54 protein-coding genes, 1 tRNA gene, 3 rRNA genes, 1 other RNA gene and 1 other annotated feature (2 of these 60 running past the window's edge) are annotated in these 56,674 nt (G+C 54.5%); of the genes, 23 read left to right on the forward strand and 36 right to left on the reverse strand.

Annotation, left to right across the window (positions count from 1 at the left end):
* The 9 genes from era to rseD form a co-directional block, all read right to left on the reverse strand.
* Window positions 1–636, reverse strand: partial view of a GTPase Era gene (gene era, locus NB069_RS16500; protein ID WP_250585282.1) — the 5' portion only. Its footprint begins 270 nt before the window's first position; the window shows 636 of its 906 coding nt (coding positions 1–636); it begins with the start codon at window positions 634–636; its stop codon lies beyond the left edge, outside the window.
* A complete protein-coding gene (gene rnc / locus NB069_RS16505) occupies window positions 633–1,313 on the reverse strand; it encodes a ribonuclease III (RefSeq protein ID WP_032613175.1) in 681 nt (226 codons plus the stop codon). Before rnc ends, era begins: the two co-directional genes overlap by 4 nt.
* Window positions 1,314–1,536: 223 nt before the next feature.
* A complete protein-coding gene (gene lepB / locus NB069_RS16510; protein ID WP_250585284.1) occupies window positions 1,537–2,511 on the reverse strand; it encodes a signal peptidase I in 975 nt (324 codons plus the stop codon).
* Between the two features lie 16 nt (window positions 2,512–2,527).
* Window positions 2,528–4,327 (reverse strand): translation elongation factor 4, encoded by a 1,800-nt coding sequence (gene lepA / locus NB069_RS16515; protein WP_250585286.1) that lies wholly within the window; start codon window positions 4,325–4,327, stop codon window positions 2,528–2,530.
* Between the two features lie 183 nt (window positions 4,328–4,510).
* Window positions 4,511–4,987 carry a SoxR-reducing system protein RseC gene (rseC, locus tag NB069_RS16520; RefSeq protein WP_250585288.1) on the reverse strand — a complete coding sequence of 159 codons (477 nt, stop codon included), beginning with the start codon at window positions 4,985–4,987 and terminating at the stop codon, window positions 4,511–4,513.
* A complete protein-coding gene (gene rseB, locus NB069_RS16525; protein ID WP_250585290.1) occupies window positions 4,984–5,937 on the reverse strand; it encodes a sigma-E factor regulatory protein RseB in 954 nt (317 codons plus the stop codon). Before rseB ends, rseC begins: the two co-directional genes overlap by 4 nt.
* A complete protein-coding gene (gene rseA / locus NB069_RS16530; protein ID WP_039029767.1) occupies window positions 5,937–6,587 on the reverse strand; it encodes an anti-sigma-E factor RseA in 651 nt (216 codons plus the stop codon). The genes rseB and rseA overlap by 1 nt, the downstream gene beginning before the upstream one ends.
* 31 nt (window positions 6,588–6,618) lie before the next feature.
* Window positions 6,619–7,194 carry an RNA polymerase sigma factor RpoE gene (rpoE, locus tag NB069_RS16535; RefSeq protein ID WP_032613187.1) on the reverse strand — a complete coding sequence of 192 codons (576 nt, stop codon included), beginning with the start codon at window positions 7,192–7,194 and terminating at the stop codon, window positions 6,619–6,621.
* Complete coding sequence (gene rseD, locus NB069_RS22555; protein ID WP_231313890.1) at window positions 7,191–7,259, reverse strand: rpoE leader peptide RseD; 69 nt, start codon at window positions 7,257–7,259, stop codon at window positions 7,191–7,193. Before rseD ends, rpoE begins: the two co-directional genes overlap by 4 nt.
* A 358-nt stretch (window positions 7,260–7,617) precedes the next feature.
* On the opposite strand from rseD, the gene nadB reads away from it, so the two are divergent.
* Window positions 7,618–9,237 carry an L-aspartate oxidase gene (gene nadB / locus NB069_RS16540; RefSeq protein WP_250585292.1) on the forward strand — a complete coding sequence of 540 codons (1,620 nt, stop codon included), beginning with the start codon at window positions 7,618–7,620 and terminating at the stop codon, window positions 9,235–9,237.
* Here nadB and trmN read toward each other — a convergent pair.
* Window positions 9,222–9,959 (reverse strand): tRNA(1)(Val) (adenine(37)-N(6))-methyltransferase TrmN, encoded by a 738-nt coding sequence (gene trmN, locus NB069_RS16545; protein ID WP_250585294.1) that lies wholly within the window; start codon window positions 9,957–9,959, stop codon window positions 9,222–9,224. The two genes, nadB and trmN, sit on opposite strands and share 16 nt — an antisense overlap.
* Before the next feature lie 132 nt (window positions 9,960–10,091).
* On the opposite strand from trmN, the gene srmB reads away from it, so the two are divergent.
* A complete protein-coding gene (srmB, locus tag NB069_RS16550) occupies window positions 10,092–11,420 on the forward strand; it encodes an ATP-dependent RNA helicase SrmB (protein ID WP_250585295.1) in 1,329 nt (442 codons plus the stop codon).
* A gap of 50 nt (window positions 11,421–11,470) precedes the next feature.
* Here srmB and grcA read toward each other — a convergent pair whose 3' ends face one another.
* Window positions 11,471–11,854, reverse strand: coding sequence for an autonomous glycyl radical cofactor GrcA (gene grcA / locus NB069_RS16555; protein WP_250585297.1), 384 nt, complete (start codon window positions 11,852–11,854; stop codon window positions 11,471–11,473).
* Window positions 11,855–12,169: 315 nt separating this feature from the next.
* On the opposite strand from grcA, the gene ung reads away from it, so the two are divergent.
* Window positions 12,170–12,859: a uracil-DNA glycosylase gene (gene ung, locus NB069_RS16560; RefSeq protein ID WP_250585299.1), complete on the forward strand. Its 690-nt coding sequence runs from the start codon at window positions 12,170–12,172 to the stop codon at window positions 12,857–12,859.
* Window positions 12,860–12,943: 84 nt separating this feature from the next.
* Here the strand turns inward: ung and NB069_RS16565 are convergent, their stop codons facing one another.
* The gene (locus NB069_RS16565; protein WP_250585302.1) at window positions 12,944–14,044 is read right to left on the reverse strand and encodes a tRNA/rRNA methyltransferase; all 1,101 of its coding nucleotides are present in this window, start codon (window positions 14,042–14,044) and stop codon (window positions 12,944–12,946) included.
* Window positions 14,045–14,250: 206 nt separating this feature from the next.
* Between NB069_RS16565 and trxC the strand changes: the two genes are divergently transcribed.
* From trxC to NB069_RS16595, 5 genes are all read left to right on the forward strand, one after another.
* Window positions 14,251–14,670, forward strand: coding sequence for a thioredoxin TrxC (trxC, locus tag NB069_RS16570; RefSeq protein ID WP_250585304.1), 420 nt, complete (start codon window positions 14,251–14,253; stop codon window positions 14,668–14,670).
* A 71-nt stretch (window positions 14,671–14,741) separates the two neighbouring features.
* Entirely contained in the window at window positions 14,742–15,440 is a 699-nt protein-coding gene (gene tapT, locus NB069_RS16575; protein WP_250585305.1) for a tRNA-uridine aminocarboxypropyltransferase, read from the forward strand.
* Window positions 15,441–15,475: 35 nt separating this feature from the next.
* Complete coding sequence (locus NB069_RS16580; RefSeq protein WP_250585307.1) at window positions 15,476–18,139, forward strand: bifunctional acetate--CoA ligase family protein/GNAT family N-acetyltransferase; 2,664 nt, start codon at window positions 15,476–15,478, stop codon at window positions 18,137–18,139.
* A gap of 110 nt (window positions 18,140–18,249) precedes the next feature.
* On the forward strand, window positions 18,250–19,605 hold the full coding sequence (gene pssA / locus NB069_RS16590; protein WP_250585309.1) for a CDP-diacylglycerol--serine O-phosphatidyltransferase: 1,356 nt from the start codon (window positions 18,250–18,252) through the stop codon (window positions 19,603–19,605).
* A gap of 42 nt (window positions 19,606–19,647) precedes the next feature.
* Entirely contained in the window at window positions 19,648–19,971 is a 324-nt protein-coding gene (locus tag NB069_RS16595; protein WP_250585311.1) for a YfiM family lipoprotein, read from the forward strand.
* Here the strand turns inward: NB069_RS16595 and NB069_RS16600 are convergent.
* The 9 genes from NB069_RS16600 to rluD form a co-directional block, all read right to left on the reverse strand.
* The gene (locus NB069_RS16600; RefSeq protein WP_250585313.1) at window positions 19,968–21,275 is read right to left on the reverse strand and encodes an MFS transporter; all 1,308 of its coding nucleotides are present in this window, start codon (window positions 21,273–21,275) and stop codon (window positions 19,968–19,970) included. The two genes, NB069_RS16595 and NB069_RS16600, sit on opposite strands and share 4 nt — an antisense overlap.
* Window positions 21,276–21,427: 152 nt before the next feature.
* Window positions 21,428–21,883: a DUF4385 domain-containing protein gene (locus tag NB069_RS16605; RefSeq protein ID WP_250585315.1), complete on the reverse strand. Its 456-nt coding sequence runs from the start codon at window positions 21,881–21,883 to the stop codon at window positions 21,428–21,430.
* 118 nt (window positions 21,884–22,001) lie between these two features.
* Window positions 22,002–22,117, reverse strand: a 5S ribosomal RNA gene (rrf, locus tag NB069_RS16610).
* Window positions 22,118–22,183: 66 nt separating this feature from the next.
* Window positions 22,184–25,088, reverse strand: a 23S ribosomal RNA gene (locus NB069_RS16615).
* Between the two features lie 220 nt (window positions 25,089–25,308).
* Window positions 25,309–25,383 (reverse strand) — tRNA-Glu (locus tag NB069_RS16620).
* An 87-nt stretch (window positions 25,384–25,470) separates the two neighbouring features.
* Window positions 25,471–27,010: ribosomal RNA gene (locus NB069_RS16625) — 16S ribosomal RNA — on the reverse strand.
* The 16S, 23S and 5S rRNA genes sit together here with 1 tRNA gene alongside, the layout of an rRNA operon.
* 432 nt (window positions 27,011–27,442) lie before the next feature.
* Window positions 27,443–30,016: an ATP-dependent chaperone ClpB gene (gene clpB / locus NB069_RS16630; RefSeq protein WP_250585317.1), complete on the reverse strand. Its 2,574-nt coding sequence runs from the start codon at window positions 30,014–30,016 to the stop codon at window positions 27,443–27,445.
* Window positions 30,017–30,145: 129 nt separating this feature from the next.
* Entirely contained in the window at window positions 30,146–30,877 is a 732-nt protein-coding gene (yfiH, locus tag NB069_RS16635; protein WP_250585319.1) for a purine nucleoside phosphorylase YfiH, read from the reverse strand.
* Window positions 30,874–31,854, reverse strand: a complete 981-nt coding sequence (gene rluD, locus NB069_RS16640) for a 23S rRNA pseudouridine(1911/1915/1917) synthase RluD (RefSeq protein WP_250585321.1) — start codon at window positions 31,852–31,854, stop codon at window positions 30,874–30,876. Before rluD ends, yfiH begins: the two co-directional genes overlap by 4 nt.
* Window positions 31,855–31,984: 130 nt before the next feature.
* On the opposite strand from rluD, the gene bamD reads away from it, so the two are divergent.
* From bamD to pheA, 4 genes are all read left to right on the forward strand, one after another.
* Window positions 31,985–32,722, forward strand: a complete 738-nt coding sequence (gene bamD, locus NB069_RS16645) for an outer membrane protein assembly factor BamD (RefSeq protein ID WP_250585323.1) — start codon at window positions 31,985–31,987, stop codon at window positions 32,720–32,722.
* Window positions 32,723–32,993: 271 nt separating this feature from the next.
* Complete coding sequence (gene raiA / locus NB069_RS16650; RefSeq protein ID WP_250585325.1) at window positions 32,994–33,335, forward strand: ribosome-associated translation inhibitor RaiA; 342 nt, start codon at window positions 32,994–32,996, stop codon at window positions 33,333–33,335.
* A 103-nt stretch (window positions 33,336–33,438) separates the two neighbouring features.
* Window positions 33,439–33,564, forward strand: a sequence feature (Phe leader region).
* A complete protein-coding gene (locus NB069_RS16655; RefSeq protein ID WP_193767862.1) occupies window positions 33,440–33,487 on the forward strand; it encodes a hypothetical protein in 48 nt (15 codons plus the stop codon). (Overlaps the previous feature by 48 nt.)
* Before the next feature lie 29 nt (window positions 33,565–33,593).
* Window positions 33,594–34,754, forward strand: a complete 1,161-nt coding sequence (gene pheA / locus NB069_RS16660) for a bifunctional chorismate mutase/prephenate dehydratase (RefSeq protein WP_250585327.1) — start codon at window positions 33,594–33,596, stop codon at window positions 34,752–34,754.
* Here the strand turns inward: pheA and NB069_RS16665 are convergent.
* From NB069_RS16665 to aroF, 3 genes are read right to left on the reverse strand one after another with little or no spacing between them, the layout of a single operon-like run.
* Entirely contained in the window at window positions 34,751–35,623 is an 873-nt protein-coding gene (locus NB069_RS16665; RefSeq protein ID WP_250585329.1) for an SMP-30/gluconolactonase/LRE family protein, read from the reverse strand. The genes pheA and NB069_RS16665 overlap by 4 nt on opposite strands.
* Before the next feature lie 60 nt (window positions 35,624–35,683).
* On the reverse strand, window positions 35,684–36,805 hold the full coding sequence (gene tyrA / locus NB069_RS16670) for a bifunctional chorismate mutase/prephenate dehydrogenase (RefSeq protein ID WP_250585331.1): 1,122 nt from the start codon (window positions 36,803–36,805) through the stop codon (window positions 35,684–35,686).
* A 10-nt stretch (window positions 36,806–36,815) separates the two neighbouring features.
* Window positions 36,816–37,886, reverse strand: coding sequence for a 3-deoxy-7-phosphoheptulonate synthase AroF (gene aroF / locus NB069_RS16675; protein ID WP_250585333.1), 1,071 nt, complete (start codon window positions 37,884–37,886; stop codon window positions 36,816–36,818).
* A 214-nt stretch (window positions 37,887–38,100) separates the two neighbouring features.
* Between aroF and NB069_RS16680 the strand changes: the two genes are divergently transcribed.
* From NB069_RS16680 to NB069_RS16695, 4 genes are all read left to right on the forward strand, one after another.
* Complete coding sequence (locus tag NB069_RS16680; protein WP_250585335.1) at window positions 38,101–38,475, forward strand: DUF2799 domain-containing protein; 375 nt, start codon at window positions 38,101–38,103, stop codon at window positions 38,473–38,475.
* A gap of 198 nt (window positions 38,476–38,673) precedes the next feature.
* Window positions 38,674–39,159 (forward strand): YfiR family protein, encoded by a 486-nt coding sequence (locus NB069_RS16685; protein ID WP_250589534.1) that lies wholly within the window; start codon window positions 38,674–38,676, stop codon window positions 39,157–39,159.
* Window positions 39,152–40,372 (forward strand): diguanylate cyclase DgcN, encoded by a 1,221-nt coding sequence (gene dgcN / locus NB069_RS16690; protein WP_250585337.1) that lies wholly within the window; start codon window positions 39,152–39,154, stop codon window positions 40,370–40,372. The genes NB069_RS16685 and dgcN overlap by 8 nt, the downstream gene beginning before the upstream one ends.
* 13 nt (window positions 40,373–40,385) lie before the next feature.
* Window positions 40,386–40,868, forward strand: coding sequence for an OmpA family protein (locus NB069_RS16695; protein ID WP_250585339.1), 483 nt, complete (start codon window positions 40,386–40,388; stop codon window positions 40,866–40,868).
* Window positions 40,869–40,872: 4 nt separating this feature from the next.
* Here the strand turns inward: NB069_RS16695 and NB069_RS16700 are convergent, their stop codons facing one another.
* The 7 genes from NB069_RS16700 to ffh all read right to left on the reverse strand — a co-directional run bounded on the left by NB069_RS16700 (window position 40,873) and on the right by ffh (window position 46,417).
* Window positions 40,873–42,240, reverse strand: coding sequence for a PepSY-associated TM helix domain-containing protein (locus tag NB069_RS16700; RefSeq protein WP_250585340.1), 1,368 nt, complete (start codon window positions 42,238–42,240; stop codon window positions 40,873–40,875).
* 63 nt (window positions 42,241–42,303) lie between these two features.
* Window positions 42,304–42,621, reverse strand: coding sequence for a DUF2946 domain-containing protein (locus NB069_RS16705; RefSeq protein ID WP_250589535.1), 318 nt, complete (start codon window positions 42,619–42,621; stop codon window positions 42,304–42,306).
* A gap of 199 nt (window positions 42,622–42,820) precedes the next feature.
* Complete coding sequence (rplS, locus tag NB069_RS16710) at window positions 42,821–43,168, reverse strand: 50S ribosomal protein L19 (RefSeq protein WP_002914145.1); 348 nt, start codon at window positions 43,166–43,168, stop codon at window positions 42,821–42,823.
* 41 nt (window positions 43,169–43,209) lie between these two features.
* Window positions 43,210–43,977 carry a tRNA (guanosine(37)-N1)-methyltransferase TrmD gene (gene trmD / locus NB069_RS16715; protein WP_250585342.1) on the reverse strand — a complete coding sequence of 256 codons (768 nt, stop codon included), beginning with the start codon at window positions 43,975–43,977 and terminating at the stop codon, window positions 43,210–43,212.
* 30 nt (window positions 43,978–44,007) lie between these two features.
* On the reverse strand, window positions 44,008–44,544 hold the full coding sequence (gene rimM, locus NB069_RS16720) for a ribosome maturation factor RimM (RefSeq protein WP_434543591.1): 537 nt from the start codon (window positions 44,542–44,544) through the stop codon (window positions 44,008–44,010).
* Between the two features lie 15 nt (window positions 44,545–44,559).
* Window positions 44,560–44,808, reverse strand: a complete 249-nt coding sequence (rpsP, locus tag NB069_RS16725; protein ID WP_003863133.1) for a 30S ribosomal protein S16 — start codon at window positions 44,806–44,808, stop codon at window positions 44,560–44,562.
* Window positions 44,809–45,055: 247 nt separating this feature from the next.
* Entirely contained in the window at window positions 45,056–46,417 is a 1,362-nt protein-coding gene (ffh, locus tag NB069_RS16730; RefSeq protein WP_250585347.1) for a signal recognition particle protein, read from the reverse strand.
* Window positions 46,418–46,583: 166 nt separating this feature from the next.
* On the opposite strand from ffh, the gene NB069_RS16735 reads away from it, so the two are divergent.
* Both NB069_RS16735 and NB069_RS16740 read left to right on the forward strand, forming a co-directional pair.
* Window positions 46,584–47,375: a cytochrome C assembly family protein gene (locus NB069_RS16735; protein WP_250585349.1), complete on the forward strand. Its 792-nt coding sequence runs from the start codon at window positions 46,584–46,586 to the stop codon at window positions 47,373–47,375.
* An 18-nt stretch (window positions 47,376–47,393) separates the two neighbouring features.
* Window positions 47,394–48,680, forward strand: a complete 1,287-nt coding sequence (locus NB069_RS16740) for an HlyC/CorC family transporter (protein ID WP_250589536.1) — start codon at window positions 47,394–47,396, stop codon at window positions 48,678–48,680.
* Between the two features lie 52 nt (window positions 48,681–48,732).
* Here the strand turns inward: NB069_RS16740 and grpE are convergent, their stop codons facing one another.
* Window positions 48,733–49,326: a nucleotide exchange factor GrpE gene (gene grpE / locus NB069_RS16745; RefSeq protein ID WP_250585351.1), complete on the reverse strand. Its 594-nt coding sequence runs from the start codon at window positions 49,324–49,326 to the stop codon at window positions 48,733–48,735.
* 121 nt (window positions 49,327–49,447) lie between these two features.
* Here grpE and nadK point away from each other — a divergent pair, with 121 nt between their 5' ends.
* The 3 genes from nadK to bamE all read left to right on the forward strand — a co-directional run bounded on the left by nadK (window position 49,448) and on the right by bamE (window position 52,566).
* On the forward strand, window positions 49,448–50,326 hold the full coding sequence (gene nadK / locus NB069_RS16750; RefSeq protein ID WP_039030089.1) for an NAD(+) kinase: 879 nt from the start codon (window positions 49,448–49,450) through the stop codon (window positions 50,324–50,326).
* Between the two features lie 85 nt (window positions 50,327–50,411).
* The gene (recN, locus tag NB069_RS16755; protein WP_250585353.1) at window positions 50,412–52,073 is read left to right on the forward strand and encodes a DNA repair protein RecN; all 1,662 of its coding nucleotides are present in this window, start codon (window positions 50,412–50,414) and stop codon (window positions 52,071–52,073) included.
* Window positions 52,074–52,224: 151 nt separating this feature from the next.
* Window positions 52,225–52,566, forward strand: a complete 342-nt coding sequence (gene bamE / locus NB069_RS16760; RefSeq protein WP_250585355.1) for an outer membrane protein assembly factor BamE — start codon at window positions 52,225–52,227, stop codon at window positions 52,564–52,566.
* A 79-nt stretch (window positions 52,567–52,645) separates the two neighbouring features.
* Here the strand turns inward: bamE and NB069_RS16765 are convergent, their stop codons facing one another.
* Together NB069_RS16765 and NB069_RS16770 are read right to left on the reverse strand one after the other, a co-directional pair.
* Window positions 52,646–52,933 carry an RnfH family protein gene (locus tag NB069_RS16765; protein WP_250585357.1) on the reverse strand — a complete coding sequence of 96 codons (288 nt, stop codon included), beginning with the start codon at window positions 52,931–52,933 and terminating at the stop codon, window positions 52,646–52,648.
* Window positions 52,923–53,360 (reverse strand): type II toxin-antitoxin system RatA family toxin, encoded by a 438-nt coding sequence (locus NB069_RS16770; RefSeq protein ID WP_197080107.1) that lies wholly within the window; start codon window positions 53,358–53,360, stop codon window positions 52,923–52,925. The genes NB069_RS16765 and NB069_RS16770 overlap by 11 nt, the downstream gene beginning before the upstream one ends.
* A gap of 155 nt (window positions 53,361–53,515) precedes the next feature.
* Here NB069_RS16770 and smpB point away from each other — a divergent pair, with 155 nt between their 5' ends.
* Window positions 53,516–53,998, forward strand: coding sequence for an SsrA-binding protein SmpB (gene smpB, locus NB069_RS16775; protein WP_039030084.1), 483 nt, complete (start codon window positions 53,516–53,518; stop codon window positions 53,996–53,998).
* A gap of 90 nt (window positions 53,999–54,088) precedes the next feature.
* Window positions 54,089–54,452: a transfer-messenger RNA gene (gene ssrA, locus NB069_RS16780) on the forward strand.
* Between the two features lie 104 nt (window positions 54,453–54,556).
* Here ssrA and hpxK read toward each other — a convergent pair.
* Both hpxK and NB069_RS16790 read right to left on the reverse strand, forming a co-directional pair.
* Window positions 54,557–55,819, reverse strand: a complete 1,263-nt coding sequence (hpxK, locus tag NB069_RS16785; RefSeq protein WP_250585359.1) for an allantoate amidohydrolase — start codon at window positions 55,817–55,819, stop codon at window positions 54,557–54,559.
* Window positions 55,816–56,674, reverse strand: the 3' portion of a protein-coding gene (locus tag NB069_RS16790) for a pyridoxal-phosphate-dependent aminotransferase family protein (protein ID WP_250585361.1). The gene runs 383 nt beyond the window's last position; 859 of the gene's 1,242 nt are visible here — the last part of the coding sequence; its start codon lies beyond the right edge, outside the window; the stop codon is at window positions 55,816–55,818. The genes hpxK and NB069_RS16790 overlap by 4 nt, the downstream gene beginning before the upstream one ends.

Raw genomic sequence — 56,674 nt, forward strand, 5'->3', positions numbered from 1 at the left:
GTACGGCAGTTCAGCGCCGAGGAAACGCATCAGCTTTTCACGGATGATTTCAGACGCCATAAAACGCTGAGAACGGTCGGTGACGTACTCTTCCGGGAAGTGGTGAATCGCTTCCGGCAGATGCTTACGCACGATACCCGCGATGGTGTCGACGTTCAGACCGGTCTCGGCAGAGAGCGGGACGATGTCGAGGAAGTTCATCTGGCTGCCCAGCCACTGCAGATGCGGCAGCAGGTCAGCTTTTTCCTGCACGTTGTCAACTTTGTTGACCGCGAGGATCACCGGCGTTTTACCGTCGCGCAACTTGTTCAGCACCATCTCGTCGTCTGGCGTCCAGCGGGTGCCTTCGACCACGAAAATGACCAGCTCAACGTCGCCGATAGAGCTGCTCGCCGCCTTGTTCATCAGACGGTTGATGGCGCGTTTCTCTTCCATATGCAGACCCGGGGTATCGACATAAATCGCCTGATACGCCCCTTCGGTATGGATACCGACAATACGGTGACGGGTGGTCTGCGCCTTACGGGAGGTGATGGAGATTTTCTGCCCCAGCAGATTATTCAGCAGGGTTGATTTGCCCACGTTCGGACGTCCGACGATGGCAATAAACCCACAGTAACTTTTTTCTTCGCTCATTCCAGCTCCAGCATTTTTAACGCCTGTTCGGCGGCAGCCTGTTCCGCCTTGCGACGGCTTGAACCTGTGCCAACCACCGGTTCACTCAGGCCACTGACCTGGCAATGGATGGTAAATTCCTGATCGTGTGCTTCGCCACGAACCTGCACCACCAGATAGGATGGCAGCGGCAGATGGCGACCCTGCAGGTACTCCTGCAAACGGGTTTTTGGATCTTTCTGTTTATCACCCGGGCTGATTTCATCCAGACGCGACTGATACCAGTTGAGGATCAGCTGTTCGACCGTCTGGATATCGCTGTCGAGGAAAACGCCACCGATTAACGCTTCGACGGTATCCGCGAGAATAGATTCACGACGGAAGCCGCCGCTTTTCAGTTCGCCAGGCCCGAGTCGCAGACATTCACCCAGTTCAAATTCACGGGCAATTTCGGCAAGCGTATTGCCACGTACCAGCGTTGCACGCATACGGCTCATATCACCTTCGTCCACACGCGGGAAACGGTGATAAAGCGCATTGGCAATAACAAAACTTAAAATGGAGTCGCCCAGGAATTCGAGTCGCTCATTGTGTTTGCTGCTGGCACTGCGATGGGTTAATGCCTGTTGCAACAACTCCTGATGCTGAAAAGTGTAGCCCAGCTTCCGTTGAAGCCGATTAATTACGATGGGGTTCATGCGATACCAATAGAATAAATGCGTCAAAAATGCAGCACACGAAACCGACCTGAACAAGCCAACGCGGTTTCGTGTGCCGTGGCACTGAATTAGCGCCAACCTTAAACTTCGGGGGAATATTCTATACGCAACGACAGGGGTTGTCGTTAGTCTGAAGAGATTTATCAGTTAAATAATTCACGTAGCCCCTAATTAAAGAGGCTACGCACTCATTTATCAGGAATTAATGGATGCCGCCAATACGATTTAACCGTACGCCGGTTGGCCATTCGCCTTCCTGTTTCTCAAAGCTCATCCAGATGGTGGTGGCTTTACCGACCAGATTCGCTTCCGGTACAAAGCCCCAGTAACGGCTGTCCGCGCTGTTATCGCGGTTATCACCCATCATGAAGTAATGTCCCGGCGGTACGATCCAGGTCGCCAGCTGTTGCCCCTGCTGCTGATAGTACATGCCCAACTGATCCTGAGCGATGGAGACGGTCAGAATACGGTGTGTGACATCGCCCAGCGTCTCTTTCCGCTCGTTCAGACGAATACCGTTCTCTTTGGTCTCGCCTTTCGGCAGCTGGAAGAATCCGCTGGTTGCTTCGCCGCCGTTGCGACGGGCAAACGTCTGCACGAAGTCGCTTGGCTCAACGCCGGAATAGGTCACCGGTAATGCGCTGCCACAAGCGGTACCGGAACTGCAGCCAGGCTGAACCGTCACCTCTTTGGACACCGGATTATAGGTCACCTTATCACCCGGTACGCCAACGGTGCGTTTGATGTAATCCAGACGAGGATCGTCCGGATATTTAAACACCACGATATCGCCGCGTTTAGGGTGACCGGTTTCGATCAGCGTTTTCTGGTAGATCGGATCTTTGATGCCGTAAGCAAACTTCTCTACCAGAATGAAATCCCCGATCAGCAGCGTTGGCATCATCGAACCGGATGGGATCTGGAAAGGTTCATAGATGAACGAACGCACCACCAGCACGATGGCCAGCACCGGAAAGACCGAGGCGCCCGTTTCCAGCCAGCCCGGCTTAGGGCTGACTTTCTTCAGGGTTTTCGCATCCAGCTGATCGCCCGTGGCCGTCTGTGCAACGGCCTGACGTTCGCGACGTTTCGGAGCAAAAATAAACTTATCCAGACACCACAACAGCCCCGTCACCAGGGTGGCAATCACCAGGATCAGGGCAAACATGTTCGCCATGCCAACTCCTTAAGGATTATTTTCCGTCTTTACCCACGTGCAGAATGGCGAGGAACGCTTCCTGCGGCAGCTCAACGTTACCGACCTGCTTCATACGTTTCTTACCTTCTTTCTGCTTCTGGAGCAGCTTTTTCTTACGGCTCACGTCACCGCCATAGCATTTTGCCAGAACGTTTTTACGTAACTGTTTCACCGTAGAACGGGCAATGATGTGGTTACCAATGGCCGCCTGAATCGCAATGTCGAACTGCTGGCGTGGGATGAGCTCTTTCATCTTCTCGACCAGTTCACGACCACGATACGGGGCATTGTCGTTGTGGGTGATCAGCGCCAGCGCATCAACACGCTCGCTGTTGATCAGCACGTCCACACGCACCATGTTAGAGGCCTGGAAGCGCTTGAAGTTGTAATCCAGCGACGCATAACCACGGGACGTAGACTTCAGACGGTCGAAGAAGTCGAGCACCACTTCCGCCATCGGGATTTCATAGGTCAGAGCGACCTGGTTCCCGTGGTACACCATGTTGGTCTGCACGCCACGTTTTTCGATACACAACGTGATGACGTTACCGAGGAACTCCTGCGGCAGCAGCATGTGACACTCAGCGATTGGCTCGCGTAATTCATGGATATTATTCAGCGGCGGCAGCTTGGACGGGCTGTCGACGTAGATAACCTCTTTGGACGTGGTTTCGACTTCGTAGACTACCGTTGGTGCCGTGGTGATCAGATCCAGATCGTATTCACGCTCCAGACGCTCCTGGATGATCTCCATGTGCAGAAGGCCGAGGAAGCCGCAGCGGAAGCCGAAGCCCAGCGCCGTCGAGCTTTCTGGCTCATAGAACAGGGAAGCATCGTTCAGGCTCAGTTTGCCCAGCGCATCACGGAAGTTCTCGTAATCATCAGAGCTGACCGGGAACAGGCCCGCATAAACCTGCGGTTTCACCTTTTTGAAGCCTGGCAGCGCTTTCTCTGCCGGGTTACGGGCACCCGTCAGGGTATCGCCCACTGGCGCACCGAGGATGTCTTTAATGGCACAAACCAGCCAACCTACCTCGCCGCATTTCAGCTCGGTACGGTCGACCTGTTTTGGCGTGAAGATCCCCAGACGGTCTGCGTTATAGACCTGTCCGGTGCTCATCACTTTAATCTTGTCGCCTTTACGCATGGTGCCGTTTTTGATACGCACCAGCGAGACAACCCCGAGATAGTTATCGAACCAGGAGTCGATGATTAACGCCTGCAGCGGAGCATCGGCGTCGCCTTCCGGCGCCGGGATGTCGCGTACCAGACGTTCCAGAACATCGGTCACGCCCACGCCGGTTTTCGCCGAGCAGCGCACGGCATCGGTCGCGTCGATGCCGACGATATCTTCAATCTCTTCCGCTACGCGCTCAGGATCGGCGGCTGGCAGGTCAATTTTGTTCAGAACCGGCACCACTTCGAGATCCATTTCCATCGCGGTATAGCAGTTCGCCAGGGTCTGGGCTTCTACGCCCTGCCCGGCATCAACCACCAGCAGCGCCCCTTCGCAGGCCGCCAGCGAACGGGAAACTTCGTAGGAGAAGTCAACGTGGCCCGGGGTGTCGATAAAGTTAAGTTGATAGGTTTCACCGTCAGACGCTTTATAGTCGAGCGTAACGCTCTGCGCTTTAATGGTAATACCGCGTTCGCGTTCCAGGTCCATGGAGTCCAGAACCTGGGCTGCCATTTCACGATCAGACAGGCCACCGCAAATCTGGATAATACGGTCAGACAGCGTCGACTTACCGTGGTCAATGTGAGCAATGATCGAAAAGTTACGTATGTTCTTCATATAGTTAAATAATTATGCCTTACGAATTCCTGGAGGCCGCTGTTCTTAGCCTGACGTTTTTCAGTGCGAAAACGCAGCATTCTACACTACATCTCCTCCGCCAGGAAATGCTCTTCCAGCAAGCTTAGCGCGAAGGTCCGGGGTTTTCTTTTATGAGATGTAAATATAACAAAGCCCGGTACATCACCGGGCTTCAGAAGAGAGCGTTTCGACGCGAAGCTGATCGGGCGGCAATCCGACGCTAAGAATAACGGGCTGCCACTCTTCACGCACCGCAAGCCTTGATGAAAAGCCGCGGGCCAGTAAAAAGCCGCCCACTCCACCCAGCGCTGCGCCACACATGGCAGCCAGATCGGTAGCAAACAGCACCTGGAACAGACCGCCCAGGGCAAACAGTCCCACCAGCGGCGAGAGATACACCAGCATAGCCGAACCAAGCAGGCTGCCTTCGGCGATCCCCAGTTCAACTTTCTGACCTTCGACCAGCGGCTCTGCGCAGGGCACGCTGATGGTGTGTGAGGTCTGCGGCCCGAGTTTATTCAGCACACGGCTTCCGCAACCGGCGCGGGAGGCGCAGCTGTTACAGGATGCTTTAACATCACAGCTGACCAGCGCGACGCCCTTCTGCCATGAAACGACAGTTGCCCACTCTTTGATCATTGCGCAGCCCTGAATTTAATACTGTCGGCGATACGCTTAGCCGTTTGCGGCGGCAGTTCACCCACAATGGTTATCTCAGCGTTATCACGTACCGTGGTACTGACGGTGCGACGACCGGTGCGCAGCATCTGATCGGCACTGACCGGCGTTGCCCGGTTAATGTTCACCGAGAAGCTGAACAATCCGTCGGAATAGAGCCGGGATTCAACCGGAGTATCAATGGTCGGTAGCTGGCGTCGACTACTGGAAACTTCGCTGAAGCCCTGCGGGATCCAGTCTGGTGCCCAGTTGAAATTGACAGGATCGCCAGCCGGAACGGAGAGCAGCGGCGGCAGGTTGGCTTTCGCCAGATTCTGCATGCTGTTTCCGACCTGATCGTCAATGGTGAAGGAGATCACCCGGAACTGCTCCAGGGTCTCGCCATCGCGATCCAGCAGATCGACCCGCATTGGCAGCTTGGTCTCTGCATCCATCCAGACGATATAGCTGTAACGCGTTCCGTCTCTGGCGACCACACGCAGAACTTCGCAGAGCCGGTCGGCAATACGGGTACGTCCTACGGAAATAAAATCGTAGTAAGGAGACAGACGTTTGAAATCGGTATAGATGAGCGAAGGCAGAGAATCAACGATGTAATCGCCGTTCAGCGTAAAGGGCTCGAGACCCGGCTCAAAATAGCTGATTTCATTGCCACGCTGCACGACTTCGCGACGCGGGCCGTCCATCTGCAAAAGCTGGGCAAGCGGCTGTTTATCAAGACGGGCATGGCGGTAGCGTAAAGACTCCACACCTTGCTTATTGATACTGATAAAAGACAGCTCGTAGTTGAGTGACTGGCTGGCCTGGTTCATTTGCTGCAACAACGCCCCGGACGATACATCAGCCGAGGCGTTGACAGTGAACAACAGGCTACCCGCCATCAGAGACATGGCGCACCAAAGTTGCTTCATTACTGCGATTGCGTTCCTAAAGTTTGGTTTCCTGGCACTTGCACAGCAGCCTGCTGTGTTTGCGCCTGTTCAAACTGAAGCTGCTCGGAATGCAGACGACGCTGCAATTCATAGTCCTGCAACATCGCATTGATGCGACGGCGCTGCTCCTGAACCTGCTGCTGCTGACCGGCGCCTGCCGATGCATCAGAAGGAATACCCAGGCTTACCGGGCTGGCTTTGCCCATCATCGGCAGTGTGTTAAACACCGGCGCTTCTGGTTGCTGGCTCACTTCAGATTGAGTGTTATAGTGCTGGACACCAACAATAACTGCAAGCGATACGCAAGCAGCCACTCCCATTTGAGTCAATTGACTCGCCCAGGGACGCACTTTGTTCCAGAACGGCATCTTCTGCCACAGGTGCGGTGCAGGTTGGGCTTCAGGGATCAGCGGAGTGGCCTGAGAAACAGGTTCATTCTCAATGGCCGCCATTACGCGAGCTGAGATATCAAAATGAAGGACATCGCTGGTATCGCCGCGCAGGGTATCGCGAATGAGATGATAACTCTCCCAGGTTTTTTGCATCTCAGGAGAGCGAGAGAGCTCGTTGAGCATCTCACTGTCCAGCGTTTCACCATCCATTAAAGCGGAAAGTTGTTCTTTCTGCATGCCTAATACCTTTTCCAGTATCCCGCTATCGTCAACGCCTGATTAGCGGTTGAACTTTATTATCAATAGCTTCTCGCGCACGAAATATCCGTGAACGAACCGTACCGACCGGGCAATCCATGATAGCGGCTATCTCTTCATAGCTCAGGCCATCTAACTCCCGCAACGTAATTGCCATGCGTAAATCTTCCGGGAGCGACTCGATGGTGCGAAAAACTATTTGTCTCAGTTCTTCTGACAACATTAAGTTCTCAGGGTTCGAAATTTCTTTCAACGCACCGCCGCTTTCAAAATTCTCTGCGTCGATAGCGTCCACATCGCTTGAAGGCGGACGACGGCCCTGAGCGACGAGGTAGTTCTTCGCCGTATTGACGGCAATACGATACAGCCAGGTATAAAAAGCACTATCCCCCCGGAAAGATTCCAGCGCGCGATAGGCCTTAATGAAAGACTCTTGCACCACATCAGGAACATCTCCTGAAGGTACATAGCGGGACACCAGACTCGCCACCTTATGCTGGTAGCGCACCACCAGTAGGTTAAAGGCTTTCTGATCTCCCTTCTGGACCCGTTCAACCAGAATCTGGTCCGTTAACTGCTCGCTCATCCGAGGTAATGTCTCCCCAAACCTAAAATCCACGCGTTATCGAAACGCCACTCCAAACACTGCACTGTGAGCAAGCAGTTGCTTTGAGGGTCTTTTCTTTAAATAGTTCCGTCACGCCTTTGTTTTTGTTAATCACGTCGCAGACCGTTCATTTTCTATCATTATAAGTCTGATAACGATACGCACCCAGTTTCTGATAAGAAATGGTATTTTCCCGCTTGCAGGGTAACGCAAGACGGGCTTTATTTCACCACAAAATCTGAAGCTAACGATCTGCTTCGCAAAATATTTTGGCATTTTTTAACGCTCCCCTCTTCCCGGGTCCTGTTTAGCCATTGCAACCAACATTAAAAAAATACGTGCGATTCATCGCATTCAGGTGCTATGCTGACTAAACACTGTTTAGTAAATTAAACACACATCATGAACGCAATTTCCGAACTCTCCTGTGACGTACTGATTATCGGCAGCGGTGCAGCCGGCCTTTCACTGGCGCTGCGACTCGCCCCACACCAGAAAGTGATTGTCCTCAGCAAAGGTCCTGTCAGTGAAGGCTCTACCTTCTATGCCCAGGGCGGAATTGCCGCAGTGTTTGATGAAACTGACAGTATCGACTCCCATGTGGAAGATACCCTGATTGCAGGCGGCGGGATTGTGGACAGACACGCTGCAGAGTTTGTCGCCAGCAATGCCCGACACTGCGTGCAGTGGCTCATCGATCAGGGCGTGCTGTTCGATACGCACGTTCAGCCGAACGGAGAAGAGAGCTATCACCTGACGCGTGAGGGTGGACACAGCCATCGCCGGATCCTGCATGCAGCCGATGCTACCGGTAAGGAAGTCGAAACGACGCTGGTCAGCCAGGCGTTAAACCATCCAAACATTCAGGTGCTGGAACGCAGCAATGCGGTAGATTTGATCATCTCCGACAAGATCGGTCTGCCGGGGACGCGCCGTGTCGTCGGTGCCTGGGTCTGGAACCGAAATAAAGAGAAGGTAGAAACCTGTCGCGCAAAATCGGTGGTACTGGCGACCGGGGGAGCCTCTAAGGTGTATCAGTACACCACTAACCCGGATATTTCTTCAGGCGACGGCATTGCCATGGCCTGGCGCGCGGGCTGCCGCGTTGCCAATCTGGAATTCAACCAGTTCCATCCCACCGCCTTATACCATCCCCAGGCACGTAACTTTTTACTGACCGAAGCGTTACGCGGCGAAGGGGCGCACTTAAAACGCCCGGACGGCACTCGCTTTATGCAGGACTTCGACGAGCGCGGCGAACTGGCTCCGCGTGACGTTGTTGCCCGCGCCATTGACCATGAGATGAAGCGCCTCGGCGTGGATTGTATGTATCTGGACATCAGCCATAAACCCGCAGACTTTGTGCGCCAGCACTTCCCGACCATCTATGAAAAACTGCTGGGACTCGGCATCGACATCACCAAAGAGCCGATGCCTGTGGTGCCTGCGGCGCACTATACCTGCGGCGGCGTGATGGTCGACGATCATGGCCGGACCGATGTCGACGGGCTGTATGCTATCGGCGAAGTGAGTTACACCGGTCTGCATGGCGCAAACCGCATGGCCTCGAACTCTCTTCTGGAGTGTCTTGTGTACGGCTGGTCGGCGGCGGAGGATATCGCCAAACGTATGCCTTACGCCCGCCAGGCAGAAAATCTGCCACCCTGGGATGAGAGCCGTGTGGAAAATCCGGATGAACTGGTGGTGATCCAGCACAACTGGCACGAGCTGCGCCTCTTTATGTGGGATTACGTCGGGATTGTGCGCACGACTAAACGTCTGGAACGCGCCCTGCGCCGTATTACTATGCTTCAGCAGGAAATTGACGAGTATTACGCCCACTTCCGCGTATCCAATAATCTGCTGGAATTACGTAACCTGGTCCAGGTGGCGGAGCTGATTGTGCGCTGCGCAATGATGCGTAAAGAGAGCCGCGGTCTGCATTATACCCTCGACTACCCGGAGCAACGTGAAGATTCCGGGCCGTCCGTGCTCTCGCCGCTGGCTCACATAAATAAATAGAAGGGGTGGGTCAGCGCCGTGTAGTCATCGGAATAACGCTGATCTGGCCCACGGATCACCAGCCTGTCGCTGAAGCACTCTCCCTCTTTCGGCGACAGCGCCAGCAGTACCCGGTGTGGCAGCCTGCCGTCGGTTTCCGCGATATCGGTGCGCAGGCGCAAAAACCAACCCATCTCCAGCGCACTGGCAATAAATGCGCTGCCCGCGCTTTCCGGTAATACCACGCAGAAAAACCCCTCTTCGGAGATCAGCCCGGCCGCACAGGTTAACAGCGCGCTATGATCGAGCGAACCGGTATACCGCGCCTGCTCTCGCTGCGGCGTGGCGCACCCGACGCCAGGTTCATAATAAGGAGGGTTACTGACGATTAAGTCATAGCGGGCCGTTTGCTCTGGCGCCCAGGCAAGAACATCCGCACAATGAAGTGATATGCGCGAAGCCCAGGGGGATTCGGCCACGTTTTCGGCTGCCTGCTCAGCCGCCTGAGGCTCCAGCTCCACCGCATCAAGGGTGACCGCCTGCTCAGTGCGCTGCGCCAGCATCAGGGCAAGCAATCCACTGCCGCTGCCAATGTCGAGAATACGTTTTACGCCAGCTACCGGTGCCCATGCCCCCAGTAAAATGCCATCAGTGCCAACTTTCATTGCACAGCGATCGTGAGCGACAAAGAACTGCTTAAAAGTAAAACCATCGCGGCGCAGCTGCGCTTTGAGTTGAGACATGTCAGAGCAACCTTCAAAATGAAACGGGTGTAGCATAGGTGAAAGCGTAACGACGGAAAAGGGATATCCACACAAACAGATGAAGATTGCAGCCGTAACGTCTATAATCAGCGCCCCACACAGAGGTAGAACATGACTGTAACGACATTTTCCGAACTTGAACTCGACGAAAGCCTTCTGGACGCGCTCCAGGAAAAAGGCTTTACACGCCCGACCGCTATTCAGGAAGCGGCTATTCCGCCTGCACTGGAGGGCCGTGACGTGCTCGGTTCAGCGCCAACCGGCACGGGTAAAACGGCAGCCTATTTGCTGCCTGCGTTGCAGCATCTGCTGGATTTTCCGCGTAAAAAATCAGGTCCGCCGCGTATTCTGATCCTCACCCCGACCCGTGAACTGGCGATGCAGGTTGCCGATCACGCGCGTGAGCTGGCGAAGAACACCCACCTGGATATCGCAACCATTACCGGCGGCGTGGCCTATATGAACCACGCCGAAGTGTTCAGTGAGAACCAGGATATCGTCGTCGCGACGACCGGGCGTCTGCTGCAATACATTAAAGAAGAGAATTTCGACTGCCGTGCGGTCGAAACGCTGATCCTCGATGAAGCCGACCGTATGCTGGATATGGGCTTTGCGCAGGATATCGAACATATTGCCGGTGAAACCCGCTGGCGCAAGCAGACCCTGCTCTTCTCTGCGACGCTGGAAGGCGATGCGATTAAAGATTTTGCCGAGCGTCTGCTGGAAGATCCGGTTGAGGTGTCTGCCACCCCGTCCACGCGCGAACGCAAGAAGATCCATCAGTGGTACTACCGTGCCGATGACATTGAGCATAAAACAGCGCTGCTGATCCACCTGCTGAAACAGCCGGAAGCCACGCGTTCTATCGTCTTTGTACGCAAGCGCGAGCGTGTGCATGAGCTGGCAACCTGGCTGCGTGAAGCGGGTATCAATAACTGCTATCTCGAAGGTGAGATGGTGCAGATTAAGCGTAACGAAGCCATTAAACGTCTGACCGATGGCCGCGTTAACGTGCTGGTTGCGACTGACGTCGCGGCGCGCGGTATTGATATCCCTGATGTCAGCCACGTGTTCAACTTCGATCTGCCGCGCACCGCGGATACCTATCTGCACCGTATCGGCCGCACCGGTCGTGCCGGTCGTAAAGGTACCGCCATTTCGCTGGTTGAAGCGCATGACCATCTGCTGCTGCAGAAAATTGGCCGTTACGTTGAAGAGCCGTTGAAAGCCCGCGTAATTGATGAACTGCGCCCGACTACCCGTGCGCCAAGCGAAAAAATGACGGGTAAACCGTCCAAGAAAGTGCTCGCTAAACGTGCCGAGAAAAAGGCGAAAGAAAAAGAGAAACCGCGCGTGAAGCAACGCCACCGTGATACCAAAAACGTTGGCAAGCGTCGTAAGCCTGCTGGCAGCGCGCCAGTGACGCAGAAAGAAGAGTAAAGAAAAGCCGGGTTAAAACCCGGCTTTTTTTATTTGTACTCTGGAAAAGATTACAGGCTGGCGGTAAAGGTACGGGCAATAACGTCGCGCTGCTGTTCTGGAGTCAGGGAGTTGAAGCGTACGGCATAACCAGAAACACGGATGGTCAGCTGCGGATATTTTTCCGGATGCTTAACGGCATCTTCCAGCGTTTCACGACGCAGCACGTTAACGTTCAGATGCTGACCGCCTTCAACGCGGACTTCTGGTTTGATTTCCATCGGGATTTCGCGATACACGATCTCGCCCAATGCATTAACCTGAACAACTTCATCTTCAGCAAAGCCTGCTTTTGCGCATACGCAGCGCGCTTCACCTTTTTCGCTGTCCAGCAGCCAGAAAGAGTTCAGCAGGTCGTCGTTTGCAGCTTTAGTAATCTGGATACCAGTAATCATGTAATGTCTCCCTTAAACTACAATATTGGGTGTCGCCCCGTTCGTCAGGGCAATTGGTAAAACCATTGTTGCTTGAGTGTATATATATCAGTCAAGCCCCCGTCATTCCTTGACTTAAATCAACAAAAACCCCACCAGCAACAGGGAAATAAACAGACATAATTGTTTTATATCAATTTTCACCCAACTCTGCTTTCAAATAATCTCGTCATTTTTAAATATTTTTCAGCATCATAGCGTATTCTCCTCGGTCAATTTTGCTCCCCCGGCATAAGCGGTTAAGCTAGGGAGAGAGAAAATTCGCAGGAGAGCGAGATGACAACACCTTTAACCTGGCACGATGTACTGGCCGATGAAAAGAAACAGCCTTACTTCGTTAATACCCTGAACACGGTTGCCGCCGAACGTCAGGACGGCATCACCATCTATCCGCCTCAGAAAGATGTATTTAACGCCTTTCGTTTTACCGAGCTCGCTGATGTCAAAGTGGTGATCCTGGGTCAGGATCCCTATCACGGACCGGGTCAGGCACACGGTCTGGCGTTTTCCGTGCGCCCAGGCGTTGGCATTCCCCCTTCCCTGCTGAACATGTATAAAGAACTCGAAGCCTCCATTCCCGGTTTTACCCGGCCTGCACATGGTTATCTGGAAAGCTGGGCGCGTCAGGGTGTACTGCTTCTCAACACCGTATTAACGGTTCGCGCCGGGCAGGCCCATTCCCATGCCAGTCTTGGTTGGGAGACGTTTACGGATAAAGTTATTAGCCTGATTAACCAGCACCGGGAAGGCGTGGTGTTTTTACTTTGGGGATCGCACGCGCAGAAGAAAGGGGCGATTATTGATACTCAGCGCCATCACGTACTGAAAGCACCGCACCCGTCACCGCTGTCCGCGCATCGCGGCTTTTTTGGCTGCAATCATTTTGTGCTGGCGAATGAGTGGCTGGAAAAACAGGGCGAGAAGCCGATTGACTGGATGCCGGAATTACCGGCTGAAAGCGAGTAGAGATATGTAGGCCCGGTAAGGGTAGTCTCCGGGCCTATTGCCGGGTGGCGGCTTCGCCTTACCCGGCCTACGAACACAGCGAAATTACGCTTTATTCTGACGCCACCACTCCGCCAGCAGAACGCCGGTCGCAACGGATACGTTGAGGCTCTCGACATTGCCGGTACCATCGATAGAAACGCTCAGATCGGCGCTGGACAGTGCCGCATCAGACAGACCATCACGCTCCTGCCCCAGCACCAGCACCATCTTACGCGGCAGTGTCGCTTTGAACAGCGGCGTCGTGCCTTTGTGGCTGGAGGTGGTCACAATGGCGTAGCCCGCTTTACGGAACTGCTCAATCGCTTCCAGAACACTGTCACCGGTAATCGGTTGAACGTGCTCCGCGCCACCTTCTGCCGTACGGATTGCCGCACCGGATTCCAGCAGAGCAGCATCCTGTAACAGAACACCTTTGACGCCAAAATGGGCGCAGCTGCGCATCATGGCGCCGAGGTTGTGCGGGTTGCCTACATCTTCCAGGGCCAGCACGCAGTCATCTTCGTCAGCCTGGCTGACCCACTGCTTAACGGTGGTACCGTTACGTTTTTTAATCAGGAAGCAGACGCCGCCATGATGCTCGGTGCCGGACGCTTTGGTGATCTCAGCGTCGTCTACCACGTGGTAGGCTTTGCGATTGGCCGCCATCCAGCGCAGCGCTTCTTTGAAACGCGGCGTCACGCTCTGGATAAACCAGGCGCGCACGATGCAATCGGGACGGCTCTGGAACAGGGCCTGGCAGGCGTTTTCGCCATAGACGCGCGTCTCTTCCGCACGCTGACGGCGGATCACTTCCGGATCGATAACCGTTTTACCGGCCATGCTGCCGTGATCGACAGGCGCCTTAGACTCATCGCCCGGCGCGCGGGAAACGGTGCGCCACGGTGAGGCGTCGCGGTTAAAGTCGTCGCGTTTGAAATCGTCACGCTTGCGGTCGTCACGTTTACGATCGTCGCGTTTGCGGTCATCACCGCGGCTGGTTCTCTCATCGCGGGCGGGGCGACGGCCACCGTCTGCACGAGATGGCCCTGGACGCCCGCCACCCTTTCCGGTACGCGGATTTTCGGTGCGTTTATCAGAGTCATCATCACTGCGGACATACATCACTTTGACCTTGCCGCTTTTGTTTTTCAGTTCGTCGTTCATGCTTTTCTCCACCAGCGCTGCGCGAAGCGCGCAGATTACCCGATGTCCCGGCGCATAGCCATTACTTCGTATAAAAGCCTGTGACTATTGTTCTCATTGAATAAAACGCGTTGTCGTTTCAAACAGGGTCGATGATAATATGTAACATCTTAGAAACATAACCGGCATTTTGCCGCTTTGTCCCCCTGCACTACCTGAGGTTAGTTATGAATACCGTATGTGCCAACTGCCAGGCTCTTAACCGCATTCCGGATGATCGAATTGATGATGGAGCAAAATGCGGACGCTGCGGTCATGAATTGTTCGATGGTGACGTAATTAATGCTACCGGCGCAACTCTGGATAAACTGCTGAAGGATGATCTGCCGGTTGTTGTCGACTTCTGGGCGCCATGGTGCGGCCCGTGCCGTAACTTTGCGCCGATCTTTGAAGATGTCGCTGAAGAGCGTAGCGGTAAAATGCGTTTCGTGAAAGTGAATACCGAAGCCGAACGTGAACTGAGCTCCCGTTTCCGCATTCGCAGTATTCCGACCATCATGATTTTCAAAAATGGTGAAGTCGTCGATATGTTGAACGGTGCCGTACCTAAAGCGCCCTTTGACAGCTGGCTGAACGAATCCCTCTGATTTTCCGGGGCACGTAACTTGTGCCCCGCTCTCGCCTCTGCGAGAATGGCGTTTTTTCTGCGCTCTCCCCCATGACTGATAACGCCGTTCTGCAACTGCGCGCCGAACGCCTGGCGCGTGCGACTCGCCCTTTTCTTGCCCGTGGTAACCGCATTCGTCGCTGTCAGCGTTGCCTGCTCCCGCTTAAACAGTGCCTGTGCGCGACCCTGACCCCCAGCCATGCCGAAAGCCGCTTCTGCCTGGTGATGTTCGATACCGAGCCGATGAAACCCAGCAACACCGGACGGCTAATCGCCGATATTTTACCGGATACCCTGGCCTTCCAGTGGTCACGCACCGAGCCGCCACAGGCTCTGCTCGATCTGGTTGCCAGCCCCGATTATCAACCGATGGTGGTCTTCCCGGCTTCTTACGCCGGAGAGACGCGACAGGTGATAACTAAGCCCTCATCCGGCAAGCCGCCGCTGTTCATCATGCTGGACGGTACCTGGACCGAAGCGCGTAAAATGTTTCGCAAGAGTCCCTATCTGGATGCCCTGCCGGTGATCTCTGTCGATTTGTCTCGCGTCTCAGCTTATCGGTTACGTGAAGCCCATGCTGAAGGCCAGTACTGCACTGCCGAAGTGGCTATCGCCTTGCTGGATCTGGCGGGAGATGTTGAGGCGGCGGGCGCGCTGGGCGATCATTTCTCGCGTTTTCGCGAACGCTATCTGGCGGGAAAAACCATTCATAAGGGAAGCATCACAGCGGCCGAGCCGGAAAGCGTTTAAAATCATCAGGTCACTCGCCTTTTCAGGAGACCTGTATGAGCCAGCGCGGGCTAGAAGCCTTACTCCGCCCTAAATCCATCGCCGTAATTGGCGCGTCGATGAAACCCGAACGCGCCGGTTATCTGATGATGCGTAACCTGCTCGCTGGCGGCTTTAATGGCCCGATACTGCCGGTAACCCCCGCCTATAAAGCGGTATTAGGGGTACTTGCCTGGCAGGACGTGGACAGCCTGCCCTTCATCCCCGATCTTGCGGTGCTCTGTACCCATGCCAGACGCAATATCGCGCTGCTTGACGCGCTGGGGAAAAAGGGCTGCAAAACCTGCATTATTCTCTCCTCGCCCCCTGAACAGCAGGCGGAGCTGTTGGCCTGCGCTACGCAATACCAGATGCGGCTGCTGGGGCCAAACAGCCTGGGCCTGCTGGCCCCCTGGCAGGGGCTGAATGCCAGCTTTTCACCCGTTCCGATACGTAAAGGCAAGCTGGCCTTCATTTCCCAGTCGGCTGCGGTCTCCAATACAATCCTCGACTGGGCTCAGCAGCGCGAAATGGGCTTTTCTTACTTCATTGCGCTGGGCGATGGTCTGGATATTGATGTGGATGAGCTGCTGGATTTTTTAGCGCGCGACACTAAAACCAGCGCTATCCTGCTCTATCTTGAACATCTCAGCGATGCGCGGCGCTTTGTTTCGGCCGCCCGCAGCGCGTCACGTAACAAACCGATCCTGGTGATCAAAAGCGGACGCAGCCCGGCCGCCCAGCGTCTTTTACACTCGCATTCCGGTATGGATCCGGCATGGGATGCCGCTATCCAGCGCGCGGGGTTGCTGCGCGTTCAGGACACTCACGAACTCTTTTCTGCAGTCGAAACGCTCAGCCATATGCGCCCGCTTCGGGGTGAGCGCCTGATGATCATCAGCAATGGCGCTGCACCGGCAGCGCTGGCGCTGGATGAACTCTGGCTGCGTAACGGGAAGCTGGCCGCCCTCAGCGAAGAGACCCTGCAGCGCCTGCGCGAGACGTTGCCGCCCGGCGTGGAACCCGGCAACCCGCTTGACTTACGGGACGATGCCAGCAGCGAGCGCTATCTCAGCGCTCTGAATATTCTGCTGGATAGCCAGGATTTTGATGCCCTGATGGTCATTCACTCACCGAGTGCCGTGGCACCGGGCAGTGAAAGCGCGCGTGCGCTGATTGATACCGTGAAAAAGCATCCTCGTGGCAAATACGTTTCACTTCTGACCAACTGGTGCGGCGAATTTTCGTCGCAGGAGGCGCGACGCCTGTTCAGCGAAGCGGGATTGCCCACCTATCGCACCCCTGAAGGCACCATTACCGCGTTTATGCATATGGTGGAGTACCGGCGAAATCAGAAACAGCTGCGGGAGACGCCCGCCCTGCCGGGGAATCTGACGGCCGATACGGGGCACGCTCACGACCTGCTACAGCGTGCCATTGATGATGGCGCGCGTTCGCTGGATACCCATGAAGTACAGCCGATCCTCACCGCCTATGGCCTGCATACCCTGCCCACCTGGATCGCCAGCGACAGCGCAGAAGCGGTGCATATTGCTGAACAAATCGGTTATCCGGTTGCCCTGAAACTGCGTTCACCTGATATCCCGCATAAATCTGAAGTGCAGGGGGTAATGTTGTATCTGCGTACGGCCGCGGAAGTTCAGCAGGCGGCGGACGCCATTATCGATCGCGTCAAAATGACCTGGCCTCAGGCGCGGATCCACGGTCTGCTGGTGCAAAGCATGGCCAACCGTGCAGGCGCGCAGGAGCTGCGGGTAGTCGTGGAGCACGATCCGGTCTTCGGCCCGCTAATTATGCTGGGCGAAGGGGGCGTTGAGTGGCGGCCAGAAGAGCAGGCGGTTGTGGCCCTGCCGCCGCTGAACATGAATCTGGCGCGCTATCTGGTGATCCAGGCTATCAAGAGTAAAAAGATCCGCGGACGCAGCGCCCTACGCCCGCTGGATATCGCCGCCCTGAGCCAGTTTCTGGTGCAGGTGTCGAACCTGATTGTCGACAGCCCGGAAATCCAGCGTCTGGATATTCACCCTTTGCTGGTATCAGGCAGCGAGCTGACGGCGCTGGATGTCACAATGGATGTCGCCGCCTTTACCGGCGATCGCGAAAGCCGGCTTGCTATCCGCCCTTATCCCCATCAGCTGGAAGAGTGGGTAGAGATGAAAAATGGCGAGCTGTCGCTGTTCCGCCCTATTCTGCCGGAAGATGAACCACAGCTTCAGCGCTTTATCGCCCAGGTGACCAAAGAAGATTTGTACTACCGCTACTTTAGCGAGATCAATGAATTTACCCATGAAGATTTAGCCAATATGACGCAGATCGACTACGATCGGGAAATGGCTTTTGTTGCCGTCCGGCGCACTGAGGAGGGCGATGAAATCCTTGGCGTCACGCGTGCCATCTCCGATCCGGATAACGTTGATGCGGAATTTGCGGTGCTTGTCCGCTCGGATCTGAAAGGTCTGGGCCTTGGAAGACGGTTACTCGAAAAGCTGATCGGTTACACGCGCGATCACGGACTGATCCGCCTTAATGGCATTACGATGCCTAACAATCGCGGCATGATCGCCCTGGCACGAAAACTGGGCTTTACCGTTGATATTCAGCTTGAAGATGGGATCGTCGGGTTGACCCTGCAGCTGATGCCGACAGGTAAACAAGAGTAAGGTACTGGAAATGTTGACCACTTTAAACGGCACTGGTGGTATGATTGCCCGCTTCTGTTGTCTGCATAGTACAGATAATCCTTCAATGAACAGAGAAGAAACGCACTGTGATGTTGTCAAAATTTAAGCGTAATAAACATCAACAACACCTTGCTCAACTACCGAAGATTTCTCAGTCAGTTGATGATGTAGAGTTCTTTTATGCTCCCGCCGACTTTCGGGAGACGCTACTGGAAAAAATTGCCAGCGCAACGCATCGTATTTGCATTATTGCTCTTTACCTTGAACAGGATGAGGGTGGCAGCGCGGTTTTACGCGCCGTTTACGAGGCCAAACGTCAGCGCCCTGAACTGGATGTCCGCATTCTTGTCGACTGGCATCGCGCCCAGCGCGGCCGTATTGGCGCGGCGGCGTCCAACACCAATGCCGACTGGTACTGCCGCATGGCGCAGGAAAACCCAGGCGTAGAGGTGCCCGTTTACGGTGTCCCGGTTAATACCCGCGAAGCCCTCGGCGTCCTCCATTTCAAAGGCTTTATCATCGATGACAGCGTGCTGTATAGCGGCGCAAGTCTGAACGATGTCTATCTGCATCAGCTGGATAAATACCGTTACGATCGTTATCACCTGGTGCGCAATGCCCGCATGGCTGACGTTATGTTCGGGTGGGTGGATCAGAATCTGGTGCACGGCCGCGGCGTGAATCGTCTTGACGATCCGAATCGCCCAAAAAGCCCGGAGATCAAAAATGACATTCGTCTTTTCCGTCAGGAACTGCGCGATGCCATGTTCCATTTTCAGGGCGATGCAGATAATGAACAGCTTGCGGTGACCCCGCTGGTGGGTCTGGGCAAATCCAGCCTGCTTAATAAAACCATCTTCCACCTTATGCCCTGCACCGAGCATAAGCTGACCATCTGCACGCCGTATTTCAATCTGCCAGCCGTACTGGTGCGTAATATCATTCAGTTGTTACGCGACGGTAAGAAAGTGGAAATTATCGTTGGCGATAAAACCGCCAATGACTTCTTCATCCCGGAAGATCAGCCGTTCAAGATCATCGGCGCCCTGCCTTATCTGTATGAGATCAACCTGCGCCGCTTCCTGAGCCGTCTGCAGTACTATGTGAATACCGATCAGCTGGTTGTACGTCTGTGGAAAGATGAAGACAACAGCTATCACCTGAAAGGGATGTGGGTTGATGATGAATGGATGCTGCTGACCGGTAACAACCTCAATCCGCGCGCCTGGCGCCTGGATCTCGAAAACGCCATTTTGATCCACGATCCGCGCCAGGAGCTTGCCGTTCCGCGGGAGCGTGAGCTGGAACTGATCCGCACCCATACCACCGTGGTTAACCATTATCGCGATCTGCAAAGTATCGCTGACTATCCGGTGAAAGTACGTAAGCTTATTCGTCGTTTACGCCGTATCCGAATCGACCGGTTGATTAGCCGCATTCTGTAATCTTCAGCCCTGTCATTGACGGGGCTTTTTGTGGAGGTCGTTGTGCGTTATTTCCTGCTAACAAGCTGTCTGGTACTTTGCGGATGTAGCCATATGGCTCAGGATAGCTGGTCTGGTCAGGATAAAGCGCAACACTTTATTGCCTCGGCGATGCTTTCCGCTGCGGGTAATGAATATGCTCAACGTCAGGGATATAGCCGCGATCGTAGCGCTGCGTACGGCCTGATGTTTTCGGTAAGTCTGGGAGCATCGAAGGAGCTCTGGGACAGCCGCCCGGCGGGGAGCGGCTGGAGCTGGAAAGATTTTGCCTGGGATGTCGCTGGTGCAACCACTGGCTATAGCCTCTGGCAACTGGCGGATCGTTAGAGACGCACCCCTTTCCCTTTTCGGTGCAGCATCAAAGAGACAATAAATGCCAGCGCCCCCATCAGCGTGACGTACCAGAAAAAGATCGTCTCACTCCCCATCGATTTTAATGACAGGGCGACATATTCCGCCGAGCCGCCAAAGAGCGCGTTAGCCACCGCATATGATAACCCAACGCCCAGCGCACGTACCTGAGCCGGAAACATCTCTGCCTTAAGGATGCCGCTGATAGAGGTATAAAAACTGGCAATAATCAACGCTACCATCACCAGGGCAAAAGCGGCGTAAGGAGACGAAACATGCTGAAGTGCGGTGAGAATAGGCACGGTGCACAACGCCGACAATCCTCCAAAAATCAGCATTGAGCTACGACGGCCAATTTTATCCGACAGTGCGCCGATAATCGGCTGAATGAGCATAAAAACAAAAAGCGCGACCGTCATGACCATACTCGCCACGTTAGCGTGCATACCTGTCGTGTTGACCAGATACTTCTGCATATAGGTGGTGAAGGTGTAGAAGGTGAGTGAACCGCCGGCCGTAAAGCCGAGCACCATCAAAAATGCCTTTCTGTTACGCCACAAACCTTTAAATGAGCCCGCCTCTTTTAACGTTCTCACCTCTTTTCGCGACGTTTCTTCCAACTGACGGCGTAACCACAGCGCTACGACAGCCAGCACTGCGCCGAGGGCAAACGGAATACGCCATCCCCAGGCCCGGAGATCTTCATCACTTAAGACCTGTTGCAGGATCACCACGGCCAGGATTGCCAACAGCTGACCACCTATCAGCGTCACGTACTGGAAGGAGGCATAAAAACCTTTACGTCCTTCCACTGCGACTTCACTCATATATGTCGCGCTTGTGCCGTATTCTCCCCCAACGGAGAGCCCCTGGAACAAACGCGCCAACAGCAGTAAGGCCGGTGCCCATGTGCCAATAGTTTCATAGCCGGGCAGACAGGCGATCACCAAAGAGCCAAAACACATCATGCAGACGGAAATCAGCATGGATGTTTTTCGCCCTTTTCGATCGGCAATACGGCCAAACAGCCAGCCTCCAATCGGACGCATCAGAAAACCAGCGGCGAAAACCCCTGCGGTTTGCAGCAATTGCGTAGTGGTGTTGCCGGATGGGAAGAAGATATGGGCAAAATAGAGCGAGCAAAACGAATAAACGTAAAAGTCGAACCATTCAACCAGATTACCTGAAGATGCGCCGACGATTGCCCAAATCCTGCGGCGAGTATCACCGTCTGCACCTTTATTACTCTCCGTATCTGTACTTGCTACGGTTTCTGTCATTTTAAATCCCCTGTCTTACAGTTCGGGCCATTGCACCCACTCCAGTAAAACCAGATTTAAAATTTAACGTTAGGTAAAAAAATTGTTTCTATTATGTTTCATTTAATTTTGTGAGATGCATCATAAAACAGGCGATACCGATAGCCATATCATCACCCCCACTTTTTTTGATGCGCTTGTTTTCTCTGTAAATAATCTTCATTCGCACGAATTTTATCCCACCACCCTTTAAACACTTTTGCCGCTTCGGCTTTCACCGGATCGTGATCTAACGGACGTACATTGCGTTCGTCATCGTACTTTTTTCCGCCTTTATGATTGGCGTAGCGTCTGGCGCGGGTGTATCCCATCTGGATAAATTTTCTGGCCATATCCATACCGACAAAATCGTCTTGCTGGCGGTATTGCTCAAAAAGCGCGTAAATCTCTTGCGCAGATTTTGTCGCAACCTCTGCATTTTTATATCGCCAGTGGGGCAGGATTTCGCTTTTATAAGGTTCAACCAGCAGAACGCCTTGCTCTCCCCGCCCTACCTGATAGCGCTCCGGGTGGTCACGAAAGTTAATACTGGCGAAATCTTGTTGGTAGTTAAATGGGGGATTCGGCAAAATAACCTCGATGACGATGCGTATCTTGTTATTTTAGCCAGAGATTGTTGGTTTTGCCTGCTCAACCAGCCATAGCAAAAAACCCCGCACCTTAGGGTACGGGGTTTCTTTAATTGATGCCTGGCAGTTCCCTACTCTCGCATGGGGAGGCCCCACACTACCATCGGCGCTACGGCGTTTCACTTCTGAGTTCGGCATGGGGTCAGGTGGGACCACCGCGCTACAGCCGCCAGGCAAATTCTGTTATCTGTATCAGGCTGAAAATCGTCTCAAATCTCACCGAAACAGCTTCGGCGTTGTAAGGTTAAGCCTCACGGTTCATTAGTACCGGTTAGCTCAACGCATCGCTGCGCTTACACACCCGGCCTATCAACGTCGTCGTCTTCAACGTTCCTTCAGGACCCTTAAAGGGTCAGGGAGAACTCATCTCGGGGCAAGTTTCGTGCTTAGATGCTTTCAGCACTTATCTCTTCCGCATTTAGCTACCGGGCAGTGCCATTGGCATGACAACCCGAACACCAGTGATGCGTCCACTCCGGTCCTCTCGTACTAGGAGCAGCCCCCCTCAATTCTCCAGCGCCCACGGCAGATAGGGACCGAACTGTCTCACGACGTTCTAAACCCAGCTCGCGTACCACTTTAAATGGCGAACAGCCATACCCTTGGGACCTACTTCAGCCCCAGGATGTGATGAGCCGACATCGAGGTGCCAAACACCGCCGTCGATATGAACTCTTGGGCGGTATCAGCCTGTTATCCCCGGAGTACCTTTTATCCGTTGAGCGATGGCCCTTCCATACAGAACCACCGGATCACTATGACCTGCTTTCGCACCTGCTCGAGCCGTCACTCTCGCAGTCAAGCTAGCTTATGCCATTGCACTAACCTCCTGATGTCCGACCAGGATTAGCTAACCTTCGTGCTCCTCCGTTACTCTTTAGGAGGAGACCGCCCCAGTCAAACTACCCACCAGACACTGTCCGCAACCCGGGTAACGGGTCTACGTTAGAACACCAGCCATTAAAGGGTGGTATTTCAAGGATGGCTCCACGCAGACTGGCGTCCACGCTTCAAAGCCTCCCACCTATCCTACACATCAAGGACCAGTGTTCAGTGTCAAGCTATAGTAAAGGTTCACGGGGTCTTTCCGTCTTGCCGCGGGTACACTGCATCTTCACAGCGATTTCAATTTCACTGAGTCTCGGGTGGAGACAGCCTGGCCATCATTACGCCATTCGTGCAGGTCGGAACTTACCCGACAAGGAATTTCGCTACCTTAGGACCGTTATAGTTACGGCCGCCGTTTACCGGGGCTTCGATCAAGAGCTTCGCGTTGCCGCTAACCCCATCAATTAACCTTCCGGCACCGGGCAGGCGTCACACCGTATACGTCCACTTTCGTGTTTGCACAGTGCTGTGTTTTTAATAAACAGTTGCAGCCAGCTGGTATCTTCGACTGATTTCAGCTCCACCCGCAGGGGCTTCACCTACATATCAGCGTGCCTTCTCCCGAAGTTACGGCACCATTTTGCCTAGTTCCTTCACCCGAGTTCTCTCAAGCGCCTTGGTATTCTCTACCTGACCACCTGTGTCGGTTTGGGGTACGATTCGTTGTTACCTGATGCTTAGAGGCTTTTCCTGGAAGCAGGGCATTTGTTACTTCAGCACCGTAGTGCCTCGTCATCACACCTCAGCGTTAAAAAGGTACCGGATTTACCTGGAACCTCCGCCTACATGCTTAAACCGGGACAACCGTCGCCCGGCCAACATAGCCTTCTCCGTCCCCCCTTCGCAGTAACACCGAGTACAGGAATATTAACCTGTTTCCCATCGACTACGCCTTTCGGCCTCGCCTTAGGGGTCGACTCACCCTGCCCCGATTAACGTTGGACAGGAACCCTTGGTCTTCCGGCGAGCGGGCTTTTCACCCGCTTTATCGTTACTTATGTCAGCATTCGCACTTCTGATACCTCCAGCAAACCTCACAGTTCACCTTCAACGGCTTACAGAACGCTCCCCTACCCAACAACACATAGTGTCGCTGCCGCAGCTTCGGTGCATGGTTTAGCCCCGTTACATCTTCCGCGCAGGCCGACTCGACCAGTGAGCTATTACGCTTTCTTTAAATGATGGCTGCTTCTAAGCCAACATCCTGGCTGTCTGTGCCTTCCCACATCGTTTCCCACTTAACCATGACTTTGGGACCTTAGCTGGCGGTCTGGGTTGTTTCCCTCTTCACGACGGACGTTAGCACCCGCCGTGTGTCTCCCGTGATAACATTCTCCGGTATTCGCAGTTTGCATCGGGTTGGTAAGCCGGGATGGCCCCCTAGCCGAAACAGTGCTCTACCCCCGGAGATGAGTTCACGAGGCGCTACCTAAATAGCTTTCGGGGAGAACCAGCTATCTCCCGGTTTGATTGGCCTTTCACCCCCAGCCACAAGTCATCCGCTAATTTTTCAACATTAGTCGGTTCGGTCCTCCAGTTAGTGTTACCCAACCTTCAACCTGCCCATGGCTAGATCACCGGGTTTCGGGTCTATACCCTGCAACTTAACGCCCAGTTAAGACTCGGTTTCCCTTCGGCTCCCCTATACGGTTAACCTTGCTACAGAATATAAGTCGCTGACCCATTATACAAAAGGTACGCAGTCACACCACGAAGGTGCTCCCACTGCTTGTACGTACACGGTTTCAGGTTCTTTTTCACTCCCCTCGCCGGGGTTCTTTTCGCCTTTCCCTCACGGTACTGGTTCACTATCGGTCAGTCAGGAGTATTTAGCCTTGGAGGATGGTCCCCCCATATTCAGACAGGATACCACGTGTCCCGCCCTACTCTTCGAGTTCACAGCAAGTGTGCTTTCATGTACGGGACTATCACCCTGTACCGTCGGACTTTCCAGACCGTTCCACTAACACACAAGCTGATTCAGACTCCGGGCTGCTCCCCGTTCGCTCGCCGCTACTGGGGGAATCTCGGTTGATTTCTTTTCCTCGGGGTACTTAGATGTTTCAGTTCCCCCGGTTCGCCTCGTTAACCTATGTATTCAGTTAACGATAGTGCAACGGATTGCACTGGGTTTCCCCATTCGGACATCGCCGGGTCAAAGGTTCATATCACCTCGCCGGCGCTTTTCGCAGATTAGCACGTCCTTCATCGCCTCTGACTGCCAGGGCATCCACCGTGTACGCTTAGTCGCTTAACCTCACAACCCGAAGATGTCTCTTTCGATTCATCGTCGTGATTGTGAAAATTTGAGAGACTCGAACACACCTGATTCTGTTCTTGTTTACGGAGAACAGAGACGGTGTGTCGTTTCAATTTTCAGCTTGATCCAGATTTTTAAAGAGCAAATATCTCAAACGTGACTCGTAAGCCAGTTTTGAGATACTGATTGGTTGTGCCTTTCACTCACACCCAGCAAGTGGCGTCCCCTAGGGGATTCGAACCCCTGTTGCCGCCGTGAAAGGGCGGAGTCCTAACCGCTAGACGAAGGGGACACGGAGTGTCACGACTTCGCAGCCGTCTTGCTTCTTTACGTTCATCAGACAATCTGTGTGAGCACTACAAAGGCAGGTTCTTTAAGGTAAGGAGGTGATCCAACCGCAGGTTCCCCTACGGTTACCTTGTTACGACTTCACCCCAGTCATGAATCACAAAGTGGTAAGCGCCCTCCCGAAGGTTAAGCTACCTACTTCTTTTGCAACCCACTCCCATGGTGTGACGGGCGGTGTGTACAAGGCCCGGGAACGTATTCACCGTAGCATTCTGATCTACGATTACTAGCGATTCCGACTTCATGGAGTCGAGTTGCAGACTCCAATCCGGACTACGACGCACTTTATGAGGTCCGCTTGCTCTCGCGAGGTCGCTTCTCTTTGTATGCGCCATTGTAGCACGTGTGTAGCCCTACTCGTAAGGGCCATGATGACTTGACGTCATCCCCACCTTCCTCCAGTTTATCACTGGCAGTCTCCTTTGAGTTCCCGGCCTAACCGCTGGCAACAAAGGATAAGGGTTGCGCTCGTTGCGGGACTTAACCCAACATTTCACAACACGAGCTGACGACAGCCATGCAGCACCTGTCTCAGAGTTCCCGAAGGCACCAATCCATCTCTGGAAAGTTCTCTGGATGTCAAGAGTAGGTAAGGTTCTTCGCGTTGCATCGAATTAAACCACATGCTCCACCGCTTGTGCGGGCCCCCGTCAATTCATTTGAGTTTTAACCTTGCGGCCGTACTCCCCAGGCGGTCGACTTAACGCGTTAGCTCCGGAAGCCACGCCTCAAGGGCACAGCCTCCAAGTCGACATCGTTTACGGCGTGGACTACCAGGGTATCTAATCCTGTTTGCTCCCCACGCTTTCGCACCTGAGCGTCAGTCTTTGTCCAGGGGGCCGCCTTCGCCACCGGTATTCCTCCAGATCTCTACGCATTTCACCGCTACACCTGGAATTCTACCCCCCTCTACAAGACTCTAGCCTGCCAGTTTCGAATGCAGTTCCCAGGTTGAGCCCGGGGATTTCACATCCGACTTGACAGACCGCCTGCGTGCGCTTTACGCCCAGTAATTCCGATTAACGCTTGCACCCTCCGTATTACCGCGGCTGCTGGCACGGAGTTAGCCGGTGCTTCTTCTGCGAGTAACGTCAATCACTGTGGTTATTAACCACAATGCCTTCCTCCTCGCTGAAAGTACTTTACAACCCGAAGGCCTTCTTCATACACGCGGCATGGCTGCATCAGGCTTGCGCCCATTGTGCAATATTCCCCACTGCTGCCTCCCGTAGGAGTCTGGACCGTGTCTCAGTTCCAGTGTGGCTGGTCATCCTCTCAGACCAGCTAGGGATCGTCGCCTAGGTGAGCCGTTACCCCACCTACTAGCTAATCCCATCTGGGCACATCTGATGGCAAGAGGCCCGAAGGTCCCCCTCTTTGGTCTTGCGACGTTATGCGGTATTAGCTACCGTTTCCAGTAGTTATCCCCCTCCATCAGGCAGTTTCCCAGACATTACTCACCCGTCCGCCACTCGTCACCCGAGAGCAAGCTCTCTGTGCTACCGTTCGACTTGCATGTGTTAGGCCTGCCGCCAGCGTTCAATCTGAGCCATGATCAAACTCTTCAATTTAAGTTTGATGCTCGTGAATTAAACTTCGTAATGAATTACGTATGTTCACTCAGAGACTTGGTATTCATTTATTGTCCGAAGACATTAAGAATCCATGTCACTTTGAGTGCCCACACAGATTGTCTGATAAATTGTTAAAGAGCAGTGCAACGCGGCTTTCGCTCACCGTTGCGAGGTGGCGTATATTACGCTTTCCTCTTTCAGAGTCAAGCGATTATTTCACGCTTTTCTCTGCTGACCCGGCGGCTTGTTTGCCGTTGTTCCGTGTCAATGGAGGCGCATTATAGGCAGTTATTCCCGACTGGCAAGTGCAAAGTGAAAATTATTTTTCAACCGCTCACTTTCCAGGCAAATCCGTATCCGGACCACCATTTTTGCCTGGTTTTTAAACAAAAACGAGCCCCAAGGGGCTCGTTTTTGCCGTTTTGTGACTTACTGCACTGCCACAATCTGATCGTCTTTCTTCACCAGTTGAATTGTTTTGCCCGGTAACAGCTTCCCGGACAGGATTTGCTGCGCCAACGGGTTCTCTATCTGCTGTTGAATGGCGCGTTTTAAAGGGCGCGCCCCGTAAACCGGATCGTATCCATTTGCGCTAAGAAGTTGCAGCGCATCATCCGCAATCTGCAGTTCATATCCACGCTCTTCCAGGCGTTTATACAAACGTTGCAGTTGAATACGCGCAATAGAAGCAATGTGTTTTTCACCCAACGGATGGAAGACCACCACTTCATCGATACGGTTGATGAACTCAGGACGGAAGCTGTGGCTAACCACGCCCAGCACCAGATCCTTCATATGACCGTAATCCAGTTCCCCGAAGCGTTCCTGAATCAGATCGGAACCCAGGTTCGAGGTCATAATAACCACTGTGTTACGGAAATCGACCGTTCTGCCCTGCCCGTCCGTCAGGCGGCCGTCATCCAGCACCTGCAACAGAATATTGAAAACATCCGGATGGGCCTTTTCAACTTCGTCCAGCAGGATGACCGAGTAAGGGCGACGGCGAACCGCTTCTGTCAGGTACCCACCCTCTTCATAACCGACATATCCCGGAGGTGCACCCACGAGACGCGACACGGAGTGTTTTTCCATAAACTCGGACATGTCGATACGCACCATCGCATCATCACTGTCGAACATAAAGTTCGCCAGCGCCTTACAGAGCTCCGTTTTACCCACACCGGTCGGCCCGAGGAACAGGAAGGAGCCAATCGGACGGTTAGGATCCGACAAACCAGCGCGGCTACGGCGAATAGCATTCGACACGGCTTCAACCGCTTCATCCTGGCCAATCACGCGATGATGAAGGTCTTCCTCCATACGCAGTAATTTGTCGCGCTCGCTCTCCATCATTCTGGCTACCGGGATCCCGGTCCAGCGCGCCAGTACTTCAGCAATTTCCGCATCCGTCACTTTATTACGTAACAGACGCATGGTTTTGCCTTCAGCCTGGGTTGCTGCAGCCAGCTGTTTTTCCAGTTCCGGAATTTTGCCGTACTGCAATTCGGACATTTGCGCCAGGTCGCCCATGCGACGAGCCTGCTCGATAGCGATCTTCGCCTGCTCCAGCTCGGCTTTAATGGTCTGGGTACCGGAAAGAGAGGCTTTCTCAGCTTTCCACTCTTCCTCTAACACCGAATACTGACGCTCTTTATCGCCCAGCTCTTCATTAAGCATATCCAGGCGCTTTTTACTCGCTTCATCAGACTCTTTCTTCAGCGCCTGCTGCTCTAGCTTGAGCTGAATGATTCGGCGATCGAGTCGGTCCAGCTCTTCCGGCTTGGAGTCAATCTGCATACGAATACTGGAAGCCGCTTCATCGATAAGGTCGATTGCTTTGTCAGGCAACTGTCGATCGGCAATATAACGATGCGACAAGGTTGCAGCCGCCACGATGGCCGGGTCGGTGATCTGCACATGGTGGTGCAGCTCATAGCGTTCTTTCAGGCCACGGAGGATCGCGATGGTATCTTCCACTGAAGGCTCAGCAACAAACACTTTCTGGAAGCGACGTTCAAGAGCGGCATCCTTTTCGATGTACTGACGATATTCATCAAGCGTGGTAGCCCCGACGCAGTGCAGCTCACCACGTGCGAGCGCCGGTTTCAGCATGTTCCCGGCATCCATGGCGCCGTCGGCTTTACCTGCCCCAACCATCGTATGCAGTTCATCGATGAACAGGATGACATTGCCTTCCTGTTTCGCCAGATCGTTGAGCACGCCTTTCAGGCGTTCTTCAAATTCACCCCGGTATTTAGCCCCCGCCACCAGCGCGCCCATATCCAGCGCGAGTACACGGCGACCTTTTAAACCCTCGGGAACTTCACCATTGACGATACGCTGGGCCAGCCCTTCAACGATGGCGGTTTTACCGACGCCCGGTTCACCAATAAGTACCGGGTTATTTTTGGTGCGACGCTGCAGAACCTGAATCGTGCGGCGGATCTCTTCGTCACGGCCAATGACCGGGTCAAGCTTGCCCTGCTCGGCACGCTCAGTCAGGTCAACGGTATATTTTTTCAATGCCTGACGCTGGTCTTCGGCACCCTGATCGTTCACGCTCTCACCTCCGCGCATCTGGGCAATCGCCTGGGTCACGTTAGCGGTGGTTGCGCCAGCCGTTTTCAGCAGGTCGGTCAGCGTGCCACGTGATTCAAGCGCCGCCAGAATAAAAAGTTCTGACGAAATAAAGTTGTCGCCGCGTTTCTGCGCAAGTTTGTCGCAAAGATTCAGCACGCGGACCAGATCCTGAGACGGCTGCACATCTCCGCCTGTACCTTCTACCTGCGGTAAACGGCTCAGAGCCTGATCGATAGCTGTACGTAACTGCCCCGCATTAATGCCGGCAGATGTCAGTAAAGGACGTACCGATCCCCCTTCCTGATTCAGCAAGGCGCTCATTAAATGAAGTGGTTCGATAAACTGATTGTCGTGCCCCAGTGCGAGAGACTGGGCATCGGCGAGAGCAAGCTGGAATTTATTAGTAAGACGATCCAGACGCATAACTCCTCCCATAACAGGTCAAAATTGCTACTGGAGATTAAATGAGGTCATCCCTCAATTATTCAAGGTGAATGACCTGAATTATGCGAAAAGAAAACGGCGCGTGCCGGATCGTCTTGATTCTATAGGTTATATCAGCCAAATGAAACTTGCCATACGTCCTGTCGTCTTGTCGCGGCGCCAGGAAAAGAAATCATCTTTTTCAGTAACGGTGCAGCGATCGCCGCCATAGACCTGGCTGATCCCAAGATTTGTAAGGCGCTGGCGGGCAAGCTGATAAATGTCCGCCATATATTTATCTCCCGCCGGGCAAAAAGCGTTTTCCGCCTGCGGATCGTGCGCCATAAAGGCTTCGCGCACTTCCGGGCCCACCTCAAAGGCTTGTGGCCCAATGGCCGGGCCAAGCCAGGCGATGATGTTATCCGCACTGTCAGCAAAGCAGGCAACAGTCTCTTCCAGCACGCCAGCGCATAATCCGCGCCAGCCAGCATGCGCGGCGGCTACTTCGGTGCCCGCACGGTTGCAGAAAAGCACCGGCAGGCAGTCGGCGGTCATGACGGCACACACTGTGCCCGGAGTATTGCTGTAAGAGGCATCCGCACGTTTCGAAGCGTACGGCTCTCCGGTGAGGCGGAGCACAGCGGTACCATGTACCTGTTCCAGCCAGACCGGCTTAGAAGGCAACTGGCCTGCCGCAAACAACCGCTTACGATTCTCTTCGACATGATCGAGGTTATCGCCGCAGTGAGCCCCCAGGTTTAATGATTCCCAGGCTCCCTTACTCACGCCCCCGATGCGGGTTGAACTGCAGGCCGCCACGCCCTCTGGCGCTGGCCACTCCGGGACAATCAGTTTGGTCATAACCAGTCCACGTCATCCTTATGTTCTTCAAAATCGGCACGCATGGCGTCGATGAGTTCCACCATATCCTGTGGGATTGGCGCGTGCCACTCCATCTCGATTCCGGTGATCGGATGATAGAGACGCAGCATTGTGGCGTGCAGAGCCTGACGATCGAATTTACGCAGCATGGCGATGAAGGCTTCAGATGCGCCTTTCGGCGGACGCGGACGGCCACCGTAAAGCTGATCGCCCACCAGCGGATGGGTGATATGCGACATATGAACACGGATCTGGTGAGTACGGCCCGTTTCCAGACGCAGACGCAGGCGCGTATGGATCCGGAAATGCTCCATGATGCGGTAGTGCGTGACTGCCGGTTTACCCATGGGATGGACAGACATATGGGTACGCTTGGTCGGATGGCGGCTGATAGGCTGCTCAACCGTGCCGCCCGAGGTCATATGGCCAATGGCCACCGCTTCGTACTCACGGGTGATTTCACGCAGCTGCAGGGACTCCACCAGACGCGTCTGCGCCGGAATGGTCTTCGCCACGACCATCAGGCCGGTAGTGTCTTTATCCAGGCGGTGAACGATCCCCGCACGCGGTACGTCAGCGATAGGCGGATAGTAGTGCAGCAGCGCATTCAGCACCGTGCCATCAGGATTGCCTGCACCAGGGTGGACAACAAAATCGCGTGGCTTGTTGATGACCAGGATGTCGTCATCTTCATAGACGATATTCAGCGGGATATCCTGAGGTTCAAAACGGACTTCTTCTTCGATGTCAGCATTGATGGCGACCACTTCCCCACCCAACACTTTCTCTTTTGGCTTGTCCCAGATCTTGCCGTTTACCAGCACGCGCTGGTCAAGGATCCATTCTTTTATGCGTGAACGCGAATAATCAGGGAACATTTCGGCCAAAGCCTGATCTAAGCGTTGTCCGAGCTGTTTTTCGGAGACTGTTGCGGTGAGTTCTACTCGTTGTGCCATAGACTGCTTCTTCGTTTAACGTTGGGTTTTACGGCTTTGCCGTTTAATATAGTGTGCTATTGTAGCTGGTCTTAATCGGGAGCAGGAAAGAGATTCTCCCGGACAAACATTTGAGGAAAGTCAAAACGTCATGACGCGCATGAAATATCTGGTGGCAGCGGCCACGTTGAGCCTGGCTTTGGTAGGCTGCTCCGGTTCGAATGAACAGGTCCCTGACAATCCGCCGAATGAAATCTATGCGACTGCTCAGCAAAAGCTGCAGGACGGTAACTGGAAACAGGCGATAACGCAACTGGAAGCGCTGGATAATCGCTATCCATTTGGCCCGTATTCCCAGCAGGTACAGTTGGATCTGATCTACGCCTACTATAAAAATGCCGATCTGCCACTGGCCCAGGCGACGATTGATCGCTTCATGCGTCTGAATCCGACCCATCCGAATATCGACTACGTAATGTACATGCGCGGCCTGACCAACATGGCACTGGACGACAGTGCGCTGCAGGGCTTCTTCGGCGTCGATCGTTCCGACCGTGACCCTCAGCACGCACGCGATGCGTTCAATGACTTCTCTAAGCTGGTCCGCGGCTACCCGAACAGTCAGTACGTAACGGATGCCAGCAAGCGTCTGGTGTTCCTGAAAGACCGTCTGGCGAAGTACGAATACTCTGTGGCGGAATACTATACCCGCCGTGGCGCATACGTTGCCGTCGTGAACCGTGTTGAAGGCATGCTGCGTGATTATCCGGATACCCAGGCAACGCGTGATGGTCTGAAGCTGATGGAAAACGCCTATCGCCAGCTGCAGATGACATCCCAGGCAGAAAAAGTGGCGAAAATCATTGCCGCTAACAGCAGCAGCTCCTGATCCTTTCGTAAGATGCAAAACGGCAGCCCCCGGGCTGCCGTTTTTTTATCCGTTTTCGCACTAAGCTGAAGCGGTTTAGCCCGCACGAATCCTATCAACTATGGCCGCTATTTCTTACTTCGACAAGGTAAATCTTATCTCTTCCTGTCCTGCCTCACAAAAAGAATCCGTTGACAAAAAGTGACATTAAAATGTGATCCACATCACACAAATTGACATTAAGAACGGTATGCTGGAATCACCAAGACGGGAAAGACAAGAGGTAAAATTTATGACAATGAACATTACCAGTAAACAAATGGAAATTACTCCGGCAATCCGCCAGCACGTCGCAGACCGTCTCGCCAAACTGGATAAATGGCAAACACACCTGATTAACCCGCATATCATCCTCTCTAAGGAGCCACAGGGTTTCATCGCTGACGCAACTATCAATACTCCAAACGGCCATCTGGTCGCCAGCGCGAAACATGAAGATATGTACACCGCCATCAACGAATTGATTAACAAGCTGGAACGGCAGCTCAATAAAGTGCAACACAAAGGTGAAGCCCGTCGCGCCACAACATCGGTGAAAGACGCCAGCTTCGCAGAAGAAGTTGAAGATGAGTAATCCCTTACATTGAGTCTATCGCCAACGCGCCTTCGGGCGCGTTTTTTATTGACAGGGTGAAAACAGTGCAGGTACTTTAAGTCTGTCTTCTTAAGGAATCATCCATGACCGTTAAGCCGTTCTTCTTCGCATTCTTTTTTACCTTCCCCTGATTGGGAGGCGTTTCGTCGTGTGATAAAGAATGCGAAGACGAACAACAAGGCCTCCCACACCGGGGGGCCTTTTTTATTGATAACGATAAATGACAAAGGCAACGCTATGACATCGGAAAACCCGTTACTGGATCTGCGAGATAAGATCAGCTCACTGGATGAAAAATTGCTTTCGCTACTGGCTGAACGCCGGGCGCTTGCCGTCGAGGTTGGTAAAGCGAAGCTGGCATCACATCGTCCGGTACGTGACATCGATCGAGAGCGCGACCTGCTGGAACGCCTGATTAACCTCGGTAAGACGCACCATCTGGATGCGCACTATATCACCCGCCTGTTCCAGTTGATTATCGAAGATTCCGTCCTGACACAGCAGGCGTTGCTGCAGCAGCATCTGAATAAAACCAATCCTCACTCGGCGCGTATTGCCTTCCTGGGGCCAAAAGGTTCCTATTCCCACCTCGCCGCACGTCAGTATGCTGCCCGTCATTTCGAAGAGTTTATTGAGAGCGGCTGCGCGAAGTTCGCTGATATTTTCAATCAGGTAGAAACCGGTCAGGCGGATTACGCCGTCGTACCGATTGAGAACACCAGCTCCGGGGCGATCAACGACGTTTACGATTTGCTTCAGCACACCACCCTGTCGCTGGTCGGCGAACTGACGATCCCCATCGACCACTGCGTACTGGTCTCCGGCACCACCGACCTCGATAAAATCGAGACGGTCTACAGTCATCCTCAGCCCTTCCAGCAGTGCAGCCAGTTCCTGAACCGCTATCCAGGCTGGAAAATTGAGTATACCGAGAGCACCTCGGCAGCAATGGAAAAGGTCGCGCAGGCCAATTCTCCAGCCGTTGCCGCGCTGGGCAGCGAAGCGGGTGGGGCGCTGTATGGCTTACAGGTGCTGGAACGTAACCTGGCGAACCAGACGCAGAACATCACCCGTTTCATCGTCCTGGCGCGTAAAGCAATCAACGTTTCCGATCAGGTGCCGGCGAAAACTACCCTCCTGATGGCAACGGGCCAGCAGGCGGGTGCGCTGGTTGAGGCCCTGCTGGTACTGCGTAATCACAATCTGATTATGACCAAACTGGAATCTCGCCCGATTCATGGCAACCCATGGGAAGAGATGTTCTATCTCGATATTCAGGCCAACCTGGAATCTGCATCCCTGCAGAAAGCCCTGCGTGAACTGGGTGACATTACCCGTTCAATGAAAGTGCTTGGCTGCTATCCGAGCGAAAACGTCGTGCCGGTCGATCCGGCTTAACGCGTAATAAACGGCCCCTTTTTTACCCCTGCCACGCTGACGGGCAGGGTGAAAATGGCGCCGGAAAGAGGATATTCCGCCACTTCCTGCGGCTCCATATTCTCACGGGTGGTGGTGATAAACAGCGTCTGCATATCCTCACCACCAAAACAGACCATCGTCGGGTAGCGCACTGGCAAACGGTACTCTTCCAGTTGCTCCCCCCGCGGTGAAAAGCGTGCGATGCGCCAGCCATCGAACAGCGCACTCCAGTAACAGCCCTCCACATCCACCGCCGCGCCGTCCGGTATGCCCTCTCCCGGCTGGAACCGACGAAAGACTTCCCGTTTACCCGGTTCGCCCTGCTCGTCCAGCGGGGTACGGTAGATCACCGCGTTGGGCGTGTCAGAGGTGTACATCCAGCGGCGGTCATCGCTGAATGCCAGGCCGTTATGACCGTGGATATCACACTGAATAACCTCCGGTGTCAGGTCATTATCGATACGCATCAGCAAAGCGCCGTTGTAATCGCCCGGCGCCCAGAACGTGCCCGCGTAGAAGCGGCCAAAGTGATCGGTTCCCCCGTCATTAAAGCGCGCCAGCTGCGGGTTCGACGGGTTATCGCACACTTTTCGCTGCAGCAGCCCGTGCTTGTCCGTCAGCCAGATGGCGTTGCGCATGGCGACAATGAAGCCCCCTCCTTCACGTAAGGCAAAACAGCCCACCTCTTCGTGGAAAGATAAAACGCGGTGTTCACCTGTCGGCAAATGATAGCGGTGGATCTCGCCTTCCAGGATGTCCGCCCAGTAGAGCGCGTTTTCTGCTTCGCTCCAGGTCGGGCATTCCGGTAGATGCCCCGTGTAATCAAACAGAACGTGTGGTTCAGCCATGACAAATCCCCAAAATGAAAAAAGCCAGCAGTGCTGGCTTTCAGTATATACATCATCGGATTACTGGCGACTGTCATTCGCCTGCCGCAGCAGAATGCGGCTTTCGCTCTGGAAGCGCTGGGCGTAATCGCCAAACCAGTGCTCGACCTTACGGAAACTGTCGATAAAGGCCTGCTTATCGCCCTGCTCCAGCAGGGTGATCGCCTCGCCAAAACGCTGGTAGTAACGTTTAATCAGCGCCAGGTTGTTGCCCGAGGACATAATGATATCCGCGTACAGCTGGGGATCCTGGGCAAACAGCCGCCCGACCATCGCCAGTTCGAGGCGATAAATCGGAGACGACAGCGACAGCAGTTGCTCAAGCTGCACGTTCTCTTCCGCCAGATGCAGGCCATAGGCGAAGGTCGCGAAGTGACGCAGCGCCTGGATAAAGGCCATGTTCTGATCATGCTCGACGGCGCTGATACGGTGCAGTCGCGCGCCCCATACCTGAATCTGCTCCAGGAACCACTGGTAGGCTTCCGGCTGACGCCCATCGCAGTAGACCACAACCTGCTTCGCCAGGCTGCCGCTGTCCGGGCCGAACATCGGGTGCAGACCCAGTACCGGGCCATTATGTGCGGCCAGCATCGCCTGCAGTGGACCATTTTTTACCGAAGCCAGGTCAACCAGAATGCAGTCTTCCGGCAGCGGCGGCAGGCTGGCAATAATCTCTTCCGTAACGTGAATCGGTACGCTGACAATCACCATACCCGCATCGGCTACCATCGCCTGCGCCTGGGACCAGTCATCTTTTTCAAGAATGCGCACCTGATAGCCAGAAAGCGTCAGCATCTTCTCGAACAGACGCCCCATCTGTCCGCCGCCGCCAACAATGACCACAGGACGCAGCGTTGGACAAAGGGTTTTAAATCCCTTGTCGTTTTCGCTGGAGTACGACTCGCGCATCACGCGGCGCAGTACATCCTCAATCAGATCCGGTGAGACCCCCAGCGCCTGGGCCTCTTTACGGCGTGAAGCCAGCATCGAGGCCTCACGCTCTGGCACATAAATCGGCAAGCCGTATTTACTTTTGACTTCACCTACCTCGGCGACCAGCGCCATACGACGCGCCAGCAAATCCAGCAGCGCCTTATCTACCTCGTCAATTTGATCGCGCAGGGCGGTCAATTCAGCAACCATAACTAACCTCTTAAGCCAGACGCGTCGCCAGCTGGCCGTTCAAATCTTTGTGGATCTCACGCAGCAGCGCATCGGTGGTTTCCCAGCTGATGCAGGCATCCGTTACGGATACCCCGTGCTTCATGGCGCTGCGTGGCTGCTCAGATGACTGATTGCCCTCATGGATGTTGCTCTCAATCATCAGGCCAATGATCGAACGGTTGCCATCTTTAATCTGCGCGACGACGGATTCCGCCACCGCAGGCTGACGACGGTAATCTTTGTTGGAATTACCATGACTGCAATCTACCATCAGCGCCGGGCGCAGTCCTGCCTGTTCCATCTCTTTTTCACACTGAGCGACATCTGCCGGGCTGTAGTTAGGTGCCTTACCGCCGCGCAGGATAACGTGTCCATCCGGGTTGCCCTGGGTCTGCAGCAGGCAAACCTGGCCTGCCTGGTTGATGCCGACAAAACGGTGCGGCATGGCAGCGGCACGCATCGCGTTAATGGCTGTCGCCAGGCTGCCATCGGTACCGTTTTTGAAACCGACCGGCATAGAGAGGCCCGATGCCATTTCACGGTGCGTCTGGGATTCCGTGGTACGCGCGCCGATTGCTGACCAGCTAAACAGGTCGCCCAGGTATTGCGGACTGTTTGGATCCAGCGCTTCGGTTGCCAGCGGCAGCCCCATGTTCACCAGCTCCACCAGAAGATTACGCGCAATTTTCAGACCGGCTTCCACATCAAACGAGCCATCCATGTGAGGATCGTTAATTAACCCTTTCCAGCCGACGGTGGTACGGGGTTTTTCAAAATAGACGCGCATGACCAGGTAGAGGCTATCGCTGACCTCCTCGGCCAGGGCTTTAAAACGATGCGCATATTCGATGGCTGCTTCGGGATCATGAATAGAGCACGGACCACATACCACCAGCAGACGCGGATCGCGCCCGGCAATAATGTCGGAAATGGTCTGGCGGGAGTGCGCAATTTGCGCCTCTTGCTCAACGCTCAGCGGGAACTCCGCCTTCAGTTGATCCGGAGTGATCAGAACATGTTCATCAGTAATATGTACGTTATTCAGCGCGTCTTTTTGCATGATTGCGATCCTGGAAGCTCGTTTGCGATAGTGGTTTCCTCACTGAGGAAGCCCAACGATACCATAACAAGTAAAGATTTCAATCCAAAATACGTAAATAATACTTTACAACACGCGATTTAATGCAAAAAACATTCGATTAAACTGTAACGTAAAAATTACATCCCGCATTCTTAACGCCAGGCTATGCTCAATGAAAAAAGGAGAATGTTGTATGCGTCCGATCGTTATCTCGCTTCTGGGTCTGCTGCTTACCGCCTGCCAGATTGATCCTTATACCCATCAGCCTGACTGGACGGGCACCGACTGGTATGATGCCGGAAAAGAAGATGCCCTGGGCGGCGTGGCCGTTAAATCCAGTGAATCACTTGCCGCTAATTTTAACGACCCTAAGGTGGACCGCCCGGCCTATCTCAAAGGATATAAAGAGGGGCAGGAGAAAATATGTCAGGAAAATTTCGTTTACGCCTGGGGATTAGCAGGGAAAATATTCCCCGCCAGCTGTGATACCGCGGATAACGCCACTCAACTCCGTACCGCCTGGCAGCAGGGAATGGATGAAGGAACAAAAGCCAGCCGTTTAAATTAATCCCCTTCAGATACGCCGGGAAAAATAAAACCTCAGATTTTACTTAAGTCACCGACCACAATTCCGGCGTAATGACTGCCCGCGTAAAAAATGGTATTCTTACGCCGAAACTTAAGGGCAAATATTTCCAGAGTGGTATGGCGGATTCTGGTGGGTAACTTTTTTCTCATTTCCTGGTGCCGGGTAGCCCTGGTGCTGATGCTGTTATTATCCTGCGAACACGCTATTGGCGGAACATTATCCAGAACGGATAAATCGGTACGTTCAATTGTCTCCGGGATCGTCAGTTATACCCGCTGGCCTAGCCTCTCGGGTCAGCCAACCCTGTGCATTTTTTCCTCTTCCAGCCACATTGAGGCGCTCAGTGTTCAAGGTCCGGACGCGCTGCCCTACATTCCCGTGATTATTCATAGCGATCAGGAAGCCCTGGGAGCAGGTTGCAACGCGCTCTATTTTGGCAGTGAGTCCCCGAGCGCCCAGCTTGAATTAAGCACTGCGTTTAATGCCAGGCCGTTACTGTTAATTGCGGAGCAAAATTCGCAATGCGTAATTGGCAGTGCTTTTTGCCTGATAATTGATAATACACGGGTCAGATTTTCCGTAAATCTGGATGTGCTGTCGCGCAGCGGAGTCAGAGTCAATCCTGATGTGTTAATGCTTGCCCGGAATACGAAGGATGAATAAGGAATTTACATCAGCGCCTCGTCTGACGTTCAAAAGGACCCTGAGGCGCATCAGTATAATTAGCGTCCTCATTACGATGACGCTTGTCTGGTTATTATTGTGTATCGCTTCGGTGGTATCACTGAAACAGTACGCACAACGAAACCTGGAATTAACCAGCGCCACGGTAAGTCGTAGTCTGGAGGCGACGCTGGTGTTCAATGATACAACCGCCGCCAATGAAGCGCTGGCCACTCTTGGCAAACAGGGGCAGTTTTCTTCTGCGGTACTGCTGGACCGCTACGATCATCCTTTTGCCACATGGTCGATGGGGCCGAACGATCGGGCCGATCCCCTCAGTAAACTGGTCAGCCAGTGGTTATTCCCTCAGCCCATCCGACAGCGCGTCTGGCATAACAACCTGCCGATTGGTGAGTTACATCTTACCGCGCGTGACAGCCTGATCAGCCACTTCCTCTGGACCTCCCTGGCGGTGTTAACCGGCTGCATCCTCTTTGCCGCCATGGTGGCGTTAATTATTACCCGTACCCTGCATAACGGCGTTGTCACTGCCCTGCAGAACATAACCGAGGTGGTGCACGACGTCCGGTCAAACCGTAACTTCTCCCGCCGGGTATCCGAGGAGCGCATTGAAGAATTTCACCGTTTTGGTCAGGACTTCAACAGTCTGCTGGATGAAATGGAGGAGTGGCAGCTAAAGCTTCAGGCAAAAAATGCCCAGCTGCTGCGCACTGCCATGCATGACCCGCTTACCGGCCTGGCGAACCGGGCGGCTTTCCGTACCAGTATTACCGCGCTGATGAATGACTCCTCAGCGCGAACCCACTCCGCCCTGCTCTTCCTGGATGGCGATGACTTTAAGCTGATTAACGATACCTGGGGGCACGCTGCCGGAGACAGTGTACTGATTGAAGTGGCCCGCCGCATGGTCGAGTTTAGCGGCGAGCGTCATCAGCCCTATCGCCTGGGCGGAGATGAGTTTGCCATTATTCTGTCTGACATCCATTCGGAACACGAGGTTCTGCGCCTCTGCGCCGCGCTGACGCAACAGTTCAGCCCGTCATATGACCTGCAAAACGGTCTCAGCACCAGAATGTCATTCAGCATTGGCTTCGCGCTGAGCTGGGAGCACCACTCCGTTGAAAGCTTACTGGATCAAGCCGACCGGAATATGTATCTGGTGAAGCATCAGCGTTCTAAAAACACTGCATAGAAGGGAACATATTATGTTAAGGCGATACGCCACACCGCTGTTGATGGCATCAATGCTGCTGGCGGGATGCCAGGCGCCACAGGGCAAATTTACCGCTGAGCAGATCGCCGCCATGAAATCCTACGGCTTTAACGAGACTAACGGCGACTGGTCACTTGGGCTCTCGGCGAAGATCCTGTTTGGTAAAAACGAGTATCAACTGCGCCCGGAAAGCGAACAGCAGATCAAAAGTATGGCATCGCGTCTTGCAGCCACTGGCCTGACGCATGCGCGGATGGACGGGCATACGGACAACTACGGCGAAGAGAGCTACAACAAAGATCTCTCCCTGAAGCGGGCCAATGTGGTTGCCGATGCCTGGGCCCAGGGGGCGGCTATTCCGCGCAGCAACCTGACGACACAGGGCTTAGGTAAGCAGTACCCCGTTGCGGACAACAAAACCGCCCAGGGACGTGCCGAAAACCGCCGCGTTGCGGTGGTCATCAGCACGCCCTGAGTGATTACTCTGGCGTTTCGGCCAGGGCTAATCCTGATGCCCCCCGCCAGCGCAGCCAGTCAATGACGATAAACAGCACGAGGCTGCATCCCATGACCGGCATCGCCAGCCCCAGTAAAACGGCGATAACGACAGTGACGAAACGCCCCCACAGCGGCAACGCCAGCCAGCTCTGACACAGGGTCTGGGCGGGATCGGTTGCCGTCTGGCGGGGCCTGCGCATCCACCACATCCGGTATCCCCATACAATCATCACGCACAGCGCGACGCCAAAGGCTGCCAACACCAGCTGGTTTGGCAGACCAAACAGCACGCCCATATGGAAATCCACCCCCCAGCGGGTCAGTTTGGCCATCAGCGGGTAATCCGCAAAACGGGTGCGATCGATGACTGCCAGGGTCGCGGGGTCAACGGCCACCGCATCAACCTGCGTCGGCCAGCGACGATCGATCTCCGTCACCGTCCACGCCGTCGACTCACTCTTTGCCGGGCGGATCTCCAGCTTCGTAGCGTTGATCCCCGCCGCTTTGGCCGCCTGCAGCACGCCGTCGTAAAGCGCCGGATCGGGCTTCATCTGCGGCATGGGCATCGACATGTGATGACCATGATGCTCCGCATGCGGATCGGCGATTTCCGCCGGCCCCTGCAGCTGCGTTTTCACCTGCGGTGTGAGCCAGTTCATCTCTGCCCGCAGCTTATCTACGTTCCCCCCCGCCCACTGGGACCAGGTCAGGCCGGTCGCCGAGAACAGCAGCATGCCCAGCAGCAAACACCAGCCGAGGGTGACGTGCAGGCGACGGCGGTTCTGAAAGCGGTTATTGATGCGCCGTTTTGGCCGGGTATAAAACCACAGCGCAATCCCGCCCAGCGCGGCAATCCACATCCAGGATGCGGCCAGTTCGCTGTAGAGACGCCCTGTGTCGCCCAGCATTAGTGACTGATGCAGATAATCGATTTTCTGGCGGAACGGCAAAATACCGCTGGTGCCGTAGACGGTCATATCTCCCCGCACCTCAAGACTGACCGGATCGATAAAGATGGCCCGGTTCTCCGAGGCCTTCAGCATCGGGTCGGCATACATCACCCGGGTGGTTTCTCCGTCGGCCAGCCCCGGACGAACCGCATGCAGGCGTAACTCTCCGCCGGTCACCTTTTCCGCCACAGCGATCTGCTCCGCAAGCGGGCGCGCTGTCCCCTGCGTCTCGCTGAACAGGGCGTGATGATATAGCGCGTTTTCCAGCTGCGGCGTGGCGACATACAGCGTTCCGGAGAGCGCAGCGATAAAGATAAAGGGCCCGACAAACAGACCAATATAGAAGTGAAGACGACGCAGCAGGTTGCCCCATGCTGCGCGCGAAGTGCAGGTAGTCATGCTTTCCCTTTTTTTCAGGCAAAAAGTTATCGATACACCGGGGTGTACGTTTTTTTATGTGGATTAAGCAGACAGGTGCGGCGGGGCGCGGGTATCGGGGCAGAGCCAGGGAAAGAAATGCCAGTGGCGGACGGCGGGACGCGGTGGCGTCAGTCGCTGTCTGAGTAATACTGCACACAGCAGCATCACCAGTGCCAGCATCACCCCAGGAACATGAGCCAGCAGCACGCAGTAGCCACAGGCTTCGGCATGATCGACCGGCATGCTTTCGGGAGGGGTATGGTGCTCTGTCATCATACTCATCTCATGATGCATGCCGGGCATCGCGCTCATGGGATCCTTTTGCAACGAGACAGAGACCAGCGGGGCAAAGACGATCATCAGGATCGCAAATAACGCGAGACCTGTCGCGATACGTTGCCATGTTGCCTGATGCCGTTTAGTCGTCACTTACCCTCCGTTAACGCAGGGGCATTGTAAACGATTTATGACTAAGAAGTTAACGCGCGCGGCCCAAAGAGATAAAAAAAGGGCCGGCCTTTCGGCCAGCCCTTTTTACAGGATGTCGCTTAAGCGAATCTTAGTTCAGACGCTCTTTAATACGAGCAGACTTACCAGTACGCTCACGCAGGTAGTACAGTTTAGCTTTACGTACAGCACCACGACGTTTAACAGCAATGCTGTCAACTACCGGAGAGTGAGTCTGGAAGACACGCTCAACGCCTTCGCCGTTGGAAATTTTACGAACAGTGAATGCAGAGTGCAGACCGCGGTTACGGATAGCGATAACCACGCCCTCAAATGCCTGCAGACGTTTTTTGGAACCTTCAACAACCCATACTTTCACTTCCACGGTATCACCCGGACGGAAGGAAGGTACGTCCTGCTTCATCTGCTCTTGTTCAAGTTGCTTAATAATGTTGCTCATAATTTAATCTCTTATCCTGGGTAAACTGATATTCGGGGGCCTCAGGCCATCCCATCATGTTTCTGCTGCTGGTGCGCATGTTCAGTTTTGAACTCGGCCAGCAACTTTGCTTGCTCTTCAGTCAGAGCCAGGTTTTCCAGAAGTTCAGGTCTTCTAAGCCAGGTACGGCCCAGCGACTGTTTCAGACGCCAGCGACGAATCTCAGCATGGTTTCCCGACAGTAATACCGGCGGTACGTCCATCCCTTCTAACACTTCAGGACGGGTATAGTGTGGACAGTCCAGCAATCCATCAGCAAAAGAGTCTTCTGTTGCTGAAGCTTCATGGCCCAGAACCCCCGGAATGAACCGGGAAACCGAGTCAATCAGCGTCATTGCCGGTAACTCACCACCGCTGAGAACGTAATCGCCGATAGACCATTCTTCGTCAATCTCGGTTTGAATTACGCGCTCATCTATCCCTTCGTAGCGACCACACACCAGAATCAGTTTCTGATTCGTTGCCAGTTCGCTGACGCCCGCTTGATCAAGCTTGCGTCCCTGAGGTGACAGATAAATCACCTTTGCGCCTTCACCTGCCGCGGCTTTTGCTGCTGCGATGGCATCCCGTAAGGGTTGAACCATCATGAGCATCCCCGGTCCGCCGCCGTAAGGACGATCGTCCACGGTACGGTGCCGGTCATGCGTGAAGTCACGTGGACTCCAGCTTTCGATGCTCAGCAGGCCATTTTTTACTGCCCGGCCAGTTACCCCGTAATCAGTAATCGCGCGGAACATTTCAGGAAACAGGCTAATAATGCCAATCCACATAGCGCCGTCTTTTACCGTTTTCAGGAGAATTTAAAAACCAGGATCCCAGTCTACTTCGATAGTACGAGTAGCGAGATCGACTTTCTTGATAACCTGCCCATCGAGGAACGGAACCAGCCGCTCCTTGATGCCAAACGCATCTTTCAGGTTTGCCTTAATGACGAGAACGTCATTCGATCCGGTTTCCATCATATCGATGACTTTACCCAGACCGTAACCTTCAGTGGTGACTACCTGACAACCAATAAGGTCTTTCCAGTAGTAACCCTCATCCAGCTCAGGCAGCTGCGACGAATCCACGACAATTTCACAATTCGTCAGTGCATTCGCGGCATCGCGATCGTCAACGCCTTTCAGCTTGATAACGATGTCCTGATTGTGGTGACGCCAGCTTTCCAGCTCGACTTCTTGCCACTGACCCGCCTTCTGGATAAACCAGGGCTGATAGTCAAAAATGCTTTCGGCGTCTTCGGTGGAGGAAAACACTCTGAGCCAACCACGGATACCGTAGCAAGAACCCATTTTGCCCAATACAATCGGTTCAACAGGTGCTTTTTTGCTCATCATGACCACCGTGACAGATTAAGCTGCTTTGTTTGCTGCTTTGATCAGCGTAGCAACGCGATCGGAAACGGTAGCGCCCTGGCCAACCCAGTGAGCGATACGATCCAGATCCAGACGGGTTTCTTCTTCTGCGCCAGCGGCCAGTGGGTTGAAGAAACCAACGCGCTCGATGAAGCGACCGTTGCGTGCATTACGGCTGTCAGTAACAACAACCTGGTAGAACGGACGCTTTTTCGCGCCGTGACGTGCTAAACGAATAGTTACCATAACATCCTCTTGTGTGAATAAAACACCGGGCCCCATCGAGGGAAGGAGCCCGGTGTCATATTAAAAGCCCGAAAATTTTACTGATTTTTGGGGAAAATGCAATCAGCAGTTACGAAGACCGCAATAAAAGACCGTCGGCGGTGCAGTCAGTTTGGTGCCGGCGTGCGCGCAGTCACCGGAGCGTACACGTAGTACGTGAGGATGACGAGCACACCCCGGTGCCAAAATGGCCAACAAGCCAGGCTGATTATCTACCCGGGAAGCCTGGTGGCATCATACCTTTCATGCCCCGCATCATTTTGGCCATCCCGCCCTTCTTCATCTTCTTCATCATGCGCTGCATGTCGTCGAACTGTTTCAGAAGGCGGTTAACGTCCTGCACCTGCATGCCGCAACCGGCTGCAATACGGCGCTTACGTGAACCTTTGATGATTTCCGGCTTCGCACGCTCTTTCAGCGTCATGGAGTTGATAATCGCCTCCATCCGCACCAGCACTTTATCGTCCATCTGCGATTTGACGTTGTCCGGGATCTGGCCCATGCCCGGCAGCTTGCCCATCAGGCTCGCCATACCGCCCATGTTTTTCATCTGGCGCAGCTGCTCCAGGAAGTCGGTCAGATCGAAGCCGTCGCCTTTTTTCAGCTTGGTTGCCAGCTTCTCGGCTTGCGCGCGGTCGACTTTGCTCTCGATATCTTCGATCAGCGACAGCACGTCGCCCATGCCGAGGATACGGGAGGCAATACGATCCGGGTGGAACGGCTCCAGCGCTTCGGTCTTCTCGCCGACGCCGAGGAATTTGATGGGCTTGCCGGTGATATGACGAATCGAGAGCGCCGCACCGCCGCGGGCGTCGCCGTCCACTTTGGTCAGCACCACGCCGGTTAACGGCAGCGCTTCATTAAACGCTTTCGCGGTGTTGGCCGCATCCTGACCGGTCATGGCGTCGACAACGAACAGGGTCTCTACCGGGTTGATAGAGGCATGCACCTGCTTGATCTCGTCCATCATCGCTTCGTCAACGTGCAGACGACCGGCGGTATCCACCAGCAGCACGTCGTAAAACTTCAGCTTCGCCTCTTTCAGCGCCGCATTAACGATATCGACAGGCTTCTGGGCCACGTCTGACGGGAAGAAATCGACCCCAACCTGTTCGGCCAGGGTTTCCAGCTGTTTGATCGCCGCCGGGCGATAAACGTCGGCAGAGACGACCAGCACTTTCTTCTTGTGCTTTTCGCGCAGGAATTTACCCAGCTTACCGACGCTGGTGGTTTTACCCGCACCCTGCAGACCGGCCATCAGCACCACTGCTGGCGGTTGCGCCGCGAGGTTCAGGCTCTGGTTCTCTTCGCCCATCGCCGCAACCAGTTCATTGCGGACAATTTTGACGAACTCCTGACCCGGGGTCAGGCTCTTGTTAACTTCATGACCAACCGCTTTCTCTTTTACGCGGTTGATGAAATCACGGACGACCGGCAGCGCGACGTCTGCTTCAAGCAGCGCCATACGCACTTCGCGCAGCGTCTCTTTGATGTTGTCTTCAGTAAGGCGTCCACGGCCGCTGATGTTGCGCAGCGTGCGCGACAAACGATCGGTTAAATTATCAAACATTGTCTCTCGCCTGGGGTAGAAACGTTAGGTCGCTGGCGCGACACGTACACAGAATTTTGCCGCAGTATAACATGAAGGCGCCTTTGTTGTTATGCAACGGTTGGAGCACGCCTCACGTAACGTTATACTGCATCTCTTTCTTATCGGGACAACTGTCGACACCTCTATGCCTGTTTTCGCTCTGATCGCCCTCGTCGCTTACTCTGTCAGCCTCGCGCTGATCATTCCTGGCCTGCTGCAAAAAAACAGCGGCTGGCGGCGAATGGCTATTTTGTCGGCGGTCATCGCGTTGATAAGCCACGCTTTTGCGCTCGAAGCGCGCATCCTGCCGGGCGATGGTAGCGGGCAAAACCTGAGCCTGCTGAACGTCGGCTCGCTGGTCAGCCTGATGATCTGTACGGTAATGACCATCGTGGCCTCGAAAAACCGCGGCTGGCTGCTGCTGCCCATTGTCTATGCCTTTGCGCTGATCAACCTGGCCTTTGCCACCTTTGTGCCGAACGAGTTCATCACCCATCTTGAGACGACGCCGGGCATGATGGTGCATATTGGCCTGTCGTTGTTCTCCTATGCCACGCTGATCATTGCCGCGCTGTATGCGCTCCAGCTGGCGTGGATTGATTACCAACTGAAAAACAAAAGGCTGGCCTTCAGTAACGAAATGCCGCCGCTGATGACCATCGAACGCAAGATGTTTCACATCACTCAGGTCGGGGTGGTCCTGCTGACCCTGACCCTGAGTACCGGCCTGTTTTATATGCACAATCTCTTCAGCATGGAGAATATTGATAAGGCCGTGCTCTCCATCATCGCGTGGTTTGTCTATATTGTCCTGTTATGGGGCCATTATCATGAAGGCTGGCGCGGTCGCCGCGTGGTCTGGTTCAACGTGGCGGGAGCAGGCCTCCTGACTCTGGCCTATTTTGGTAGCCGCGTCATTCAGCAACTCGCCGGCTAAGCAACAAAGGAGTTCCCCCTGGAACACATCTCCACTACCACGCTGATCGTTACCCTGATCGTCATGGTAGTTATCTCGGCCTATTTCTCCGGCTCAGAGACCGGCATGATGACGCTGAACCGTTACCGGTTACGTCATCGCGCCAAACAGGGTAACCGCGCCGCTCGTCGTGTAGAAAAACTGCTGCGTAAGCCGGATCGCCTGATAAGCCTGGTGCTTATCGGCAACAACCTCGTCAATATCCTCGCCTCCGCGCTGGGCACCATTGTCGGCATGCGTCTGTACGGCAACGCCGGGGTCGCTATCGCCACCGGGGTGCTGACGTTTGTGGTGTTGGTCTTTGCCGAAGTGTTACCGAAGACCATCGCTGCCCTCTATCCTGAGAAGGTCGCCTATCCCAGCAGCTTCCTGCTGGCGCCGATGCTCGTTTTGATGATGCCGCTGGTGTGGCTGTTAAACGGTGTGACCCGGGTGCTGATGCGCATGGTGGGTATCAAAGCGGATGGGGTGGTCAGCAGTGCGCTGAGCAAAGATGAACTGCGCACCATTGTGCATGAGTCGCGCTCGCAAATCTCCCGCCGCAATCAGGATATGCTGCTCTCGGTGCTGGATCTGGAGAAGATCAGCGTGGACGACATCATGGTGCCGCGCAATGAGATCGTCGGTATCGACATTAACGATGACTGGAAAGCCATTGTCCGCCAGCTGACCCACTCTCCGCACGGCCGCATCGTGCTGTACCGGGATTCACTGGACGACACCATCAGCATGCTGCGCGTGCGCGAGGCCTATCGTCTGATGACCGAGAAAAAAGAGTTCACCAAAGAGGTGATGCTGCGCGCGGCGGATGAGATCTACTACATCCCGGAAGGCACACCGCTCAGCACCCAGCTGATTAAATTCCAGCGTAATAAAAAGAAAGTAGGCCTGGTGGTCGATGAGTATGGCGATATCCAGGGCCTGGTGACGGTAGAGGATATTCTGGAGGAGATTGTCGGCGACTTTACCACCTCCATGTCCCCTACCCTTGCCGAAGAAGTCACACCGCTAAACGACGGCTCGGTGCTGATTGACGGGAGCGCGAACGTCCGTGAACTCAATAAAGCCTTTAACTGGCAGATGCCGGAAGAGGAAGCCCGGACCATTAACGGCATGATTCTGGAAGCGCTGGAGGAGATCCCGGCGGCAGGCACGCGGGTGCGGATTGGTCAGTATGATATTGATATTCTGGACGTGCAGGACAATATGATTAAGCAGGTGAAGGTCGTGCCGGTGAAACCGCTCAGGGAGAGCATTGCGGAGTAAAATCTAACAGGCCGGGTGAGGCGACGCCGCCACCCGGCACTAGGGGAGGCGATTACGCCTTAGCTTTCGCCACGGAGACCATCGCCGCGCGAATGGTACGGCCGTTCAGGGTATAACCTTTCTGCATCACCATCAGTACGTTACCGGCAGCAACCTCTTCAGACTCCACCATCGCAATCGCCTGATGCACGTTCGGATCCATCGGCACGTTGGTATCGGCTACCACTTCCACGCCAAACTTCTTCACCACGTCGAGCATGGATTTCAGCGTCAGCTCAATCCCTTCAACCATCGGCGCCATATCCGGGTTCGCTTTATCCGCTACTTCCAGGGCACGATCCAGGCTGTCGATAACCGGCAGCAGTTCGTTGACAAATTTTTCCAGCGCAAATTTATGCGCCTTTTCAACGTCCAGCTCGGTACGACGACGCAGGTTTTCCATCTCTGCCTTGATACGCAGGATGCCATCGCGCTCGCGGTTCTGGGCTTCAGTTAACTGAGCTTCCAGATTCGCAATTTTTTCATCGCGCGGATCCACCTGCTCAGCACCGGCCTCAGGCTCTACAGCCTCAACCTCTTCGTGCTGCTCCGTGATAATTTCTTCCGGGGCTTGCCCCTCAGGCGTTTTCTGTTCTTTACTACTCATGAATTTCTCCGCGTTTTTCTGCATTCAACTCGCTAACTTCGCTTATTATGGGGATCAGTTTCCGGGATTCAAGGGAACAAGCCACATTGTCATCATTCATTCGCACAAGGACCTTCAGAAAATGAGCAACCATTTCAAGTGTATTGGGATTGTCGGTCATCCACGTCACCCTACTGCGTTGACGACACATGAAATGCTCTATCGCTGGCTGTGCGCGAAAAACTATGACGTGATTGTTGAACAGCAAATTGCCCAGGAACTGCAGCTAAAAAATGTCAAAACCGGCACGCTGGCGGAAATTGGCCAGCAGGCTGACCTGGCGGTGGTGGTCGGCGGCGACGGAAATATGCTGGGAGCCGCGCGCACCCTCGCCCGGTACGATATTAAAGTCATTGGTATCAACCGTGGCAACCTGGGCTTTTTAACCGATCTCGATCCGGATAATGCCCAGCAGCAGCTCGCCGACGTGCTGGAAGGTCACTATATCAGTGAAAAACGCTTCCTGCTGGAAGCCCAGGTGTGTCAGCAGGACTGCCAGAAACGGATCAGCACCGCCATCAACGAAGTGGTGCTGCACCCGGGAAAAGTGGCGCATATGATTGAGTTTGAAGTCTATATCGACGAAATCTTTGCCTTCTCGCAGCGCTCCGACGGGCTGATTATCTCCACGCCGACCGGCTCCACGGCCTACTCGCTCTCGGCGGGTGGCCCGATCCTGACGCCCTCACTGGATGCCATCACTCTGGTGCCGATGTTCCCGCATACCCTTTCAGCCCGCCCGCTGGTGATTAACAGCAGCAGCACTATTCGTCTGCGTTTTTCGCACCGCCGTAATGACCTCGAGATCAGCTGCGACAGCCAAATCGCGCTGCCAATTCAGGAAGGCGAAGACGTGCTGATCCGCCGCTGTGATTATCACCTGAATCTTATCCACCCCAAAGACTACAGCTATTTCAACACATTAAGCTCCAAGCTAGGCTGGTCGAAAAAATTGTTCTGAAATAGCATCCAGCACTTTACTGTATAAAAAACCAGATTATACTGTACACAAACACAGTCATGGTTTTTCATACAGGAAAACGTTTATGCTGGCACAACTGACCATCAGCAACTTCGCCATCGTTCGTGAGCTCGAAATTGATTTCAACAGCGGGATGACGGCCATCACCGGGGAGACCGGGGCCGGTAAATCTATTGCGATTGACGCGCTTGGGCTCTGCCTCGGTGGTCGTGCTGATGGCAACATGGTGCGCGCCGGTGCCAGCCGCGCCGATCTCTGCGCCCGTTTTTCCCTCAAGGATACACCCGCCGCCCTGCGCTGGCTTGAGCAGAACCAGCTTGAAGATGGGCGTGAGTGCTTACTTCGCCGCGTCCTCAGCAGCGACGGCCGCTCCCGGGGCTTTATCAACGGTACTGCGGTGCCCCTGTCCCAGCTGCGCGAACTGGGTCAGCTGTTAATTCAGATCCACGGCCAGCACGCCCATCAGCAGCTTATCAAACCTGAACAGCAGAAATCCCTGCTCGACGGCTATGCCGGTGAGGCTGCCCTCATGCAGCTGATGGCGACCCACTATCGTCAGTGGCACCAGAGCTGCCGCGAACTGGCGCTGCATCAACAGCAGAGCCAGGAGCGTGCGGCCCGCGCCGAGCTGCTGGCGTATCAGTTGAAAGAGCTGAACGAATTCAGCCCTCAGGCGGGCGAGTTTGAGCAGATTGACGAAGAGTATAAGCGCCTAGCCAATAGCGGCCAGCTGCTCTCCACCAGCCAGCAGGCCCTGAACTTACTGGCCGACGGCGAAGAGGTGAATCTGCAAAGCCAGCTTTACAGCGTGCGTCAGTTAGTCACCGAACTGGCAGGCATGGACAGCAAAGTCTCCGGCATGCTCGATATGCTGGAAGAGGCTGCGATTCAGATCTCTGAAGCCAGCGACGAGCTGCGCCACTACTGCGAGCGTCTGGATCTCGATCCTAACCGCCTGTTTGAACTGGAACAGCGTATTTCGCGCCAGATCTCCCTTGCGCGTAAGCACCACGTTTCGCCCGAGGAGCTGCCTGGCTTCCACCAGTCCCTGCTGGATGAGCAGCATCAGCTCGACGATCAGGCCGACTCGCTGGAGACCCTCTCTCTGGCGGTCAGCGTGCATCACCAGCAGGCTCTGGAAACGGCTACGCAGTTGCACGACGTCCGTCAACGCTATGCGCAGGAACTCAGTCAGCACATTACCGAGAGTATGCATATGCTCTCAATGCCGCACGGTGTTTTCACCATCGATGTGAATTTCGAAGCTAACCACCTGACGGCTGACGGCGCAGACCGCGTCGAATTCCGCGTGACCACCAACCCGGGTCAGCCGCTGCAGGCCATCTCCCGCGTCGCGTCTGGCGGTGAGCTGTCGCGTATTGCCCTGGCGATTCAGGTGATTACCGCGAAGAAAATGGAAACCCCGGCGCTGATCTTCGATGAAGTCGATGTCGGTATCAGCGGCCCGACCGCAGCGGTGGTAGGTAAACTGCTTCGCCAGCTTGGTGAGTCCACGCAGGTAATGTGCGTTACCCACTTACCGCAGGTGGCCGGATGCGGGCATCATCACTTCTTCGTCAGTAAGGAAACCGACGGCGAGATGACCGAAACGCATATGCAGCCGCTGGACAAACGTGCCCGCCTGCAGGAGCTGGCGCGTCTGCTGGGGGGCAGTGAAGTCACCCGCAATACCCTGGCAAACGCGAAAGAACTGCTGGCTGCCTAAACTTTTTCGGTATCTCAGGGTCATACAGAACAATAAAAACGCCGACAGACCGGACGCCAGAGGTTTTAATGTGGTGAAAGGTCTATTATCATCGGCATATTACATATGAGCCGTCGCGTATTGCCCGGGCCCGAAAAGGAATCAAATCACTATGCGCTGTAAAACGCTGACCGCTGCCGCTGCGGTTCTTCTGATGATGACCGCAGGCTGCTCCACTCTGGAAAAAGTGGTTTACCGCCCTGACATCAACCAGGGGAATTATCTCGCTCCTAACGATGTGTCGAAAATTCGCGTCGGTATGACGCAGCAGCAGGTTGCTTATGCCCTGGGCACGCCGATGATGTCCGATCCGTTCGGCACCAATACCTGGTTCTACGTCTTCCGCCAGCAGCCAGGGCATGAAGGTGTGACGCAGCAGACCCTGACGCTGACCTTTAACAGCAGCGGCGTTCTGACTAACATCGACAACAAACCGGCGCTCACCAAAGAGTAAGGTTTCTGAAACGCAAAAAGGTGCTCAATGAGCACCTTTTTTGTTTTCTCTTGCTACCTGTAGTCCTGGGAAATCCCGCTTATTTAGCAGCTTTCTCCGCACGCTGTCGACGCAGCTCCTTCGGATCGGCAATCAGCGGACGGTAAATCTCTACCCGGTCGCCGTCTTTAACCGCATCGGCCAGCTTGACCGGACGGCTGTAAATCCCGACTTTGTTTTTCGCCAGATCGATATCGTTACGCAATGTCAGCAGGCCCGAAGCCCGGATCGCCTCTTCAACGGTCGCCCCTTCCTGAAGCGTGACGCGCTGCAGATACTGCTTCTCCGGCAGCGCGTAGGCCACTTCCACCACGATCTCAGGCTGCACTGTAGACCTCTTTGGCGCGTACCGTGAACGCCTGAACCATATTGGCTGCCAGTTCTTTGAAGATGCGACCAAACGCCAGCTCGATAAGTGCGTTGGTGAACTCGAAGTCGAGATGGAATTCGATTCGGCAGGCATCGGCGCTCAGCGGAACGAACTTCCATCCACCCATCAGTTTTTTGAAAGGACCGTCCACCAGATGCATCAGAATACTCTGGTTATTGGTCAGCGTATTACGGGTGGTGAAGGTTTTGCTGATCCCGGCTTTGGAGACGTCCACTGCCGCCGTCATTTGCGTCGGGCCTGACTCCAGCACGCGGCTCCCGGTGCACCCCGGGATAAACTGCGGATATGACTGAACGTCATTCACTAACTGGTACATCTGTTCCACACTGTATGGGACAAGCGCAGTACGACTAATCTGAGGCATAACATTTTTCCTGATCAAACAACCAACAAATAATAACATTTATCACCTGTTAAAAAAACGCTGAGCCTTATCTCATGCTAATATAGCGCGTTAGACCTCACAGGACGCAATGAGGTGACTTTTGACATCAGATTACCTACGGCTTTACGACACTTATGACGAAGAAAAAAGCACATAAACCTGGCTCGGCAACCATTGCGCTCAACAAGCGTGCCCGCCACGAGTATTTCATTGAAGAAGAATTCGAAGCTGGCCTTGCGCTGCAGGGCTGGGAAGTTAAATCGCTGCGTGCGGGTAAAGCCAACATCGGTGACAGCTACGTGATCTTCAAAGACGGCGAAGCCTTTCTGTTTGGCGCAAACTTTCAGCCGCTGACCGTTGCTTCCTCCCACTACGTCTGCGATCCGACCCGCACCCGTAAGCTACTGTTGAACAAACGAGAGCTGGACTCGCTCTTCGGGCGTATCAACCGCGAAGGCTACACCGTCCTCGCTCTGTCGCTGTACTGGAAGAACGCCTGGTGCAAAGTGAAAATCGGCGTGGCGAAAGGTAAGAAGCAGCACGACAAACGTAACGATGCAAAAGATCGTGAATGGCAGGTAGATAAAGCGCGCATCATGAAGCACGCAGGCCGTTAATATTCGGATACTTATTGAGCGATTCAATAAGTTAGCGTTCCGGGGTGGTATCCGGGCTGCGATTTCTGGTATACTTGCTGTAACACTATTGGGGCTGATTCTGGATTCGACGGGATTTGCGAAACCCAAGGTGCATGCCGAGGGGCGGTTTGCCTCGTAAAAAGCCGCAAAAAAATAGTCGCAAACGACGAAAACTACGCTTTAGCAGCTTAATAACCTGCTAAGAGCCCTCTCTCCCTAGCTTCCGCTCTTAAGACGGGGATCAAAGAGAGGTCAAACCCAAAAGAGATCGCGTGGAAATCCTGCCTGGGGTTGAAGCGTTAAAACTAATCAGGCTAGTTCGTTAGTGGCGTGTCTGTCCGCAGCTGGCGTGCGAATGTAAAGACTGACTAAGCATGTAGTGCCGAGGATGTAGAAATTTCGGACGCGGGTTCAACTCCCGCCAGCTCCACCAAAATTCTTTGTTAACGGTCACCAGAGCCTGATACGAAGTCCTGAAAGCCCGCATGGCGCAAGCCCTGCGGGCTTTTTTGTATCCAGAAAATCGAGATACCAGGCTTATTCCAGCCCACCTGACGCAAAGACCGCACGTGAGAAGGCATCCAGTGCCAGTGCAACATCTTCCGCAGTAACCGACTCGGCGGGATGGTGACTGATTCCCCCTTTGCAGCGCACAAAGAGCATTCCCACCGGCCAACGCCCGGCAATAGCGATGGCATCGTGCCCGGCACCGCTCGGCAAGGTCAGCGAACGTCCCTGCACCTCCTGCACTGCGTCACGGAGTATCTGCTGTAGACGGCTGTCGCAGGCGGTGGCGGCAATACGATAAAAGGTCTCGGCGCTGAAGTGTAGCTTTCGGCGGGCAGCAATCTGCTGCGCCTCTGCCAGCAGCGTATTTAACAGCGAATCAAGCGGCTCGTTATTTGGCCCGCGAATATCGAGCGTAAGCGACACGTCACCGGGGATAACGTTTACCGCCCCCGGTGCGAGGCGCAGCGTACCCACGGTAGCAACCAGATTCCCGCCCCGTTCGCCGGTCATGGCCTCAATGCGCATCATCCACTCGGCGGCGGCGGCCAGCGCATCTTTACGCTGGTTCATCGGCACCGTTCCCGCGTGTCCTGCCTCGCCGGTAAAGCAGCAGTTCAGGCGGCGCGCCCCGTTGATCGCCTCGACGACGCCCAGGGCCAGCCCCTCCTGCTCCAGACAGGGGCCCTGCTCGATATGCAGTTCGAGATAAGCGGCAAATTCCTCTGCGCGACGTTCAGCAAGGCTGATGCGCGCCGGATCCAGCCCGGCCTGCACCATCGCCTGCGCCACGCTGATCCCCTCTGCATCGGTCTGCGCCAGCCAGCCGTCAGGCCAGGTACCGGTCAGCCCCCGGCTGCCGAGCAGCGTAATGCCGAATCGCGTTCCCTCTTCATCGCAAAAGCCGACAATCTCTATCGCTTTCGCCAGATGCCGCCCCTGTCGGTGCAGATTGTGGACCACCTCGATCGCCGTAAGCACGCCCAGCATACCGTCGTAGCGCCCGGCATTACGTACCGTATCAAGATGGGAGCCCAGCAGAATGGCCGGCGCCCCTTCCTGCTGACCTTCGTAACGGCCACAGATATTGCCTACGCTGTCCTGCCAGACGGTCATTCCCGCCTGGCTCATCCACAGCGCGACCTGCTGATTGGCCTGCAGGTGTTGAGGGGATAAATAGACACGCGTCAATGCCCCTGGCGTCTCGCTGATGGCGGCCAGCACGTCGGCACGCGCCATCACTCTCGCCGCAGCCTGCTGCCACTCCGCCTGCTGGCGTATTGGTTTACTCATTGCCCGCTCTCAGCACAGTAGTGATCCCACGCAGCCTGCATCGCGGCGCCCTGGGTCGTAGGGAATTTGAGATAGTTCAACACCGATTCCAGCGCAGTGAGTGTCGTCATCACGCACGCTTTACGCGCGTTATAGCCCATGGTGCCAATACGCCACACCTTACCGTGCAGCGGCCCGAACGACGTACCGATCTCAATACCGAAATCGTCGAGCATCAGTTTGCGCACCTGATCCCCGTTGATACCCTGAGGGATCACCACGCCAAGCACGTTGTTCATCTTATGTCTGAGGTCGCCGAACGTCTCCAGCCCCATTCCCTGAATGCCTTTCACCAGCGCATCACCGTGCAGCTTATGGCGGGCGATACCCTTATCGAGGCCTTCCTGAAGGATCAGACGCGCGCACTCCCGGGCGGCAAACAGCGCCGACGTGGCTTCAGTATGGTGATTGAGTCGCTCCGGCCCCCAGTAATCCATGATCATGCCAAGATCGAAATAGTTGGAGTACACCATTTCATCAACACCATCGAGGTGCGCATCGGTGCGAATACCTTCTTCAACGCATTTGCGGCGGCGGATAACCTCCTCCATGCGCGCGCTGAGCGTAATGGGCGAAGTACCCGACGGCCCGCCAAGGCACTTCTGCATCCCGGCTGAAACGGCGTCCAGTTGCCAGGCATCGGTTTCCAGCGGGTTACCGCCCAGGGAAGCAGTAGCATCGGTGTAGAACAACACATCGTAACGGCGGCAGATTTCCCCCAGCTCCGCCAGCGGCTGCAGCATGGTGGTGGAGGTATCTCCCTGCACCGTCAGCAGCAGACGCGGGCGTACCCGTTTGATGGCGTCTTCAATCTGG

Origin of the sequence: Leclercia adecarboxylata (assembly GCF_023639785.1) — a bacterium.
Taxonomy (GTDB): Bacteria; Pseudomonadota; Gammaproteobacteria; order Enterobacterales; family Enterobacteriaceae; genus Enterobacter; species Enterobacter adecarboxylatus_D.

Excerpts from the sequence above, each read along its gene's own strand:
- tapT (WP_250585305.1), top strand. The coding sequence starts at position 14,742 with ATGACTGATAACGCCGTTCTGCAACTGCGCGCCGAACGCCTGGCGCGT.
- rseA (WP_039029767.1), bottom strand. The coding sequence starts at position 6,587 with ATGCAGAAAGAACAACTTTCCGCTTTAATGGATGGTGAAACGCTGGAC.
- NB069_RS16685 (WP_250589534.1), top strand. The coding sequence starts at position 38,674 with ATGCTGTTATTATCCTGCGAACACGCTATTGGCGGAACATTATCCAGA.
- ffh (WP_250585347.1), bottom strand. The coding sequence starts at position 46,417 with ATGTTTGATAATTTAACCGATCGTTTGTCGCGCACGCTGCGCAACATC.
- bamE (WP_250585355.1), top strand. The coding sequence starts at position 52,225 with ATGCGCTGTAAAACGCTGACCGCTGCCGCTGCGGTTCTTCTGATGATG.
- NB069_RS16665 (WP_250585329.1), bottom strand. The coding sequence starts at position 35,623 with ATGGCTGAACCACACGTTCTGTTTGATTACACGGGGCATCTACCGGAA.
- NB069_RS16565 (WP_250585302.1), bottom strand. The coding sequence starts at position 14,044 with ATGAACGACGAACTGAAAAACAAAAGCGGCAAGGTCAAAGTGATGTAT.
- trmN (WP_250585294.1), bottom strand. The coding sequence starts at position 9,959 with ATGTCTCAACTCAAAGCGCAGCTGCGCCGCGATGGTTTTACTTTTAAG.
- yfiH (WP_250585319.1), bottom strand. The coding sequence starts at position 30,877 with ATGACCAAACTGATTGTCCCGGAGTGGCCAGCGCCAGAGGGCGTGGCG.
- recN (WP_250585353.1), top strand. The coding sequence starts at position 50,412 with ATGCTGGCACAACTGACCATCAGCAACTTCGCCATCGTTCGTGAGCTC.
- smpB (WP_039030084.1), top strand. The coding sequence starts at position 53,516 with ATGACGAAGAAAAAAGCACATAAACCTGGCTCGGCAACCATTGCGCTC.
- nadB (WP_250585292.1), top strand. The coding sequence starts at position 7,618 with ATGAACGCAATTTCCGAACTCTCCTGTGACGTACTGATTATCGGCAGC.
- NB069_RS16705 (WP_250589535.1), bottom strand. The coding sequence starts at position 42,621 with ATGATCGTCTTTGCCCCGCTGGTCTCTGTCTCGTTGCAAAAGGATCCC.
- rluD (WP_250585321.1), bottom strand. The coding sequence starts at position 31,854 with ATGGCACAACGAGTAGAACTCACCGCAACAGTCTCCGAAAAACAGCTC.
- rimM (WP_434543591.1), bottom strand. The coding sequence starts at position 44,544 with ATGATGAGCAAAAAAGCACCTGTTGAACCGATTGTATTGGGCAAAATG.
- lepB (WP_250585284.1), bottom strand. The coding sequence starts at position 2,511 with ATGGCGAACATGTTTGCCCTGATCCTGGTGATTGCCACCCTGGTGACG.
- nadK (WP_039030089.1), top strand. The coding sequence starts at position 49,448 with ATGAGCAACCATTTCAAGTGTATTGGGATTGTCGGTCATCCACGTCAC.
- NB069_RS16580 (WP_250585307.1), top strand. The coding sequence starts at position 15,476 with ATGAGCCAGCGCGGGCTAGAAGCCTTACTCCGCCCTAAATCCATCGCC.
- NB069_RS16770 (WP_197080107.1), bottom strand. The coding sequence starts at position 53,360 with ATGCCTCAGATTAGTCGTACTGCGCTTGTCCCATACAGTGTGGAACAG.
- rseC (WP_250585288.1), bottom strand. The coding sequence starts at position 4,987 with ATGATCAAAGAGTGGGCAACTGTCGTTTCATGGCAGAAGGGCGTCGCG.
- clpB (WP_250585317.1), bottom strand. The coding sequence starts at position 30,016 with ATGCGTCTGGATCGTCTTACTAATAAATTCCAGCTTGCTCTCGCCGAT.
- NB069_RS16700 (WP_250585340.1), bottom strand. The coding sequence starts at position 42,240 with ATGACTACCTGCACTTCGCGCGCAGCATGGGGCAACCTGCTGCGTCGT.
- rpsP (WP_003863133.1), bottom strand. The coding sequence starts at position 44,808 with ATGGTAACTATTCGTTTAGCACGTCACGGCGCGAAAAAGCGTCCGTTC.
- NB069_RS16680 (WP_250585335.1), top strand. The coding sequence starts at position 38,101 with ATGCGTCCGATCGTTATCTCGCTTCTGGGTCTGCTGCTTACCGCCTGC.
- NB069_RS16600 (WP_250585313.1), bottom strand. The coding sequence starts at position 21,275 with ATGACAGAAACCGTAGCAAGTACAGATACGGAGAGTAATAAAGGTGCA.
- NB069_RS16695 (WP_250585339.1), top strand. The coding sequence starts at position 40,386 with ATGTTAAGGCGATACGCCACACCGCTGTTGATGGCATCAATGCTGCTG.
- aroF (WP_250585333.1), bottom strand. The coding sequence starts at position 37,886 with ATGCAAAAAGACGCGCTGAATAACGTACATATTACTGATGAACATGTT.
- pssA (WP_250585309.1), top strand. The coding sequence starts at position 18,250 with ATGTTGTCAAAATTTAAGCGTAATAAACATCAACAACACCTTGCTCAA.
- lepA (WP_250585286.1), bottom strand. The coding sequence starts at position 4,327 with ATGAAGAACATACGTAACTTTTCGATCATTGCTCACATTGACCACGGT.
- trmD (WP_250585342.1), bottom strand. The coding sequence starts at position 43,977 with ATGTGGATTGGCATTATTAGCCTGTTTCCTGAAATGTTCCGCGCGATT.
- NB069_RS16735 (WP_250585349.1), top strand. The coding sequence starts at position 46,584 with ATGCCTGTTTTCGCTCTGATCGCCCTCGTCGCTTACTCTGTCAGCCTC.
- ung (WP_250585299.1), top strand. The coding sequence starts at position 12,170 with ATGACAACACCTTTAACCTGGCACGATGTACTGGCCGATGAAAAGAAA.
- rplS (WP_002914145.1), bottom strand. The coding sequence starts at position 43,168 with ATGAGCAACATTATTAAGCAACTTGAACAAGAGCAGATGAAGCAGGAC.
- grcA (WP_250585297.1), bottom strand. The coding sequence starts at position 11,854 with ATGATTACTGGTATCCAGATTACTAAAGCTGCAAACGACGACCTGCTG.
- rnc (WP_032613175.1), bottom strand. The coding sequence starts at position 1,313 with ATGAACCCCATCGTAATTAATCGGCTTCAACGGAAGCTGGGCTACACT.
- grpE (WP_250585351.1), bottom strand. The coding sequence starts at position 49,326 with ATGAGTAGTAAAGAACAGAAAACGCCTGAGGGGCAAGCCCCGGAAGAA.
- hpxK (WP_250585359.1), bottom strand. The coding sequence starts at position 55,819 with ATGAGTAAACCAATACGCCAGCAGGCGGAGTGGCAGCAGGCTGCGGCG.
- bamD (WP_250585323.1), top strand. The coding sequence starts at position 31,985 with ATGACGCGCATGAAATATCTGGTGGCAGCGGCCACGTTGAGCCTGGCT.
- rseB (WP_250585290.1), bottom strand. The coding sequence starts at position 5,937 with ATGAAGCAACTTTGGTGCGCCATGTCTCTGATGGCGGGTAGCCTGTTG.
- raiA (WP_250585325.1), top strand. The coding sequence starts at position 32,994 with ATGACAATGAACATTACCAGTAAACAAATGGAAATTACTCCGGCAATC.
- trxC (WP_250585304.1), top strand. The coding sequence starts at position 14,251 with ATGAATACCGTATGTGCCAACTGCCAGGCTCTTAACCGCATTCCGGAT.
- tyrA (WP_250585331.1), bottom strand. The coding sequence starts at position 36,805 with ATGGTTGCTGAATTGACCGCCCTGCGCGATCAAATTGACGAGGTAGAT.
- srmB (WP_250585295.1), top strand. The coding sequence starts at position 10,092 with ATGACTGTAACGACATTTTCCGAACTTGAACTCGACGAAAGCCTTCTG.
- pheA (WP_250585327.1), top strand. The coding sequence starts at position 33,594 with ATGACATCGGAAAACCCGTTACTGGATCTGCGAGATAAGATCAGCTCA.
- rpoE (WP_032613187.1), bottom strand. The coding sequence starts at position 7,194 with ATGAGCGAGCAGTTAACGGACCAGATTCTGGTTGAACGGGTCCAGAAG.
- dgcN (WP_250585337.1), top strand. The coding sequence starts at position 39,152 with ATGAATAAGGAATTTACATCAGCGCCTCGTCTGACGTTCAAAAGGACC.